The organism is Streptomyces sp. NPDC033136, assembly GCF_055578235.1.
In genome coordinates, this window is sequence record NZ_JBVIPD010000014.1 from 54,957 (window position 1) to 112,627 (window position 57,671).

Genomic DNA, 57,671 nt, shown 5'->3' on the forward strand with positions numbered 1-57,671 from the left:
CCCGCGCGCCGGTCGCACGGGGCGTCGGCGTGCCGCTCGACCAGGGCGACGATGTTCGCCAGCTCCCGGTCTCCCCAGGCGAAGGCCTCTTCGGGAGTGCCGAAGGCGGCGACGGTGACGTCGGGACCGTCCGGCCGGCTCGCGGTGGGGCGGCGCCGGTCGTCCTGGTCGGGGCCGGGTTCGACGATCGCGACGAGGGCCCGCTCGGCGACGGCGGCGTACCAGCGCAGCGCGGTGTCGGCGGCGTCGGCCGCGTCGGAGCCGTCCCGCTCTCCGGCCAGCTCGCGGGCGAAGTCGCGCACCAGGTCATGCGGTGCGTAGCGGCCGTAGGCGGACTCCTCCAGCAGGGCCACGTCGAGGAGGCGGTCCAGGGCGGCCTCGGTGCGGGGCTCGTCGGTGCCGGTGAGGCGGGCGAGCAGCGGGGCACCGTACGCGGGCAGGTCCAGCGCGCCGATCCGGCGCAGGGTGCGGGCCGCGTCCCGGTCGGCCTCGCGTTCGGAGGCGGCGAGCGCGTCGTGCGCGACGGCCAGGGAGCGGCGGACGCTCAGGTCGTCGTACTCCAGGTGGTGCAACCGCCCTTCGGTGGCGGCCAGTTGACCGGCCAGGGCGTCCGGGGTGAGGGCCCGGCGGGCGGCGAGCCGTGCGGCGACGACGCGCAGGGCCAGTGGGAGGCGGCCGCTGAGCTCGACGAGGAGACGGGCGGCGTCCGTGCCGTCCAGACCGTCGCGGCCAGAGGCGGTGCGCAGGAGTTCGGCGCTCTCCGCGTCCGGCAGCGGGGCGAGCGGGAACCGGGCAGCGCCGTCGAGGGCGGTCAGCGGGGAACGGCTGGTGACGATCACCGCGCACCCGGCCCCGCCCGGCAGCAGCGGCCGGACCTGCGCGGCACTCGCGGCGCCGTCCAGTACCAGGAGCGTGCGGGTCGGCGCGAGCAGGGAGCGCAGCAAGGCCGAGGCGGCGTGCGGTTGTTCGGGGATGCGGCAGGGTTCCGTGCCGAGGTCGCGCAGCAGAGCGGTGAGGGCCTGACCTGGGGTGAGTGGTGTCATGCCCGGGGTGGCACCGTGCAGGTCGAGGTGGAGCTGCCCATCGGAGAAACGTTCCGCCAGATCATGCGCGACGTGCAGCGCGAGTGCGCTCTTGCCGACACCGGCCATGCCGCTGATGACGGCGGCGGGCCGCGGACCGGGTGCCGTGAGGGTGCGGCGCAGCACGTCGCGTACGAGGGCGCGGCCGATGAAGTGAGCAGGAGGCGGCGGCAGTTGCGCGGGCCGGGGCGGCGCGGGGAGCTCACGGCCCGGACGGCGGGCGGACGGCTGGGCGGCATCGTCCCCCGGGCCGGCGTTCCCCGCCGCTTCTCGCAGCACCTCCACATGCGCCGCCCGCACCCCCGGCCCGGGCTCGATGCCGAGCCGGTCGACGAGGCGGGTGCGCAGATCGCGGTGGACGGCCAGGGCCTCGGCCGGCCGGCCGGTGCGGTGCAGGGCGAGCATGAGCTGGCGGTGGTAGACCTCCCGCAGGGGATGCTCGCCGGTCAGCGCCGTCAGCTCCGGGACCAGCCTGTCCAGGCGCGGCCCGCCCAGCGCCAGCTCCGCGTCATAGCGCCACTCCAGGAGCAGCAGCCGTGCCTCGCGCAGCCGCTGCGCGAAGGCGTAGCCGCCGACCTCGGGCGGCAGCCCGGCGAGCGGTGCACCCCGCCACAGCGCGAGCGCGGCGGCGCACTCGCGTACGACCCGCTCCCAGTCCTGGCCGCCGTGCGCGGCCCTCGCCGCGGCGACATGGGCGTCGAACACGTGGACGTCCAACTCACCCTCGTCGACCCGCAGCACGTACCCGGACGGTACGGTCCGCAGCCGCCCGGGCTCGTCGAGCAGCCGCCGCAGCCGGGTCACGTGATTGTGCAGCGAGGCCTGGGCGGAGACGGGCGGGGCCCCGCCCCACAGCGCGTCCTTCAGTGACTCGACGGAGACGACCCGCCCGGCGTCGAGCAACAAAGCGGCCAGCAGGACACGGGACTTGGGAGTCGCGATGCCCCGGGCCTCACCACTGCCCGCAGTGCCGCCCCGGACGTCGTAGAACAGCGCCGGCGGCCCCAGCAGCCCGAACCGCATCATCGCCCCCGTTTCCCCGTACCTCCGCCCCTTGACGGGTTTCCACCCTTGGCCAGCGGAATTCCGCCACCTTGGCCTTCCCCTGTGCCGCGCCGGTCGGCCGCAGCTCGGGCCGTCCCCGCTCCTGGTTCGGCGACTTCAGGCCAATCAGCAGACGACGCAACGGCAAACCGTTGGCCACATGTTAGCGATCCGTTGGCAAAGCCTGATGTGATCACTACATCGGATCTGGCCCGGCGGCGCGCGCGTCTGAACGCGCAGCTCGGGGGAGTGTCGCCGCCGCGGCCGGATCCGGGTCCCGGTCGGCGGAGGTGAACGGCCGGGGCCCACTCCGCCCCCCACGGGACATCAGATGACGGGCGGCCGCCCCAGCCGGGTGAGCCGCCACACCGTGCGCCAGCGCATGGGCCGCCGCTCCCCAGCCGGCTCCCGTACGCCTTCCACGAATCCGCCGAACCACGCGCGCAGCCCGGCACCCGACCGGTTGCGGGCGAGCGTGAGCAGCACCCACACGGCGAGATGGACGGGGACGAGCGCGACCGGCAGCCGGCGGCGGGCCAGCCAGACGCGGTTGCGGGCGTTGACGCGGTAGTAGATGGCGTGCCGGGCGGGCGAGGTCTTCGGGTGCCGCAGCAGCAGTTCCGGCGCGTACAGGATGCGCCATCCGGCGTCCACCGCACGCCACGCCAGGTCGGTCTCCTCGTGCGCGAAGAAGAATTCGGCGGGCCAGTCGCCGATCTCGTCGAGCATCGCCATCCGCAGGGCGTGCCCGCCGCCGAGGAAGCCGGTGACGTACCCGCCGCGCAGGGGGTCCGAGCCGCCGATCCGGGGCACGTGCCGCTGCTGCGTCTCGCCGAGCTCGTCGGCGATGCGGAAGCCGACGATACCGAGCCGGTCGTCGGCGGTGTACAGGTCCCGCACGCGGCGCAGCACATCGGGATCGACGAGCAGTCCGTCGTCGTCCAGATCCACCACGACGTCGATGTCGCCGAACTCCCGCAGCCGCGCGAGGGCCGCGTTGCGCCCGCCGGGGCAGCCGAGGTTCTCGTCGAGCTCGACGAGGGTGACCTCGCCGGGCAGCGACAGCCGCCGGGCGAACTCGGGCAGCGGGCAGCCGTTGCCGACGACGACGATCCGCTCGGGCGGCACGTCCTGCTTGGCCACGGACTCCAGCAGGGCCTCGACCTCATCGGGCCGGTTGCCCATGGTCACCACGGCGACGGCGATCCTGGGCGCCCTCATGTCCTCACCTCGTCCCGGTCAGCAACTGACGGTGTGCCGGGCGATGCTAGCCGTTCACGACGAGGACCCGTCGAATCCGCCTGCGGGACGGCGGTTCGCCTACGCCGTTCAACGGAGGCGGCACCGAGCGGCCCCGAGGCGGCACCGGACCGGTTCGTCCACGCCGTTCAACGGAGACGGCACCGAGCGGCCCCGAGGCGGCACCCGACCGGACCGGGCACAGGATGTCGGGTGCGGGCGAGCGCCCGCTGCCTAGCGTGAGGGTACGAAAAGGGAAGGAGGACCGGGCGTGCTGGAACGGCTCAACCAGACCATGGCGCACATCGAACGCCACCTCGACCAGCCGATCGACGGGGCGGACCTGGCGCGTACCGCGTGCACCTCGGAGTACCACCTGCGCCGCATGTTCTCCGCGCTGGCAGGCATGCCGCTGTCGGAGTACATCCGCCGCCGGCGGCTGACCGTGGCGGGCGCGGAGGTGCTCGGGGGGCGCGAGACGCTGCTGGAGATCGCGGTGCGCTACGGCTACGGCTCGGGTGAGGCGTTCGCCCGGGCGTTCCGCGCGATGCACGGCGTGGGCCCGGGCGAGGCCCGGCGCACCGGCGCCGCGCTCGTCTCCCAGCCCCGGTTGACCTTCCGCCTCACCGTCGAAGGGAACAGCAGCATGCAGTACCGCGTAGTGGACCGCCCGGCCTTCACGGTCGCCGGCTTCAAGAACCGGGTGCCGCTCGTGCACTCGGGCCCGAACCAGGCGATCATCGACTTCGTCCGCGGGCTCGACAAGCAGGCCCTGGAGCACCTCGGAAGGCTCTCGGACCAGGAGCCGAACGGCATCGTCGCGGTCTGCGACGACCTGGACCCGAGCCGCGCCGCGGGCACCGAACTCGACTACTACCAGGCGGTGATCACCGCGGCGGCCACCGGGCCGGACGCCCCCGAGGGCATCACGACCCTGCCCGTCCCGCCCGGCACCTGGGCGGTCTTCACCACCTCCGGCCCGGCACCGCGGGCCATCCAGGAACTGTGGCGCGAGGTGTTCACCGAGTGGTTCCCGTCCACCCCCTACCGCAGCCGCCCCGGTCCGGAGATCCTGCGGACCGACCTGTCGGCGGACGGGACGAAGGCGGATGCCGAGCTGTGGCTGCCGGTGGAACGGGATGTGCGGACCTGAACGCGGCCCGGCACCGCGGCATCGAGATCTGACGCACCCGGAACGACGACGACTGCCGAGTCGGGCGGGAGCACCCAGGCCTGCGGACCAGTGGCGGTCTCAGACCGGCGGCGCCGTCCACGCCGCGTACCACGTGGCCGGACCCACGACGCCGTCCGGGGTCAGGCCCTGCTCCTTCTGAAAGGCCACGCACGCTTCCCGGGACCGTTGGTCGTAGACGCCGTTGACCGGTACGTCCCGGTCGCGCTCTCGCATGCGCCTCTGCCAGGCGCGCACCCCGGGGTGCACGGTCCTCGGCGGCGAGGTGAACAGGACGCCGGGCCAGTCCGGCGTGGCGGCCCCGCCCGGGGCGCCGCGGTGGGAGGCAGCCGTGGTGACCGGCGCTGTCCAGGCGGCGTACCAGGTCTTCTCGCCGACGACACCGTCGACCGTGAGGCCCTTCTCCTGTTGGAAGGCGAGGCAGACGCGCCGGGACTGCTCGCCGTAGGCACCGTCCACGGTGATGGTCCAGCCCCGGTCCTTCATCCGCTGCTGCCAGGTACGGGCGCTGGAGTGCACCGTCACCGGCGGGTAGTGCAGCAGAACGCCGGGGAACGGCGGTACCCCGGGCTGCGGCGGGTCCGTGGGACCGCCGGACGAGCCCGGCTCCATGGCGGACATGTGGTCGCCCAGCCTGCCGGGGCACTCCGTGGCGAGGAACGTCTTGTGCCCGGTGATGCCGGCCGCCGCACCGCCCACGCTGCGCAGGCGGGCGATCGCGGTGCGGAAGCCGTCGATGAGGTCGCTGGTGACCGTGTCGTACGAGCTGGAGGTACCGCCGACGAGGCCGCAGACGGCGTAGTAGCGGTCGTTGGAATCGTTCGTGCCGTTCGCGGCGGTCCTCACGCCGACACCGCGGCCCTCGTAGACCGAACCGTGGACGCAGACCAGGTAGGTGTAGGCGATGTCGTCCCAGCCCCTGACGTCCATGTGGTGGTTCTGGATGCCGCGTACCTGCCCGGCGCAGCCGCTGTGGCTGCCGGCTGCGAATCGGGTGGCCCCTGTGTGGTGGACGGCGACTCCGCCCCGTGCCGGGTCGATGTCCGCGGACGTCTTCTTCGGGGCCCGGGCGCCCCACTGGGCGCGGGGGACGAAGGTGGCCATCAGTGTCTGCCTCCAGAGGCTCCGGCGGCTCCCGCGGTTCCGGCGGCTCCGGTCGGCAGGCCGCATTCGACGGTCGCGTTCAGCGGCTCCCGGGACACACCGTCGGCGTGGTCAGCTGCGGACACCCGTGGGATACGGGCGTCGGGGTGGTCCGGGCTGGTCACCACCGGCAGCTCGGCCGCGTCCGCGGCGTGGGCGGGGCCGGTGCGGATGACGGGCAGGGCCGCAGCACCGGCGCCGACGACCGCCGCCCGCCCGGACAGCTCCAGGAATCCGCGGCGCGTGGTGTGATCGATCAACTTCTCCCCCTGGCATGTCACTGGTCAGTTGGGCTGCTTGCGGAGCGCTGCCCAGGTCTTGGGTCCGACGATGCCGTCGGGATCCAGTGCGTGTATCCACTGGAAGTACACGACCGCGTCCCGGGTCCTGGTTCCGAAGATCCCGTCGACGGCCAGGTTCGCGGTGCCTCCCCTGTCGATCTTCCTGAGGATGCACTGGATTTCGCGGACGTGTTGTCCGGTGCTGCCCGACTGGGCCGTACGGTTGCCGCTGTAGTAGCCGCAGTCGGCGGCGGCCGCGGGAGAGGCGGTCGCCGTCTGGAACGTCACGGCGCCGCCCGCGAGGGCGAGCAGTGCCGCCCCGGCGACGAGGGTGTTGCGTGTCTTCATGGGATCCGTTCCTGTGAGGGGGTGCGGTGGTCAGCGGCGCAGCCACGGCCAGGACTGCGGGCCGGGCCATCCGTCCACGGCCAGGCCGACGTTGTGCTGCTGGTTGATGAGCCGCTGGTAGCGCTTCATCGCATCCTGGGACAACGGCCCGAAGTAGCCGTCGATGGCGCCCGTGTAGTAACCGACGTCCTTCAGCAGGCACTGGGCCTCGATGCCCGCCGCGGTCACGGTGGTGGCGGACGGGACGACGGTCATGCCGCTGTAGTGGCCGGCGTACCAGTACCCGCCCTTCTTGACGATGTCGCAGGTGTAGGCCGCGGCACTGGCCGTGCCGGTGCCGGTCGCGTAGGCGGTGGCGCCCGCCGCGGGAATCAGGGCGAGGACGGCGACGGTGGCCGCGGCGACGGAGCCGAGCCGTGCGGGGATGCGCATCAGGGACCTCTCTTGCCGGTAGGAGAGTCAGGCGGTCGGTTGGTCAGCGGGAGCACCCGGCGACGCGGGTCTGCGGGACGAAGCCGCCGTCGGGCGACAGCTTCTGCCGTGGTGGGCGGTGGGCGGTGGGCGGTGGGCGGTGGCAGTCGACCTGGCCGTCGTGCCTTGCCCGTTCGGCGGCGGTCGGAGCGGGCGCGACGCCTCAGTGCTGAGTCGCGGCCATGAGTCCCACGGCCGTGCACGCCCGCATCTCCCACTTCACCGGTGCTCTCCTGGTGTGGGGATGCGGCGAGTCTGCAAGCCGGTGGAAGCCGGTCACAAGGGTTCCGGACCGACAAGGCCGCTCTTGAGATGTCTCGGCTTCTGACCAGCGGAGACACAAGCAGCCGTGGGACGCCCTGGGATGTCTGGGACGCCGCTCGACGCCTGGCTCGCGTCGCACCTGCGTACGGTGGCTGCCCGTCGCCACCGGCATCCGCGGCCCGTGCGCCGCGCGGCCGGCACCACAGGCCGAACCCTTCGTCCGACGGGAGGCCGACTCGGTGAGTGGGCGACGGGGAGTCCCTGGGCCCGGATTCCTCGGGCAGGTGCCGCAGTTACCGCGGGGCGGAGAAGCACTCCGTGGCGTCCTGGTCGTCCGTTGCCCCAACGACCTGTCCGGAACCGGGAGTCGGGGTGGGGCTGAGGCCTGGGGTGCCCTCCCCGCTCTCCTTCTCCGGGGGCCGGCCGGCCGTGGGCGCGAAGTAACAGGCTTCGACCCCCTCTTCCGGTGTTCCGCCGACCATCGGCGTGTACACGTATCCCTGGGCGTCGTGGCGATCCCGAATCGTCGCCTCCTGGACGTCGCCTTCCGGTGATCTGACCACGATCCGGGTACCGACCTCGGCGAGCCATATCCGGGCCCACGAGGCAGCGCAGCCCTTGCTGTGCCGGACATCCATTCGCCCCCCGCCGATGAGAGCGCGCTCGACGACGGTGACCGGCTTGTGTTCGGCGTGGGTGCACCCCTGGGACTCGGGGTCCTTCCCCGTACAGCCCGTGGATCGGCAACCGGGCGGGGACGCGGTCCTCCCAGCCTTGTCCAGAGTCTGCTCGGCGGCGGTCACGCCCACCGCGACGGCCGAGCCCAGCAACACCCCGGCGGCGATGGGCCGCCACCAGCGGCGCAGTGCCGGGGGCTCCCCGGGGGATCCGCGTGTCCGGCCCGTGTCGGCACCGGCCTCGCCGCTTGTCGCGGTGGGCGTGGATGTGGGTACGGGTCGGTGTGCCGGCTCCTTCGCGGGCTTCGCAGCCGGTTCCCCTCGTGCCTCCCGGGGTGAGGCCGGGCTCACGCCGTCCCCGGGCTCGGGTCTGCAGGCCGCCTCCGCCCGTCCGTGCAGGGCGAGAACCCGGTCAGGCGGCTCCTGCGCCAGGACACACAGCTCGCGCACCAGCTCCCGCGGCGGGAGTTTGGTCCCCTTGAGGTAGCGGTGCCAGGACGACCTGCTGGCGCTCGTCCGGTGCGCGAGGGCCGTCAGGCTGAGCCCGGCGCGTTCGCGCAGCGCGTGCAACTCGCGGCCCAGTTCGAGGCATTGCGACGGCGGTCGGCCGGTCACCGGCGCAGCACCTTCCATGTGTGCGGGCCGACTATTCCGTCCACGGCCAGTTCCGGCGACTCTTCCTGGAAGCGCTTGACGGCACGGGCCGTCCGGGCGTCGTAGGCGCCGTCGATGTCACCGACCGAGTAGCCGTGCTGTTCCAGCAGGCACTGGGCCTCCACCACGTCCCAGCCCGTCTTGATCTGGTACAGGACGGTGTCCTCGGTCTGGCTGTGGCCCGCGTAGAGCGCGCCGTCGCGACGGTGGATCGTGCAGCCGTACGTGCGGCCCGGCTCAAGGACGAAACTGCTCTCGGTCCCGTCGGCCGCGTCGTCCCCGCCCCAGGCACGGAGAGCCGGGATGAGCCCGGTGGCCGTGAGCGCCGCCGTCAGCAGGGTGACCGTGAGAGTCTGCAGAATCGGAAGGGCGCGCGCTCGCGAGGCGTGCTCCGCTGCTCCTCCGTCCCCCTGCCTCGTTCCCCGCGCCTCTTGAGCCGCTTCGTCCACCTCCTCGCCGGCACGCTCCGGAGCCGGTCCCGTGGCGCGCTGCACGCCCTGGGACCAGGTCTCCTCGGCAAGCGCGTGCGTGGCGAGCAGGCGATGCACGTCGCCCCCCGCGAGGAGTGTCAGCTCCTTCACGGCACCGGCCGGCGGGAGGATCTTGCCGTTCAGATAGCGCTCCCACGAAGACCTGCTGTACGTGGTGCGCCGCTCCAGGGCGGCGAGGCTGAGCCCGCTTCGGTCCTTGAGCGACCGGAGCTGCGCGACGAGTTGCCGCCCTTGGGGGTCGAGCGTGTCGGGTAGCGCTTTCCAAGACGCCATGGCTGAGTCGCGGTTCCCTTCTTCCGGTCTCTGCCGTGTGCCGTGCCACACGGGGCGCGAACGGCCCCGAGCCCCTTCGCCGAATCGGTGCCTGTAGCAGAACGCGCAACCGTCGAGCCGCGTTCCGGGGGACCTGTCCTGTGTCCCATGGTCTCCCAACAACTCAGGGAACGGCCATGGTGTGTCGCGTCTCAGCAGGTCAGCGCGTGAGACGTCCCAGAAGTACCCGCTTCCGTCACTGGACGTGGCGGCACAGCGGCTCGCTCCGGAAGCATCGTCGTACCGCGGTTGCCACCGCTGTGGCGACCTGCGCGGACCGCACCAGACCGCCAGCGCGTGAACGCACCTGAACGGAGACACACATGTCTGTACGCACACCCGTGGCCCTGCTCGCGGCCACCGCCGCCCTGTTCGGCGGAGTTCTGGCAGCCGCACCTGCCGCCGGTGCCGCGACCAGCGACACCAAAGCCTCCGCGGCCCGGACTTGCTACACGCAGAGCACGATCGGCTTCACCTGCCGCTACTACTACGGCCGGGAGTGGGCGGAGCGCGGCAGCACCGGCATCCACGTCAAGGAGATCCAGGGGCTGATCAACGGCTCCACCGATTACGGGCGGAAGACCGGCAAGAAGCTCGTGCTGGACGGCGTCTTCGGCCCGGCCACGGAGTCCGCCGTGAAGTGGTTCCAGCGCTACTACATGGGGCCGTCCGCTGCGGACGGCATCGTCGGCCCCCGGACCTGGGAGGCACTGCGCCACGACCGCTCCCCCGCCTGACCCTCCTGACCCGCCTGACCCGCTCTCATCACTCGTGCACCGCTGAATACGGGGAAGATCATGAAGACACGTCACCCGGTCCGCCGTGGCCACGTCCCGAGGAGCCTGGCCGTGGCCGCCGCCACCGCCGTCCTCGTCGGCAGCCTGGCAGCCGCCCCCGCCGCGTTCGCGGCCCCGGCCGCCGACACCTGCCGGGGCGTCAGCACGGTCGGCCTGTACTGCGGTTACCACACGGGGACCAAGTGGGCCGAACTGGGCAGCACCGGGGCCCACGTCAAGGAGATCCAGGCGCTCATCAACGAGACCACGGTCCACCCGGAGGCGAGCGGCAAGCGCCTGGCGGTGGACGGCGTCTTCGGTCCGGCCACGAAGTCCGCCGTGACCTGGTTCCAGTGGTACTACATCGGCGAATCGGCCTCCGACGGGATCGTCGGCCCGCAGACCTGGAAGGAACTGCGCTACGGCAAGCGCTGATCCGCCTGTCTCCTCCGGCATCCGCAAGCGGCCCTGGCGCGCCGCTGAAGGCTGCCGCCGCTGAACACTCACGAGAGGAACACGACGTGAAGATCCGCAGGACCCTCGCGGGTGCCGCGGCCGTGCTGGCCCTGACCTGCGGCATGGTCGCCGCCCAGTCGACCGTGGGCGCTCAGAACGCTCACGCCGACAGCACCTGCTGGTACTACACGGGGAACACCGCCGTGATCAGCAAGGGCAGCACCGGCAACACCGTGAAGGAGGCCCAGTGCCTCCTCAACAGCTACAACACGTGGCACGGCCGGCCTGCAATCGCGGTCGACGGCATCTTCGGCAACGAAACCCACAACGCGGTCGTCGCCTTCCAGAAGCGCATGAACGTCGCGGTCGACGGGATCGTCGGCCAGCAGACCTGGCGCAAGCTCCGCTCTCCGGGCTCCTGACCCGCAGCGGTACTCGAGAGGGGCCGGGCGCTTGCCCGGCCCCTCTCCGTCGGCTCCGGCTACCCCCTGTCCTGCTGACGCTGCACGTTCATGGTGGTGCGGGCCAGAACCCGAGGGCGAGCGCGGTCAGGACCGCCGTCGCCCGGGCACCCCGGGAGGTGAGCGCCGTCAGCCCACCTCCGGTGACGCACGCAACAGGTGACGCACGCAACAGTCGTCCCGGACATCGTCGGGACGGCGCTGCGGATTTCTCTCCAGGAGTTCCTGGACCAGATGATCGAGACGCTGGGGCCATGAGAGGCGTGCCACCATGGCGGCTCCGGCGCGCTGCCATGACGTAGCCTTTCTGAAACCCGCCGGTACGCACGCCAGGAGATCCGCCCCGACCACAGCACGCTGCTCCAGCACACGGGCAGAAATATCAGTCCGATGTCGATGTAGGTCGGCAGCGGTTGACGTGGACCTGGGCGGAAAGTGATCCAGAACCGGGATCCTGACCGCGGCCGACGACGCGCTGGAGGAACGTCGACGCAACCATCGGGCCGCGGGTCACGGATCGATTTCGATGCCGGTCGAATGCCCGGCGGGTGATGCGAGGGGCCTTGACGGCTGGGCACCTGGCGTGTTCGCTGTTGCGCCTACCGATGTCAATCTCTCACTGCGCAACACTTTTCACCCCCTGTGCCATCGCAGCCCAAGGCTGTTCGAGTCAGCGCAAGCCGCTGAGACCGCAGAGGCGCACCACAGCGTCCGGCCAACCGTGCCCGAGCCCGACGACACGAGGAAAGAGAGCATGACTGCTCCCCAAGTGACGAAACCACCGGCTGATATCCAGGATCAAGAGAACAGCGGGACCCGCTCCCCCTTGACGTCGATCGCACCACGCGTCTTCTGGCCGTCCGCGATCATCATCGTCGCCTTCGTCCTCTACACCACGCTCTTCAAAGACTCCGCACAAAGCGCCATCAGCGCGGTGCAGGAAGAGATCATCAGCGGTCTCGGCTGGTACTACACCGCTCTCGTCTCACTCTTTGTGATATTTGCCCTATGGGTCGGTATTGGCCGTTTCGGAGACATCCGGCTCGGTAAGGACGACGAGCGACCCGAGTTCAGCATGGGCTCGTGGCTGGCGATGCTGTTCGCCGCGGGCATGGGCATCGGCCTCGTCTTCTGGGGTGTCGCCGAGCCGCTGAACCACTTCGTCTCCCCGAGGCCGGGTGTCGGCGAGGGCGAGGCGACGCGGAGCGAGTTCGCCATGGTCCAGACGTTCCTGCACTGGGGAATCCACCCCTGGGCCATCTACGTCGTGGTCGGTCTCGCCGTCGCCTACGCCGTGCACCGCAAGAGCCGTCCCATCTCGATCCGCTGGGCTCTGGAACCGATCTTCGGCGACAAGATCAAGGGTGCCTGGGGCGACGCCATCGACACCATCGCCGTCGTCGGCACGGTCTTCGGCGTGGCCACCTCGCTCGGCTTCGGCGTCCTGCAGATCTCGGCGGGGCTCGGCTTCCAGGGGTGGGTGACCGACCCCGGCACGTCCCTTCGGGTCGTCCTCATCATCGGCATCACCCTGCTCGCCACCATCTCCGTGGTCACGGGCGTCGGCAAGGGCATCAAGTGGCTGTCCAACATCAATATGGGCCTCGCCGGCGGGCTGTTGCTGTTCATCCTCGTCGCGGGCCCGACGCTCTTCCTCCTCAACGGCTTCGTCGAGGACATCGGCGCGTACCTGCAGAACATCCTCGCGCTGAGCTTCGACACCGGCGCCTCCCAGGGCGAGGAGGGCACCGCATGGGTCAGCGGCTGGACGGTCTTCTACTGGGGCTGGTGGATTTCCTGGGCTCCGTTCGTCGGCGTCTTCATCGCCCGCATCTCCCGCGGGCGGACCGTTCGTGAGTTCGTCACGGGCGTGCTGCTGGTACCGACCCTGCTGACCTTCTTCTGGTTCGCCGTCCTCGGCGGGTCGGCACTCCACCGCGAGACGGTCGGCGAGGGCGGACTGGTGGGTGAGGACGGCGCGGTCGGCACGGACAGCGCGCTCTTCCAGCTGCTCGACGGCATGCCGGGCGGCGCGATCGTCGCCGGGGCGACGATCCTGCTGATCGTGCTGTTCTTCGTCACCTCCTCCGACTCCGGCAGCTACGTGGTCGACGTGCTGGCCTCCGGAGGCAACCCCAACCCGCCGACATGGAGCCGCGTGTTCTGGTGCGCGGCCCAGGGAGCCGTGGCCATCGCACTGCTGATCGCCAGCGGCACGGGGACCGGGTCACTGACCACGCTGCAGACGGTGGCGATCATCACAGCGCTGCCCTTCAGCCTGGTGATGATCGGGATGTGCCTCGCCACGGCCAAGGCCTTCCGCCGCGAACACCACGCCACCCTGGCCGCTCGGCGAAGGAAACAGGAACAACAGCTCATCGACCGGGCCGTCACGGCGTTCGAGGAGGGCCTGGAGGACGGGTCTGTGTCGAACCGGGCCGAAGACGGCACGGTGGACGCGCGCACCACGTAGTCAGGCACCCGCGCGCCACGCGCCCCGGCATCAGTCGTCAAGGCCGACGACTCGGGCCGGGGCGCGCGGCATGCACGATGACCATGCAGGAGTGGAGGACGAGGCACCTAAGTGCTTCTCGCTCCGCCCGACGCGCGGTCCCGGTGGTATGCGCGACGGAGGCATCTCCATGCCTTCGAGCTGTGGGGAGCACCGGGAGGACGCCCGCACGTGCTTGCGGCCCGGCGCGATCCTCCTCACGGCCGACGCCGACGAGGTCGCCATCGGCCAGCCCCGGGCGCCCAGGTCGTCGGGGTGCACGGACAGCGACCAGGAGGCTGGGATGCAGTCCGCCCGCGCATGCGTCGGCGAACAGCGCGTGCACGGGATTCACCACTCGGCTACCGGGCGGCGCAGGCCCGGACGAAGGCATCGGCCAGTTCGACGGGGCGGGTGAAGCAGCCCTCGTGGCTGCCCGGGGCCTCGACGATCAGCGGGTTCTTGAGCCGCTGCGGGAAACGGCTGCCCCAGGCCCACTCGCCGGGCAGGGAGAGGTCCTCGGTGGACAGGACGTAGGCGGTAGGGAGGTCGAGCGCGGTGAACGCCGACGTGTCCGGCTTCTCGGTGAAGGTGCCCAGGGGCTGGGGGACGAGGAGGGAGTGCACGACGCGCTGGGTCTCCTCGTCGGCGTCCTGCATGAAGGCCTGCTGCCAGACCTCCAGGGGCAGCGCCACCGTGTCGTTGCCGGAGGCGGCCGCCAGGGCGTGGAACATCTCGCCGTAGTGCGGCGGGCACGCCTCGATCAGCGACTCGCCGTCGTTCGGCACGAACGCGCTCCAGAACACCAGGCGCCGTATTCGGGCAGCGAGCCTCGGGGCCGCGCCGGTCAGAACGTAACCGCCCCAGCTGTGACCGACCAGGGTGATGTCGTTCAGTCCGGCACTCTCGACGTATGCCACGAGGCTGTTCACGCAGTCGGTGAGAGTGACGCCGTGCGTGTCGTCGTCGGCGCCCAGGCCGGCCAGAGTCGGGGTGTGCACTTCGTGCCCGGCCGCTCTGAGTTCGTTCGCGACCGGGCGCCAGGCCCACCCGCCGTGCCAGGCTCCGGTCACCAGGACGAAGGTCTCGCTCATGCATGCCGATCTCCCTTGATCGAGTGATGAAAGCTGGATTCACAACCAGCGTGGAACGCCCGGGAGTTCACCCGTGACAAGCAGCTCGTCGATGCCGCCCCGGCCGGTGAGCCAGGCGGCGAGGGCGTACGGCGGTCCGGTGACCGTGACACCGGTGGAGGGCGTGCCGAGCACGACGGTGCCGTGGCCCTCCGCCGTCAACTCGGCACCCGTTTCCGGTTCGACGCGGGCCGACATCCATCCGGCCACATCGCGGACGAGGGCCCACGCCAGGTCGGGCGGCAGGACGTCCATGCCGACACCGACGTCCAGGTCGACCAGGTGGATCCAGACCTCGCGGACCCGGAGCCAGGGCACTTCCGAGGCCGGGATCTCGCGCCCCTGACCGCTGACGACCGTGGCCGACCAGGCGTCGCCGGACAGGGCCTCGGCGGCCTTCCGGAACCGGGCGGCGGACTCCCGTACGTCCGCCCGCTGTTCGGCCGACGGCCGTCCGGCGCCCGCCTCGATGTCCGTGGCGCGCTGGTCCGGCGAGGCGTACATGGGCGTACGGATCCCCGTCCGGGCCCAGGTCAGGAGGTTGACCAGGGCGTCGGCGTTGCGGGCGAGGTGGGTGAGCAGGTGGCCGCGGGTCCAGCCGGGCAGGGCGGACGGCTCGGGCACCGCGCCGGCGGGCAGCGCGTCGACCGCCCGCTGCAGCGCGAGCTGCCCGTCCTCGACCCAGTCCAGGAGTGTGGCGACGGGGACCTTCACGGCTTGTCCTCGACGATCGTGTTCACGCACTCCCCGATGCCCTCGACCACGGTCCGTACGACCTGGCCGGGCTCCAGGAACACCTTGGGATCGCGGGCCGCGCCGACCCCGCCCGGAGTGCCGGTGAGGACGAGGTCGCCCGGCTCCAGGGTCGTGAACGTGCTGAGGTAGGCGGCGATGTGGGCAGGGGTGAAGAGCAGGTCGGACGTGCGCGAGCGCTGCATGACCTCGCCGTCCACCTCGAGGCGGATCTCCAGGTCGGCCGCGTCGTCGATCTCGTCGCCGGTCACCAGCCAGGGTCCGGCCGGCGTACTGGCCTCCCACACCTTGCCCTGGAGCCACTGCGGGGTGCGCCACTGCCAGTCGCGCAGGGAGATGTCGTTGACGACGGTGTAGCCCGCGATCGCGGCCGCCGCCTCCTCCTCGGTGGCGCGGCGGCGCAGCCGGGAGCCGATGACGAAGCCCAGTTCGGCCTCCCAGTCCAGCTCCTCCGTCTCGCCGGGATGGACGATGTCGTCGCGCGCGCCGAGCAGGACGTTGGCGAACTTGCCGAAGAGGGCGGGGTACGACGGCATCTCGCGGCCCATCTCCGCGATGTGGGTGCGGTAGTTGTGGCCCACACAGAAGATCTTGGCCGGGGTCGTGACGACCGGGGCGAGGTCGAGTGTGGCCGTGTCGTGCGCCGGCCCGTCGGCGGCGGCCGCGTACGTACGCCAGTCGGGGCGGCGCAGCAGGGCGGCGACGTCGGGGGCTCCGGTCTCCACGGCCCGGTCGCCGTCGAGGCGGACGGCCGCCGTGCGGTCGGCGGTGCGGATGGTGGCGAGCTTCATGCGTGGGTGCTCCCGGTCGTCTCGGTGCGGGCGAGGTTGAGCGCCTCGTACAGGGGCGCGTCGTTGAAGGTGAACAGGTCGAGCCGGGTGTGCGCGGCGATGGTCAGCGCGCACCAGGAGGGCACGGCGATCAGGTCGCCGGCGGACACCTCGATCGCGCGGTCGTCGAGGGTGACGGTCCCGCTTCCGCGGAAGACCTGCCAGACGGAGGAGCCGACGGTTCGGCGGGTGGCTGTCGTAGCGCCCGCGCGCAGGCGGTGCATCTCGGTGCGCAGGCTGGCCAGGGCGTCACGGCCGGTGCCGGGGTTGGTGAAGCGGATGCCCGCGTGGCCGGGCTCGACGACCCCCGCGTACCCCTCGTCCTCCAGCTCCAGCTGGGCGGTGAGGGCGTCGTCGGTGTCGGCCCGGCGGTAGGCCATGAGCGGAGAGTCGGGGCTGTCCTCGGCCGCGATCGGGCGCAGCCCGGGGTAGCCCCACAGCCGCTCGTTGCGCGACCGGGTCGGGGTCGACCGGTCCGACACGCCGTCCTCGCCGAACTCGAAGAACCCGGCGTCGAGGCGGTGCACGAGCGGGATGTCGAGGCCGTCCAGCCACACCATCGGCGCGTCACCGACGTGGTGGTGACCGTGCCAGTGCATCGACGGGGTGAGGAGCAGGTCGCCGGGGCGCATCTCGACCGCGTCGCCGTTGACGACCGTCCAGACGCCCTCGCCCTCCAGGATGAACCGGAAGGCTCCCTGGGAGTGGCGGTGCGCGGGGGCGACCTCGCGGGGGCCCAGGTACTGAATGGCCGCCCAGAGGTTGGCAGTCGCGTAGGGCCGTCCGGGCAGGCCGGGGTTGGCGAGTGCGATCGCGCGGCGTTCACCGCCGCGTCCCACCGGGACCAGGTCGCCGGACCGGCGGGCGAGCGGCAGCAGGGTGTCCCACTGCCAGACGTGCGGGACGGCCTCGGGCTGCGGGGTGAGCGGCATGAGGTTGCCGATCTCGGTCCACAGGGGGATGAGTCCGGCCGCCTGGAATCCGTCGTACAGCTCGCGGAGTCCGGGGTCCGTCTCCTCCGGGGCTATGACGGTGTCACTGGTCATCGGGGTTTCCTTCGGCGTCGAGCCGGCGCGTGATGTCGGCGCGCAGCGCTTTCTTGTCGATCTTTCCGACCTTGGTGGCGGCGAGTTCGGGGACCGTCACCAGCCGGTCCGGGAACTTGAAACGCGCGATGCCGGCGCGCTCCATGACGTGGTGGACGTCGTCGAGGGTCACCGTGCGGCCCGGTTCCGGTACGACGTAGAGGCAGACTCGTTCGCCGAGTTCGGCGTCGGGCATCGCCACGGCGGCGGCGCGGGCGACGCCGGGGGTCTGGTAGGCGAAGTTCTCGATCTCCTCGGCGGAGATGTTCTCCCCGCCCCGGATGATCATGTCCTTGTCGCGGCCCTCGACGACGAGGTTGCCGTCGGGCAGCAGCCGCACGATGTCACCGGTGCGGTACCAGCCGTCCTCGGTGAAGGCGCGGGCGTTCTGCTCCTCTGCCCGGTAGTAGCCCCGCGGGGTGTACGGGCCGCGGGTGAGCAGCACGCCGGGGGTCCCGTCGGGGACGGGGTCGCCCAGCTCGTCGACGACGAGGAGTTCGTCGTCCGGGCACATGGGGCGTCCCTGCGTCGTGCAGATGACGTCCTCGGGATCGTCGAGCCGCGTGTAGTTGAGCAGCCCCTCGGCCATCCCGAACACCTGCTGGAGCGTGCAGCCGAGTTCGGGGCGGACGCGGCGGGCGACGTGGTCGGCGAGCCGGGAGCCGCCGACCTGGAGCACGCGCAGCGAGCTCAGGTCGGCCTCCGCGTGGTCGCGGTGGTGGTCCAGCCAGCGCTGGGCGATGGCCGGGACCAGGGCCGAAGCGGTGACGCCCTCCTGCTCGATCAGCGAGAACGCCTTCTGCGGGTTGGGGGAACCCAGCACCACCCGGCCGCCGTGCAGCAGCGTGCCGAGCAGGCCCGGGCAGGCGAGCGGGAAGTTGTGGCCGAGGGGCAGTGCGGCGAAGTACACCGTGTCCGCCCCGAATTCACAGACCTCGGCGCTGCGACGGGCGTTGTAGACGTAGTCGTCGTGTGTGCGGGCGATGAGCTTGGGCAGCCCGGTCGTACCGCCGGAGAGCAGGAAGACGGCGATCGAGCGGCTGTCGGGCCGGTACGCGTCCACGACGGCCCGGTCCGCCGGCGTGCCGGGCGCGGCGCACAGCTCCCGCAGGTCCACGGCGTCGTCGCCGGCCTTGTCGCCGAGCACCAGGACATGCCGGAGGGTCGACGACTCCTCGGCGATCTCGAACGCCATCGCCCGGTGGTCGTGGTCCTTGAGGGAGTCGGGGACGGCGACGGCGACCGCCTCGCTGTGCTCGACCAGGTAGCCGACCTCGTGCTTGCGGTGCCCCGGCAGCGCCATCACCGGGATGACCCCGAGGCGCAGACAGGCGTACGTAAGGATCACGAACTCGGCGGTGTTGGGCAGCTGCACCACGAGCCGGTCGTCGGGGCGGAGCCCGAGCGCGGCCAGGCGCAGTGCGGCGGCGTCCGCGCGCTCGGCGAGCCCGCGGTACGTCAGGCGGCGGTCGCCGTCCACGAGCGCGACCGCGTCGGGGGTCGCGTCGGCGGCGGCGTGCAGCCGGTCACCGATGGCGAGGCCCTCCCAGTAGCCCTTCGCGGTGTAGCGCTCGGCGTACTCCGCGGGCCAGGGGACAGCGCCGTTGCTGCTCGGCCTTGGCATGGTCGTTCTCCTCAGGTGCGGTCGGCCGTGCGTACGATCACGGCGTCCAGGGCGATCAGTCCATCGGCGGTCAGCCGCAGCGGGTTGATCTCGATCTCGGCGGTGCCGGGGCTCGCGGCCAGGGCGGCGGCGAGGGCGGACACGACCCGCCCGAACTCGGCACGGTCGAGCACCGGCCCGCCGCGCCAGCCGTCGAGCAGGGTGCGGGCGGCCAGGTCGTCGGGCATCGAGGCGGCCTCGGCCACCGGGAGCGGGGCGAGCCGGATCGCCACGTCGGCGAGCGCCTCGGCGGCCGTACCGCCCAGCCCCACCAGTACGACCGGCCCGAACACGGGGTCCCGTCGCACGCCCAGCACGAGGTCGACACCGGCCGGGGCCATGGCCTCGACCAGACAGCGCCGGTCGCGTCCGATGGCGTCCAGCGCCGCGTCGAGCTCGTCGGGGGTGCGCACGCCCAGGTGGACCCCGCCGACCTCCGTCTTGTGCAGGATCGCGGCGTCGAGCACCTTGACCGCGACGGGCCCGCCCAGCAGGCGCAGGGCGTCGTGGGCGTCGGCGGGGGTCTCGCAGGCGACCCGGCGCGGGGTGCGGATGCCGAGGTCGGCGAGGAAGGTCTTCGCGGCGTCCTCGTCCATCGGGCCGGGGGGAACGGTGGCGATCGGCGGCGGCGAGGCCCCGTCCGTCAGCAGAGCCCGCTGTCGGGCATGGGTCACCAGCGCCCGTACGGCGTTGGCGGCGGACGCCGGTCCGGTGAGTGCCGGAATCCCCGCCTTGTGCAGCCGCGCCCGCTGCTCGGCCACGTCCTCGGGGAGGCCGCCGACGACCACCACGGCCGGTGAATCGGCACCGAGGCCGGCGTCCTGGGCGGCCGAGGCGAGGTCGACGCTGTCGGGCTCGGTCAGGGCGTAGACGGACAGCAGGTCCACCTCCGGGTCGGCGGCGGTGGTGTCGAGCACGCGGGCGAAGGTCTCGCCGGGCCGGCCGGTGTCGACCGGGTTGCGCTGGTAGGTGAGCGGGGGCAGCAGCCCGCCCAGCGTGCGCTGCGTGGCCTCGGACAGCTCCGGTGTCCGGATGCCGTCCGCGCCTGCCCGGTCCGCCAGCAGCAGCCCCGGCCCGGCCTGGGCGGTCACGATGCCGAGCCCCGGGTCCGGGTGCGGACGCAGCCGGACCCGGGAGAGCGCGGTGAGCGCGTCCGCCATCTCCCGCTCGTCGTCCACGACCACCGCCCCTGCCTGCCGCAGCGCGGCCCGTGTCGTACGCCAGCTCGTGGCCAGCGCCCCGGTGTGCGACCGGGCGAAGTCACCGACGTCGCTGCGGCCGACGACCAGCGCCACGACCGGCTTGACGGCGGCCACCAGCCGTACGGCGGCCACCAGCCGCGGCCCGTCCGGAACCGTCTCCAGGTGCAGGGCCACGGCCGTCGTACGACCGTCCCCGGCGAGGTGCTCCAGTACGTCCGCCGCCGTCACGTCGAGGCCCGCCCCGATGCCCACACCGAGGCTGATGCCGTTCCCGGCGGTCACCAGGTCGAAGGCGAGCGCGTGGTTGACGCCGCCGCTGGCCGCGACGACCGCGACGTCCCCGGCGGGAAGCTGCCCGGCGGCGGGCACGAAGCTGGCCGTCAGGCCGAGATGAGGCGCGAAGAAGCCGGAGGTGTTGGGGCCGAGCAGCCGGATGCCGGTCTCGTCGGCGACGCGGCGCACCGCCTCCGCGTACTCCTCGCCCTCCGGGCCCGCCTCGCCGAAGCCGCCCGCGCAGATCAGCGCGGCACGGCAGCCCGCTGCGGCCGCCTCGGCGAGGGCGTCCGCGCAGCCGGCCGCCGGCACGCACAGCACCGCCAGGTCGAGCCGTCCGGCGACGTGCTCGGCCGCTTCGGCGACCGAGGTGTACACACCCTCACCGGGGTCCGGGCGGCGCGCGTTGACGAGGGCGCGGGCCCCGGGGAAGGCGGCCAGGGAACGGGCCATGGCGGCGCCGAGCTTGCCGCTCTGCCGCGAGGCGCCGATCACGACCACGCCCTCGGGGGCGAAGAGCGGCGTCAGGTTCGTGGTCATGGCTACGCCCGCCCCTCTTCCGTGGAACCGACCAGATCGGCGCGCCCGGACAGCAGCAGCGTCTCGGCGCGGTCGTCGTCCATCCCGTCCTCCACGATCAGTGCGGGCACCCCGTGCACCAGCCGGGCCTGCTCCGCGAGCAGCTGTCGGGTGAGGGCGGTCCCGGCGTGGACGGCGACCAGTTGCGGCGGGGTCGTACCGCTCACGGCACCGGCCAGCTCCTCGTACAAGGCGGGCAGTTGCGCCTCGCCCTGCGGCGCGGTCAGCGACAGGCACGCCACCCCCGCGAGGTCGGCGCCGGTCACCCGCCGCCCCGCGAACTCCTGCCCGCCCACCCGCAACGGCGTCTCCAGGGGGTCCCGCCCCTCGTGCGCCGCCCGCCAGTCCCCCACGACCTGCTCGACGAACTCCGGGTCGCGGCGCGCGATCCGTTCCTTGCCGATGCTGCGGGAGAGGAAGTGGAAGACGAACCGGGTCGGTTCGAACGCGTCGTGGTAGCGCCCGAAGTGCTCCCACCAGGACAGGCTCGGCCGGGCGGAGGTCTGGATCTTCTCCACCGACGGCCGCGCCGCCGCCTCGTACGCCTCCAGGGCGGCGGACAGGTCGTCGCGGTGGGCGAGCAGGCTGCCGGCGAGGGCGATGGCGTCCTCCATGGCCATTTTGGTGCCGGAGCCGACGGAGAAGTGGGCGGTGTGCGCGGCATCGCCGAGCAGGACGACGTTGCCGCTGTGCCAGCGGCGGGTGCGGCGGGTGCGGAAGTTGCCCCAGCGCGAGTTGTTGACCAGCAGTTCATGGCCCTCGATCTGCTCGGCGAAGAGCTTCTCCAGGTACGCCTTGGTCTTCTCGTCGCTCGGGCCGGGCGGCTGCGAGGTGTCGAACTCGTCGAGCCCCGCCCTGCGCCAGGACTCCTCGTCCGTCTCCACGATGAAGGTGCCGACGCCGTCGCTGATCGGGTAGCCGTGCACGGCGAACGTGCCGTGCGGCCCGTGCTCGTGCACGAAGGTCAGGCCGTCGAAGGGATACGTCGTGCCGAACCAGATGAACTTGGCGGTCGCGACCTCCGCCTCCGGCACGAACACGTCCGCGAGGCGGTCACGGAAGCGCGAGTTCGCCCCGTCGGCGGCCACGATCAGGTCGTAGTCGGCCAGTTGCGCCGGATCGGCGGGGGCCTCGTGGCTGAACCTCAGATCGACACCGACCTCCGCCGCCCGCCGGTGCAGCAACTGGAGCAGGGTCTTGCGGGTGATCGCCGCCATGCCGTTGCCGCCACAGCGGATCCGCCGCCCCTTGAGCCGTACCTCGATGTCGTCCCAGTGACGCCCGTGCTCCGCGAGAGCGGTGCGCAGGACGGGGTCGGCGGCGTGGATGCCGGCCAGGGTCGCGTCTGAGAAGACCACGCCGAAACCGAAGGTGTCGTCCTGGCGGTTCCGCTCGAAGACCGTCACCTCGACCGACGGATCGGCCTGCTTGAGGAGCGTCGCGAAGAACAGCCCGCCGGGGCCCCCTCCCACGCACGCGATCCGAGAAACCATGGCTTGTGCCTCCATGTCCAGTATCGGAGCGAGCCGCCCCGCACACCAACATTGTGTGTCACTCACTACACGGACGTCAATCATTTGTTACTCAAATGGAGGGCCCCGCCGCCTGACGTTACGGCTGATGCGATGCACCTCCGCAACGGCCGTCCGTATGACATAGTCGGTTTTCGTGAAACCTCGATCGATCGTCTTCGACCTGTTCGGCGACTACGTCCGCTACCGCGGAGGCGCCGCCCGGCTGCGCACCCTCAGCACACTGATGGGCTGCTTCGGCGTCGGCGACAGCACGGTGCGCGTGGTGCTCGCACGCCTGCGCAAGGAGGGCTGGTTCGACGTCCGGCGCGAGGGCAGGGAGACGCTCTACACGCTCAACGCGCGCAGTCTCCAGCTGCTCGACGAGGGCCGCTCACGCATCTTCGACCCGGCCCCGTCCGACTGGGACCGCCACTGGTACATGGTCATCTACTCGGTCCCCGAGACCGAGCGGGGCGTACGCGACCGCATCCGCAAGGAGCTGGCCTGGCTGGGCTTCGGCCCCCTGGCCCCCTCCACGTACGTCTCCCCGCACGACCGCATACGGCAGGTGAGGGAGAAGTTCGCCGACGAGTCCGCCGTACGCCTGGACACCCTGCGCTGCCAGTCGTCGGGCCTCCCCGTGGACCGCGAGATGGCCGCCCGCTGCTGGGACCTGGCAGCCCTCAACGAGGACTACCGGGAGCTGCTGCGCACCTACCGCGGCCGGATGCCGTCCTACCGGGCCGGGCATCTCAGCCCCGAGGAGGCGATGGTCGAGCGTATGCAACTGACGTACGACTACCGCAAGTTCCCCTTCCGCGACCCCGACCTGCCGACCGAACTACTCCCGGCGGGCTGGGTGGGCCACGAGGCGCACGAGATGTTCCTGGAGGCCCACGAACTGCTGGGTCCGGCGGCCGAGTCCTTCTACGACGAGGTGGCCGGGTCCCGCCCGGTGCCACAGAAGTAGTGCCGGGCCCGTACGTCGTACGGGCCCGGCTTCTGGCCTTACGGCCTCCAGTCCGCCGGCCCCGCTCTGCCCGTGGAACCGGTTGTCGTTGCCGCGTGCGTCGACGGCGATCACCGCCGTCGGTGCGTCGGGACGGTCGCCCACCTTGTGGAAGAGGTCCTTCTCGCCGTTCACCTGGTCGTTCGAGGTGAGCGCGGAGCCGGGCGTCCACGTGAGGGAGGCGTAGCCCCGCGCCGGGGCCGCGATGTCCGGGTAGGTCCTCAGCAGGGTGCTGACCGGCCACTCGTGGTCGGGACCGGCGCCGTGGTCGTCCCAGAGGCAGCCCTGGTAGGGGAACTCGCCCTCGCGGTACGCGCTGGACGGGCAGACGCGGTTCGGATCGGCCTTTCAGGCCCCGGTGTTCTCCAGCTGGGACGCCTTCGCCTCGGGCTCGTTGAGGCTCCGAGGGCCGGGCCAGGCCCGCGCCTGCGACGTGTCCGCCGGGGCCGTGGCGGCCGGTGCTCCGGCCACCCCGGCCATCGCCGTGGCGAGGGCCACGGCGGCGACGGTCAACGACCTCGACAACGTGCTCAAGCGGTACGGACCTCCACCTGGGCCGCCTGCTCGGAGGCCTGCGTGGCCTTGCCCGGCAGCAGGAGTACGACGGCCGTCGCGAGCGCGGCGGGGATGGCGAAGGCGTAGAAGTTCCACTCGATGCCGACCTTGGAGTCCAGCAGCAGACCACCGAACAGCGGTCCCGTGATGGCACCGAAGCGCCCGATGCCGAGGGTCCAGCCGAGCGCGGTGGCCCTGACCTCCACCGGGAAGTGCTGAGCGACGTAGCCGAGGACCAGGATCTGGGCGCCGATGGTGCCGAAACCCGCGATGGCGACGAGGAGATACATCAGCGGCGCCGCGGTGGCGATGCTGAGCAGGGACATCGAGGCGGCGGCCGCCAGGAAGGACAGCAAGGTGATCGGCTTCATGCCGAACCGGTCACCCAGCGGCGAGAACAGCACCGAGCCGATGACCGCGCCGAGGTTCATCACCAGCAGGAACAGCAGGGAACTGGACAGGGGGTAGCCGGCGGACCGCATGATCTGCGGAAGCCAGGTGTTCAGGCCGTACACCAGCAGCAGGCCGAAGAAGCTCACCACCGCGAACAGCACGGCGGGCAGCGCATGGCGCCGGGTGAACAGGGCGGCCGGGCCCAGCTTGGGCTGCGGCTCGGCCGTGGCGGGAGGGGCCTCCGGCACGGGAACGCCCAGGCGCGCCGCGGTCCGCTCGGCCTCCTCAAGACGCCCCTTAGCGACCAGGAATACCAGCGATTCCGGCACGTAGCGCACCAGCAGCGGCAGGATCAGCAGCGGAACGGCACCGAGCCCGAACAGGAACCGGAAGCCCCACACCGGCAGCAGCGCCATGGCCAGCACCGCGGCGAGGATGCCGCCCACGGAGTAGCCGGAGAACATCAGCGCGTTGTTGAAGCTGCGGCGGCTCGGGTGGGAGTACTCGGCCGTAAGCGCCACGGCGGTCGGCATCACGCCGCCGAGCCCGAGCCCGGCGAGCAGCCGGAAAATGCCGAACCAGGTCGCGTCGGGCGCGAGCGCACACCCCATCATCGCGGCCGAGAACCAGCCGACGCCGGTCAGCATGACCCGGCGGCGGCCGACCACGTCGGTCAGCGCGCCGGCGAGAAGCGCGCCGATGAGCATGCCCACGAGGGCGTAGCTTCCGATGACACCGGCCATCGCCGGGGTCAGCCCCCAGGGCTCGTACTGCAGCAGAGCCGGCACGCTGGCTCCGTAGACGATCAGGTCGTATCCGTCGAACACGATCACCGCGAAGCACAGTCCGGTCACCAAGAGTTCCGGGCGCCGGGGGTTGCGGGTGGGTTCAGGTCTCATCGCTGGCTCCTTTGCGTCCGCCATGAATCGGCTGAGACGCCGAGCAGTGTGTGTCACATTCGACACGAACGTCAATGAGTCGAAACATAAAGAATCGGATTCGGCGCGCACTCTGGACGTCAAGCCGAGCTCTCAAGATGCAATCCGGCGACGACCAAAGTTCAAGTGACCCTCATGTCGGCGGCGGGGTCGGTGGCCGCGACAGCCGAAGCGGCCCCGCCGGGCCCCTGAGAGGGAACAGCGGCCGGTTCTCCGGCTCGGGCGAGAACCGGCCGGCCGCGAGTCGGCCCACCACCGGTCGTACGGCGGGTACGGCGCGCCGGCCGGATGCCGACGAGGCCGGGAGCGGGGTCAGGCCGGAGCAGCGGGACCGGGCACGGGGCGTGGTCGACGACGAAGAGGCCGGCCGAGCCCGGGATCTTCGGGCCAAGACGGGGTGCGGTCGCCGTCACAGCACGCCCTGCTCGCCCTGCTACCGCCGAACCGCGACGCACCACTCGAGGAGTGCCGCAGCCTGATGCCCTGCACACTGCTCCTGGACAGCGAGGGCCTGTCCCAGCTCTACCTCAAGGACCGCACCGTCCTGGCTTTCGTTCAGGCGGCCTCGGAAGAAGGCATCCGGGTGGCCACGACCGCGATGACCACCCTCGAGGCGGACTACGAACGCATCCACCCCGCCCGCATCCGATGGGTGCTCTCCCGGAGCGATGTCCGCGACGTGACCAAGGTCATCACCGACCAAGCCGCAGCGCTGCTGCGCGACCACAGCCTCAGGGGCCAGAAGTACGCCATCGACGCCGCCCTCGCAGCCATCGCCCGCTCCGCGCAAGGACCCGTCACCGTCCTCACCTCCGACACCGAAGACATCAGCCTGCTCTGTGGACCCGCCATCGAGGTCGTCAAAGTCTGACGCACGCAGCTCGCGGACGCACCCGCTCACGCATGACGCTCCGCGAGCCCCCGACCGCGCACAGAAATCAGCCAAGGAAATACAGAAAGCCCAGGTCAGCGTGAAACCTGGGCTTCTCAGAGCCGCCTTCGGGATCGAACCCGAGACCTACGCATTACGAGACCATGAGTGATCGTGTTGCGTGGTGCTTCACCGTGCTGTCCGGTGACGTTTTTCCTGATCAGAGCAACGTGCGACAGGTTGACCTGTGCCGCCCCGTGATGCATCGCCCAAAGGCGTCTGTCCACCGGCTGTCCACCGGTGGGGCCAGCCGGAAGAGGCCAGCGAGGGCACTACGTGGCCGCAAGCGTAGCCCTGACGAGGCCAGACGGGCACATGAGACTGCTTGTCCGGCCTCGACAAGAGCACCTTCGTCGTTCTCTGTTACCGCACGGTGCCTGCCCAGGCCAGAAACCGGACCAGCCCTCGCTACTGCATATCATCTGCGCCGCTGCTAAAATGCAGGCATGACCGCGATTACGATTCGGGATGTCCCGGACGACACCGTCAACGCCCTGAAGGTCCGCGCCGCACAGGCCGGCAAGTCGCTCCAGGCATATGCCCTGGACCTTCTCTCCCGGGAAGCCGCCAAGCCCACCCTCGCGGAGATGGCCACACGCCTGGAGCGTGAAACCCGCACGGAGCTCACTACGACCGACATCCTCGACGCCATCGAGGACGGACGGGACCGGCGTTGATCGTCATTGATTGCTCCAGCCTCGTGCACTTCCTCCTCGACCAGGGCAAAACCGGAACCGCGATCCGTGAGCGCGTGGGCCGCGCCGACACTCTCGCAGCGCCGGGCCTGCTGGACTACGAGATCACCTCGGCCGCCTTCGGCCTGGCCCGCGGCCGGCGGGGGAGCAAGCCGAAGATCACGGAAAAGGAGGCCGTGAAGGCGATCACCGACTACCAGGCCCTCGCTCTCGACCTGCACCCCACGCTGATCCTGTGGCAGCGCGTACGCGAGCTGTCGAACAACCTCTCCGTCTACGACGCGCACTACGTAGCCCTCGCAGAGAGCCTCGGTGTCCCGCTGATCACCAGCGACGCCAGGATCGAGCGCAGCGGGGCAGCACGCTGCACGATCGAGACCTTCGAGGCACCCAGCACCTGACCCCAGCAGCACCAACACGCACGGTTCCACCACCCATGAACGGGCTGCGAGGCTCCAAAGCTGTCGCACTGGGTCTGACCTTGGCGTCCGCCGCGCCCCGATCAGATTCGGGCGCTCCCCTCGCCTTGAGCCGGAGCGGACCGGATCCGTCCGGGGGCCTCAACATCTGGACTCGTCACAAAACCCTACCTACGACCTACAGAAGCCTGACCTGGGTTCCTCAGGAGCCGCCTTCGGGATTCAAATCCGAGACCTACACATTACGAGGGCTGGCGGGATCATGACGGGTGGGTCTTGATGGTGCTCGGCGGTCCGGCCCCGCATCGGGCCACTCGGTAGTGACCCGATCCAGCCTGGACCGGCTCGTAGCGATGGGGCGCGACGACCAGACCAAGATTCACAGGCTGCGGGTCACCGGCACCCAGCGTCTCTATGGCTTCCTGGAAGGGGACATCTTCCACGTCGTCTGGTGGGACCCGGACCACGAGGTGTATCCCACGAGTCCCCGCAACACCTGATACGCCAGGCGTTCCAGGAGCTTGCCGCCGTGGCACTGGTGCGCCGCACTACCCACGTGGCGCCAGGGCGCTGGCCGCCGCTGACGCCGCCGTGGCGGCCTACCAGGAAACGGGCCGGACCCGTACCTCGTTCCCGTCGGACGGACCTGGCGACGGCGCTGAACAACAGCGGTCTGTGGCGGCTGGAGTCGGGTGATGTGGCAACGGCCGTGGGCCTGCTGGCCGAGGCAGCGGCAATCCGGCGCGCGCTCACCCGACAGGACGCGGCAACCCATGTTCCCGGCCTGGTGAGATCTACCCTGACCCTGTGCGGGGCACTGCTGGCCGCAGGTCGCCGCGATCGCGCGGCCCGGGCCTGGCGGCAGGCGGTGGCAGCGGCCCGGAGCCCGCTGCACAGCGCAGAAGTCCGGGCCGCGCAGGCGATCTGGCAGTACCGGCACGGGGCGCGGGCGGCCGCCCTGCGCACCGCGATGCGGGCGGCGGCCGAAGCCGAGACCACCGGCCCCGGCGGCGAACCGCACCTGCTGAGCCGGGTCCGCCGCTCGGTCCGCGGCGCGGTCGACGAACTGGGCCTGCGCTCAGCGGGCTTACCCCACTGGGCCACGGCCGCCATCCCCGTCGAGGTGACCGCGCTGGTGACCACTCTGGCGGAGGCTGACGGCTGGGACGCCACACACGCGGCGCTCGTGCAGCATCGTGCCCTGCTGACCGATCCAGCGACCCCGGGTGCCGCCGCGGCCCTCGCCGCGCTCTTCCCCAGCGACGCCACAGCCGAAGCCGCCCGTACCTGGACCGGCCGCATTGCACGTTCGGGATTCGACGCCGCCCTGGCCGAACTGGCGGAAGAGGCCGCCGTGTCACAGGCGGTCACCGCGTGGCTGGCCTTGACCTCACCGGACGCCATCGTGGACCACCTGGAAACACACGCCGACGAGCTGGCGGCGCGGTCGGTGGCAGAACTGCTCGCTGCCGATCCGGATGGCGGTCCACGACTGGCCATGCGGCGGCTGACCGAGTGGCTCACGGTGGACGAACTGCGTGAAGCCCTGGCCGACCCGGACACCGCGGCCCGTCAGGCCTTCGACGACGGTGATCTCGACCGTCTCGGCCAGCTCGCCGCAGCCGCGCCGGACCTGCTGGACCAGCCGGGCATCGGCGCGCTGACCGCCGCGGTCCTGCTTGTCGCACACGGCCTGCCGGAAGCGGGCCTCGACGTGGGCCGTCGCCTGGCCGACGAGTCCCCCGCCCTGCAACGTCGCGCCTACGCCGTCTACCTGCGCAGGACGGCGTCAGCGGTACCGACCGAGCAGGGCCGGGAAGCGCTCATGGCTCTGGCGGCACTGATGGTGCCGGGCCCGGCACCATCAGTGCCGTAACGACGGGCCATCGGGCACCGAGGAGCTCATCGATCCGCGAAGGAGCACAGTTATCCGACCGCCTGCACGTTCTCACTGCCATCTACCGATCGGACCGGGCCGACCGGTCCAGCACCCTCACCGTCAGCCTCGCCACCATGGGCGCCGCGGTCACCTACCTCGTGGGCACCATCGCGTTCTACGACAAGGTCGATCTGCTGGGCTGGGCCATCAGCCTTCTGCCGTTTCCGCTGGTCTGCGTGCTGGCCTTCCAGGCACAGCTCGTCAACCTGGCCACAGTGCGGGCCCGTTCCATCCTCACCCTCGAACAGGCAATACTCGACGCCGCCGAACCGGCGAGCGGTCCCCGCCTGGACCGCACAACCATCGGTGTCACGGCCAGCGAGCGGGCACCGCACCGACGTGGTCGGCATCTTCCCCGACCGCACCGCCGTCATCCGGCTCGTCAGGGCGGTCCTGGCCGAGCAGAACGACGAGTGGACCGAGGCCCGCCGTTACATGGGCCGCGAGCTCCTCGCCAAGGCCCGACTCCACCCGATCGAGTCAGAAACCGACGACACCGTCCTACCCACCAAACTCACCGCATAGCCTCAGAACGAGATCACCGAGTGGCCGTCCATACACCACTCCAGCGGACGTGACCGGACCGGACAGTCCCGACGCCGCCGATAGCCCCGTCGGAGACCGGTGGATTTCACCCGTCGGCCAGGGGGCGGCGAGAGTGCCCTGACGGAGTTTCACGCACGGCTGTCCACCGGGTGTCCACCGGGATCCATTGCGCTGGCATGGTCCGTTCCCTACGAGCAATCAAAAGACCAGTTCAGAGGCTTGCCGCGTCGGTCTCGTCACAGAAATCAAACCGCCGACCTACGCATTACGATGCACAGACCGCAGGTGCCCGATTTGTTCGAATCCCAAGGTCAACGAAAACAAGAAACCCCAGGTCAGAGGCGCAACCTGGGGTTCACTATGGAGCCGCCTTCGGGATTCGAACCCGAGACCTGCGCATTACGAGACCATGAGCGATCGTGTTGCCTGGTACCTCGTCGTGCTGCGTGGTGACGTTTTTTCCTGATCAGAGCACGTGCGACAGGTTGGCCCGTGCCACCCTGTGATGCACCATCCAAAGGCGTCTGTCCACCGGCCGTCCACCGACAGGGCCGCTTGGTCGACTCCCTCCCGCCACCCCATCGCTTCTGGCGAAACCCCCGACAGGGGCGGAGCCCGACATGAGGGCGATTGTCCATTTCTCACAACGGGCGACCACGCGGCACGTCACCCGTGAACGCCATAGCCTCCATCCATGACGGACCTAATGATCGAAACGATATCTGTCATCGCTGATGATTGGTATCATTTCGCTGGAAGGAGCACCTCCGAGAGGATCACCACATGGCCAGAACCGTCATCGACCTCGATGAAGACATGGTCACCGAGGCCATGCGCATCTTCGGGACCAAAACGAAGGCCAAAGCCGTCCGCCTCGCCATGGAAGACGCCGTCAAGAGGCACCTTCGGCAGGAGGGCTTCGACGCCATGGACGCCGGCGAGCTCGACTTCAGTGAGATCGTCGAGAACACCGGCCCCCGCAACGCCGACGGCTCTCTCAAGCACAACGGCGACCGCGACGGAGGCCGGGCCGCCTGATGCAGGACCGCTATCTGATCGACAAGTCCGCCCTAGCCCGCTGGACGAAGCCGAGCGTCAAGGAGGTGCTCAAGCCTCTGCACGAGCGCTACCTCCTCGCCGTATGCCAGCCCACCGAGTTCGAGATGATCCACTCCGCACGGGACAGCTCGGAAGCAACCCGGATCAGCACCTGGCTCCACGCCTTCGACTACCTCCGCACCGACGACGACACCTTCACCCGCGCTCTCGAGATCCAGCGCCATGCCCTCAACTCAGGCTTCCACCGAGCTCTGTCCCTCCCCGATCTGCTGATCGCCGCCACAGCGGAACTGAACCGGCGAACGGTCCTCCACTACGACGGAGACTTCGACATGATCGCCTCCCTCACCGGCCTACCCACCGAATGGGTCGTCCCGCCCGGCAGCGCCGACCGATGACCATGCGGCCCTTCCCCTCTCCGATGAGTGTCCGGTGTCACTCTGGGGGTCGCTTGGGGTGTGGCAGTCGGCCTCCGTCAGCCCGCCGGTCGCCCTGTTCAGCCTGGCTCCGCGCGGATCCGTGCAGGCCTTGGACCGGGCTCCGGGGTGAGCCTCGTCGAACTGGCCCTCGCCGTCTTCTGATCGCGAACGCTCCCTCGGCCTGTTCTACCTGCTCGGGACGGCGACGAGGGCTGTCGCCACCGGCCTGACGCTCCGTATCCGGCGGATGCACCCGACGGTGCTGGAGGACCGGGCCGCCCGCCTGGAAACAGAACGCGCCCAGCGCGTCCGGCTCACCGTGGCGATGGGGCGCTCACGGGTCGCGCGCGAGATGCGCAACCTCGTTGACCTCAACCTCTCGGTCATGGTCGGTCTCGCCGACGGCGCCGCGGACCTTCTCGTGGCCCCGCCTGACGTCGGAAGCCCGTTGTCCGCAGGACCCCTGGGTGCAGTGACACGGGGCGCCTGACGGGTGAACCGCTCGGCGACCTTCGGCTCCGCCTTCTTCGCCGCCCCGGAGAACAGCTTCCCGAGCGCGCCCTTGACGACGTTCAGGACGGTGCCGGGCTTCGACGCGGCCTTGACGCCGCCGCCGACGCCGGCCTCGCCGCCCCCTCGGAAGAACGGGAGCGGGCAGGACACCGCCTCCTCGGCGTGAGTCCTGCCCGCTCCTCTGCCAACCTGCCGGTTAGTCCTCGTCCTCGTGCAGGTCCTCCGGCAGCAGATGCCGCGCCACCTGGAGGAGCCGCTCCACCCGGGCCGGAGCCGTCTCCACCTCCTTTACCAGCCAGTAGGCGACAAGAGCGCTGCCTTTGGCCCTACCTGAGAACACTTCCTCGTACAGGGTCCAGATGCCTGTCCGTACGACGTCCTTGCACGCCTCGGCCAGGTGGCCGTCGTCCAGGACCACAAACCCCCAGACCAGGTCCAGGAACTGATGCCGGGCCTGCACGGAGAGGCTGTGCCCGGCCAGCCCGGCCATCATGGCCCGCGCGACCGGGACCACGGTCTTCGTCCCCCAGGTCTCCTGGAAGACGTGGCCCTCGATTCCGCGCGGCTCGGCCTCCTCCCGCGTCTGCGCGCGGGCCAGCCGCAGCAGGTCCCCGGGAACGTGTTCCGCCGACTTGCATCTGCGGCACGGAAGTGCGGCCCAGTCGTACAGGCTCAGCTCCAATTCCATGGCGTCCATCGCCCACTCCCCTCAGAAGTGCTGCTTCTCCCAGATGCCGCCCTTTTCCGGCACGGCGCCCGATTCAAACTGGAACGGAGACGGATAGTCCAACTGACATTCCACGCACACGGGCTTCACGACGGCGACGGTGCTCTTGTCGGCCTCGGTCACCACGGTGTACGCGATGGTGAACCGTACCTTCGTGGGGTCACCGCCCAGCGCGCGTACGACATTGCCCTCGGCACAGTAGCTGGGTCCGGGTTTGCACCCGCCCGACTGAGCCAGGGCTATGTCGCCCGTCTCGATGTTGTAGCCACCGGCATAGGTCTTGTGCCTCTTCTTCTTCGTGAAGTTTTTGATGGCGAAGTCGGCGACCTGGGACGACGCGTCCTCCATCCGGCTGGCGTGGGTCCAGCCCGCGGGGGCCTTCTGGACCTCCAGGGCGGGTGCGCTCTTGCCGCCGACGCCACGGGTGCTGACATCGGGTCGGGGGACGATCCTCGGCGGTGCCGCCTTCGGCGGCGCCGACTTCTTCGCTGCGCCCGAGAACAGTTTCCCGAGCGCGCCCTTGACCACGTTCACGACGGTGCCGGGCTTCGACGCCGCCTTGGCGCCGCCGCCGACGCCGGCGGCACCCGGGATGAACGGCGTCAGGAACTTCCCGATCCAGTACGAGGTCTTGTACCAGGCGCCGCTCTGGTCCGGCCCGCGGATGGTCTGGTAGACGCTGACCAGGCCCTTGCCCGCGCGGTCGTTCTTGATCTTCTGGGCGTTGCCGCTGGTCCAGCCGAAGGTGTCGGTGACCGTGTAGACGCTCTCGGCGAGGTCGTAGTAGCCGTCGACGACGCCGTTCTTGATGCCGGACCCGACCTGCTTGGCCTTCTTGACGGTGTTGTCCCACCACTTCCACTGACCGGTGCTGTCACTGAAGGTGACCGGCGAGTTCTCCGCGTAGGCGTAGCCGTTGAGCTGCTGCGGGTCCGTGAGGTCCATGACCGGGTCGACGCTGAGGAAGCGGCCCGTCGTGGAGTCGTACTCACGGGCACCGAGGTGGCCGAACCCGGTGTCGGAGGTGTCGTCGGTGCCGCCGACGAAGCCTCGGGTGCCGACCCACGCGGTGGGCGGCGTGCCCCGGAGGCCGCCGAAGGGCAGCGTGCGGCGCTGGGTCAGCTGCTGGGTGGCGGCGTCGACCGCGAGCTGGCCGGTGCCCTGGTGGTCGGCGAGGGTGAAGGCGATGGCCCCGTTGTCGGACTTGACGGCCTGGTGGCCGCCGCCGAGCGGGGTGTAGCGGGTCGCCTTCGCCTTGTCGGCCCCCTTGGTGAGGGTGAGTTCGCTGTGGCCGAGGTAGAGCGTGGTCGTCGAGCCGGTGCGGCCGATCAGCCGGCTGCCGTCGGCGCCGTAGACGTACTCGGTGACCTTCCCGGCCTCGGTGACCTTGGCCAGATGGCCTTCGGCGTCCCAGTCCAGTTTCTGGCCGCCGCGGGTCGTGGTGTTGCCGGTCGCGTCGTAGCCGTAGGACTCCTTGGAGGTGGTGCCGTCGGGGCGGCGCGTGGTGACCGACGTGAGGCCGTGCGGGTGGGCGCTGCCCGGCGTCGGATAGGCGTACGTCCGCTCGGTGTCCTTGCCACTGTCACCGGACGGGTCGTGCAGGGTCTCGTTGAGACGGTTGCCGGTCTTGTCGTAGGTGTAGGACTGCCAGTACGGGGCCGGGCCGCCCACCGCGCCACCGGACGGGGCGGTGGCGCAGGTCTTGTCGCCCTGCGTCCATGCCTCGGTCAGCCGCTGCAGGTAGTCGTAGCCGAAGCACTGGGTGTCGGTGCCGGAGCGGGAGACGTCCGAGACGGACAGGATGTTGCCCGACTGGTCGTAGCGGTAGGTGTTGTGCCGGTCGACGCCGTTCACGTCCTGCCGGTCCACCCGTGAGGTTTCGAGGCGCTGGGTGCCCCACTCGTAGGTGTTGGTGACCTGGACCGGCTTGGCCCCGGCAGCGGTGCCGTACATCTTGTACTGGAGCGGTTTGCCCGTCTTGGAGTAGTTGGTCTCCGACTTGAAACCGTCACCCAGCAGGGAGACGGGCCGCAGGGTGTCCGGCTCGTAGGTGTACGAGTGGCCGCCGCCCGGCAGCGAGCCGGCCGCGGAGTAGCTCACGCCCCTGACCAGCCCGGAGGGCAGGTAGGCGGTGCCCGTCTGGTAGGTGCCCGCGAGGGCGCCCTCCCGCTCGGGGACGACCACCGCCGTGCGCGCCGGCCGGTACAGACGGTCGTACTGGGTGACCTTCGAGGTGTACGCGGCGCCATCGACGTAGCGCGTGGCCTCGGCGAGGAGGCCCTTGGCGCCGCTGACGGTGTCGTACGTCCATTTGGCGCGCAGTGTGCCCGTCCCGGAGCCCTCGCGCAGCTCCGTCTGGCGGTCGAGGCCGTCGTAGCGGTGGGCGAGGACGGTGCCGCGGGCGTCCTTGGTGGTGGTGAGCAGGCCGCGGTCGTCGTAGGTGCGGACCGTGGTGCCCCGGTCGGGGTCCTCCACCCGGGTCTCACGGCCGCGCTGGTCGTAGCCGTAGCCCCAGGTGTTGCCGGCCGGGTCGGTGACCTTCTCCAGCTCTCCCTTCAGGGTGTACGCGTACTTGGTGGTGTCGTAGGCGGCGTCGGCGCTGCGGGTGTGGTGCTGGCGCAGCTCGGTGACCTGGCCGCGTGGGTTGGCGATCGCAGTGGTGGCGGTGGAGCCCTCCGGCGGGATGACGGTGGTGCGGTCGCCGCCGTAGAGGGTCTGGGTATTGCCGAGGACGGTGCCGCCGTCACCGTTGCCGGCGACGTCCCAGGTCTCCGTCTCCCGGCCGAGCCCGTCGTAGGTGTGCCAGGTCTGGGTCTCCACGCTGAGTGCGTCGGCCGGCTTGAACAGGTCGCGCTTGGGTGCGGCCTCGTCGTTGAAGTACGGCGCGAACGTCCGCCCGGTCAGACCGCGTTCGTCGTAGAAGACGTCCGTGAGGATCCGGCCGCCCTCCGGGCCCGGCGACTGGGTCTGGCGCTCGCGCAGGAAACCGTCGTAGAGGACGTACGAGGCGCGCTGTCCGCCGTTGTTGTCGAGGGTCTGGGTGCGGATCGCGGCCGGCTTGTTCTCGTCGATGAAGTACGTGAACTCGTAGTTCGGGGTCTGGCTGGTGCGCCGGTCGGGGAGCCAGATCTTGTGCGAGCGGCCGAGCGCGTCGTAGGTGAACTCGGCGCGCTTGCGGTTGGGGTCGACCTGCGCGGACGGCCGGCCGCGCAGCGCCTCGAACTCGGTCACCGTGGACTGCGCCGTCGACGCCACGCCCGGCTTCGCGGGCGGGGTCGTCTCGGTGACCTTGGCGGGGAATCCGCCGGCGGGGCTGTAGGCGGTGGTCGTCGTGCGGCCGTCGGTGCGGGCCGTGTGGACGGGTTTGCCCGTGCTGCCGGTCACTGTGACGTTCGCGGTCAGGTCGGTGGTGGTCAGGCGCCGGCCGTAGGAGTCGAAGGTTGCCTTGGACTCCAGGTAGGTGGCCGTGGTGCCGTCGTGGCTCTTCAGCGTCGCGGACGCGGTGGCGTCGCCCTTGGTCGCGGCGTCGCCGTACTCGCCGCCGTCGTAGGCGGTGCGGACGTCGGAGACGACGTCCTTGGCGCGGTCCGGGGTGCGGGCGCAGGCGCCGAGGACGGTCTCCTCCCGGGCGACAAGGGTGAGGATGGAGCCGGGGGCGTAGGTGGTGCGGGTGCACCGGTCGTCGGCCGTGGTGGTGGTGTCGCCGAGGTCGTCGACCCGGGTGACCCGTCCGGCCACGGTGTCGAACGTCGACTCCGTCGCCGTCGTGGCCCACTTGGTGCCGGCGCCGCCGTCCAGGGAGGTCCAGGACGCGGTGCGGGCGGTGCCGGTGAGGTTGGCGGTGACGGTGCCCCAGTCGCGGACCTTCTTGGCGGTCTGGTGGTGCCAGGGCCGGGTGACGGTCTTCGACAGGACCTTGCCGCCGACACCCGAGTAGGTGACGGTCTTGTAGGCGAAGCCGGCCGCAGACGCGTGGTCGGTGATCGGGTCGCCCTCACCGCTGCCGAGGGAGACGGACACCTTCTTGGTGCCGCCCTTGGCGGACTCGCGGTCGCCGTCCATGCCGCGCAGGAAGTAGGTGTCCTGCTGCGTCTTCAGAGCGGAGGCGCCGCCCTGGCCGCCGGACTTGACCCGGACGTGGCCGTAGCCGCGCCACTGCGACCACGTCTTGTGCTTCTGCCTGGTCAGGCCGTCGTCATCGTCGAAGTGCCAGGCCGCGCCGCCCAGGTACTCGTACCGCGTCACACCGTCCGGGGCGCCGCCGGTGCGGTCGGTCTTGGTGGTGGAGGTGACGACGTACTTGTTGAACCACTGCCGCTCCGGCGCGTCGTCCGAGTCACCGCCGATGAACTGCGGGTAGCAGCGCGTGGTGTTCTTCTCCGGCGTCGGCAGCGCGTTGAAGGAGCAGGCGGGCGCCGAGTAGTTGATGTCGACCTGGCCGCCGTACTCGTCGGCGACGGTGGACAGCCGGGACTTGATGAACGGCGCGTAGCCGTCACCGGTCCTGTCGAGGCGGTTGGGCAGCTGGGTGTAGCCGAAGGTGGTCTTCGGCAGGGTGATCGCCGGGGTCGCGGTGTGCCCTGTGTGCTGGACGGAGTCCAGCAGCAGCTGGTAGTCGGTGTCGGCCTTGCCCCAGCGGTGGCCCAATTTCCAGGAGTCGACCTTGGCGTAGGCGGTGCCCTTGAGGACCTCGGCGGTGATGCCGGTCAGCCGCTTGCGGGTGAAGAACACCGGGGACAGCCGTCCCTGGTCGCAGTCCTTGCCGACCTCGCAGTTGAGGTCCCAGGGCGTGTCGTACCAGTAGAAGGCGTCCTTGCCGATGTCCTTGCAGGTCGTCTTCCCGTCGGGCAGGCAGCGCTCGGAGGTCGTGAAGTCGACCTTGGCGAGCGGCTTGCTGCCGTACATCGACGACGACTTCAGGCCGTACTCGATGCGGTCCAGGGAACCGCCGCGCACATAGCGGGTGTTGTCCTTGGCCTTGAGGTTGCGGCCGTAGGAGTTCTTCTCCTGGTCGTAGTAGTAGGCGACCGCGTTGCCGTGGGTGTCGACGACGTAGTCGAGGTTCCAGCGCCACGCCTGCCGGCACCAAGAGTCCGCGAAGGACGACTTGTGGCAGGGTTCGCCGGAGTCGTCGCCGAAGACCGGGACCGTCCAGGTGGAGTCGGTGGTCTCCTTGCCGTCCTTCCAGCCTGGCAGCCGGTTGTAGCCGAAGTAGTAGCGCACGCCGTCCGGGTCGGTCAGGCGCCAGTACTCGCCGTTGTTGTCGCCGTTGCCCCGGTTGGTGGAGCGCAGACGCTTGATGCGGCTGCCGTCGTCCTGCTTGAACCTGAACTCGTCGCCGCCGACGGGGACGAGTTCGCCGCCCTTGCCGTTGAAGGTGATGAACGCGTTGTCGTAGCCCCAGCACAGGTCGCCGGGCTTGTCGCCGTCGGCGTTCTTGACGCCGTCGTCGTAGCACGGCTTGTAGCGGCGCTCGATGAAGCCGGACCACAGGTCGAATCCGTCACCGGCCCAGGAGGACTGGTTGTTGGTGGTGCCGGTCTGGCCGTCGATCTGGCCGGAGTTGTACGACAGACCGAGGTCCGGAGTCAGCCCGCCGGGGACGTCGGGCACCGGGATGTCGTACGACCAGGTGAAGTCGCCCGTGTTGAGGTTGGTGTCCCAGGTCGCGGAGGGGGACAGCTTGGTGGCGGTGTAGTCGCCCTTCCCGGCGGTCTCCTCGGCGGCGGCGACGGCCGCGAGGACCGTCGGGCCGGACGAGCGCAGGGCCACCTTCGACGCGGTCAGCGTCTGCTTCTCGGTGTCGTTGACCGTCGCCACGGGGGTCGTGGGACGGCACTCCGCCTTGTCAGGCTTGTCCAGGGCGCACGCGGGCAGCTCGACCAGCGTGAGCCGGGATCCGTAGCCACCGCCGAACGCCTCGGCGAAGGAGGAGTAGTCGAGGGAGGCGTCGGCCTTACCGGGCCGGCCGTCGGCTTCAAGGGTGAAGACCACACCGTTCACACCGGCCCGCTCTGCTGCGGTGCGGCCCAAAACGCGGGCGCTGGCAGTGCCTTGGGCACTGGAACTGGAACTGGAACTGGAACTGGTACTGGTACTGGCACTGGTACTGGTACTGGTACTGGTACTGGTACTGGTACTGGTCCGGGTGGCTGTGGTGAACCGTGCGGAGCGTTGTCCGTTGGTGGCCGTTCGGGGCATGGCGGCTCCGGTCACGCTGACCAGCTCCGCGCCCTCCTTCGGCCAGGCAGCCTTCGGCTTGCCCTGAGGCGTGCGGGGCCCCTTGGTGGCGGTGCGGGGCTCGCCCGTGCGGGTGTCCTTGCCCTTGACCGGCTGCTCGGCCGAGGGAAGGCCGGGCAGGTCACGCCCGGCGGCGGGGGTTGCTGATGCGGCGGCGGTCTGCAGCACCGTGCCCACCATGACGGCGGACAGGGCCAGCGCCACCCTGCGTCGGACTGCCGTATGCAGTCGCGATCTGGATGTTCCAGACATAGGTGATTGAAATCCTCGTGGGGGATCCGGGCCGGCCACGCCCCCGGAGGGGCGGGCCGGCGGAAAGGAAAGGGAGCGGACGTCGGGGGTCAGCCGATGCCCGGTACCTCGGTCGAGAGGTCGAACCAGGTGGTGGCCAGCTTCTCGACCTGCTCGTCGTTCAGCGCGCCCTGGAAGGTCCAGACGTCGTCGACCAGGCCGGGGAAGTACCCGCCCCAGGCCCCGTCGGTCTTGGCGCGGCCGATCTGCAGGGACTTGGTCGCCTTGAAGGCCAGCGTGTTCTCCGCCCAGGAGACCTGGTCCGCGCACGCGTCCTCGTCGGCTTCCCTGTCGCCGTCGGTGTCGCCGCAGGAGACCACCTGGAGCGTGCCGTTGACGTAGAGGCGGGCCTGCTTGGCGAAGCCGTCGTAGACGACGGCCAGGTGGTTCCAGTCCCGCGCGTCGGAGAACTCGCTGTTGGTGACACGTACGACGGTCGCGTCCGTGCCGTCCTTGCTCCGCACCGTCAGTGCCCAGTGGCCGAGGCCCTCCGGATCGGCAGTGTCCGGTACGAAGCCGACGTTGAAGGCGCTCTGCCCGGAGCCCTCGGCGCTCACCAGCGAGACCCCGCTCTTGGGCAACGCGGCGGCCTGGGCCCAGGCGGTGACGGTGTAGCTGGCGCTGGTGTCCACCGGGACGGACGTGGTGGCCGCGTAGCCGCGGACGCCGTCGAGTTCCAGGCCGCCGTAGTCGATGAAGGCCGAGTCGGACTTCGTCGCGCCGCCGTTCAGTGTGAGCGCGCTGCCGCCGGAGACGGCGTTCGGCGTGGTGACCGCGCCGGTCCCGGTGGTCTCCTCGAAGTTCCAGCGGCTCTTGACAAGGGGCCGTTGCTGGAACAACTGGCGGACCTCGTCATCGGCGACCGGCCGGTCGAAGAGGCGGACCTCGTCGATGCTGCCGGGGAAGTAGTCGACGTACTTGCCCGTCCAGATGGTGCGGCCGACCTGCACGGGGCCCTGGGCCTGCCACGTCTTCGGGGCGGCGTCGGTGCCCTGCAACTGCCCGTTGACGTACAGCCGGATCTGGTGGGCGGTGGCGTCGTGGACGGCCACCAGATGGGCCCACTCACCGGGCCGGGCGGGCTGCTTGGCCGCCACGCGTTGCTCGCTGATGTTGCCCGCCTGGACATCCGCCAGCGAGGTGCGCAGGGACCAGGTCTTCTTCCCCGCCTCGTACGACAGATAGAACGGGCTGTAATAGGTGCCGCTCTGGCTGAGCACGGTGCGGTTGCCGGTGGTCTCCCCGGCGGGCAGCTTCGCCCAGGCCGACACCGTGTACGAGCGGGCCGTGTTGAGCACCGGGCGGCCGGTGGCGGCGTAGCCGCTCTTCCCGTCCAGCGTCAGGGCCGCGCCCGCGACACCGCTCGCCCCGCTCGTCGCACCGCCGTGGAGGGTCAGCGGCTGCTCGGCCGCCGTTCCGGCGACCTCGGTGGCGGTGGCCTCCTCGTCCAACGGGAAGACGGCACGCGCCGGGCGCCCGCTGGTGAGGTCCTGGCCCTGGTGCAGCCGTCCGGCCTCGGCGGTGGTGACCGCGCGGTCGAAAATCCGCACATCGTCGATCGTGCCGGGGAAGAAGGACTTGTGCGCCCCGCTGTAGATACCGGCGCCCAGTTGCAGACCCCGGCGGGCCTCCCATGCGGTGGAGTACGCGGTGGAGCCGGCGAGCTTGCCGTTCACGTACAGCAGCAACTGCTTGGCCGTGGCGTCGTACGCACCAACCAGGTGGGTCCACTCGCCCGCCTTGGCGCCACCAGGGGTGGCGGACATGGCCCGGGCGATGGAGGCCCCGGGCTTGTCGGAGGTGTACTGGTTGAACACCCAGCGGTCGTAGTACTGGGAGTAGTACAGCTCGAAGCCCGGCGAGTCGTTGCCCGGCTGGGCGGCGATGATCGCCGCCGTACCCGGCATGCGGTCGAGCCGGGCCCAGGCCGCGACGGAGAAGCTGTCCGAGGTGTCCACGACGGTGAGGTCGGAGTCGGCGTAGCCGGACGCGCCGTCGAAGTGCAGGCCGGTGCCTTTCCTCCCCTCGGCGCCGAGGGTGGCCCCGCCGTGCAGCCGCACGGTCCGCGGGGTCGTCTCGCCGGCAGCCGTGGTGGCACCGGCGGCCTCGTCGAGGCGCCAGGCCGCCCGCTCCGGCTGGCCGGCCTTGATCCGGAACTGGTAGGTGCGGATCTCGGAGCTATTGCCCGCCCGGTCGAACGCCTGCGCGGTGACGAAGTTCAGCCCCGGCTTCGCCGGCAGCAGCCGTACGGACCTGGCCGCGCCGCCGCTCGTGGAGATCTGGCGGGACGCGGACGGGTCGGTGTTGAACCCGTAGCGGTAGCGGACCACGTCCGTCGAGGAGGAGTCCAAGGAGAAGGTGCCGTACTGGCCCACCCCGTCATACCACGGGTCTTCCGGGTCCTCCGGATCCGACGCCGGGTACTGGCCCGAGGAGATCGCAGGGGCCTTGGGCACGCTGGTGTCGTAGACGAAGTAGCAGCCCGTCGGATCCCCGGCGTACGACCACGGCGAGTACTGCGCCCCGTCGTACGACCGGACGTACCAGTGGACCTGCTTGTTCGGCGTGATCGACTTCGGCAGGACGATGGAGAAGCTCGAACCGGACTTCTTGTACGACGTCCGGGCCGGCTTCCAGCGAGCGATCAGGCCCCTGCCGTCACCGGAGTCCCACTTCGCCTGGAACTGGACCGCGATGTTGTCGCCGTCCGGGTCGGTGATGTTGTTCGCGTAGATCTTGCCCAGCGTGCGCACCCGGGCCGCGCTCCCGGGCTTCTTGCAGGTGCCGCCGTACTCCATGGCGAGCTGCGACATCTTCACCTGCCGCGGCGCGCGGTTGTACTTCACGCGCAGGAACGCCTTGTTCGAGAACCGCTTCCAGCCGTACCGGTCGCGCTCACTGGTGGCCCGCAGCCCGAACGTCATCGACGACCATTTGCCGTTCGCGGCCTGCTGGACCGCAGACTTCACGTTGAACTCGGCGTCCTTCGCGGCGCAGCCCGTGTAGCCGTACGCGAACGACTTGGTCGCCAGCTTCTTGACCCAGAACCCGGACGCGTTCTGCGAGTTCCAGGTCGTCGACGACGAGATGCCCTTCGTCCGCCACAGCTGCACCCCGCGCGCTGAGCAGGACGCCGAGTGCACATTGCGCACCACGAACTCCGCCGACAGGATCGTCTTGCCCGCGAACTTCGAGGTCGGGACGCGGTAGAAGAGCCGCTTGGTGTCGTACGGCTTGCAGTAGGCCCAGCCGCAGTAGCCAAGGCCGGCGTTCGACTTGCCGTTGAACTTCCACTGCGGCGACGACGCCCAGTACTTCGACGCCATCGTCCAAGCTGAGGCACGCGGCGAGTACCACTGCGGATCGATGAACACCGGGTACTCGGTGTCCTTGCCCTTCAGCACGTCCTGGTCCGGCTTGAGGACCAACTCGCGGCCACCGGCCGGGAGATCCACGGCGACGGGGGCGAGCTTGGCGGACTCGGTGGGGCCGGGTTCACTGTCGGTGGCGTCGTCCGGAGCAGGCTCGGCCTCGGCCGACAGGGCGGCGGTCCGCAGGAGCTGAGGAGCGTCCCCCTTGTCGGCGTCCTTGGCGTCATCCGTGGGGTCATCCTTGTCGGCACCGCCACCGGCACTGCCGTCGCCAGAGTCCCACATCAACGGCTTGGGCGCCTCGAACACCGCGTTCCCGGCGCCCTCGTCGACCGCCGCCAGGCCACCGCCCGCAGTCTCCTTCACCTTCATACCGTCGGCGGCCAGCTTCAGCCGCAGCTCGGCCAGCGCCGGACTCGCCGCCGCCTCGGCCGAGTTGACCACGAGTAGCTGGGTGAACCCGTCCTCCTGCGCTCCCATGCGCAGATCGACATCCGGCAGGACGTTCCGGTACATCGCCGTGCCACCGTCCAATTCGGGCACGGGCAACGCGCCTGGCCAGGACAACGCCAGCTCTCGGCCCGCCTTGTTCATCCGCACCAGCGGCACATCGGTCCCGCCGCCGGAGAACTCCAGGCCGACCGTGGTCACCTTGGGCACGACCGCGCCGTGGCCGGTCCGCGTCAGATCCGTGTCGATGGCCTTCCACTCACCGCCGACCCGGGCCCGGACAGGACGCAGGTACTCCCGCGTCTCCAAGGCCCCCTCGGGGGTCACGAACACGTCGTGACTCTCACCGCGCAGTGAGGTGATCTCCACACTCCGGCCGGTTCGTTCGGCCTGCGCCCGTGCCTCCTCCTCGGAAAGCGGCGCCTTCTCGACATCGGAACGGGCCTGCGTCTCCGGCGTGTTCGGCCCTGCCGCGGTCGACGCCGTCGCGGTGGCAGGCAGCAGCCCGACCGCGAGAACGGAACTCACAGCGATCGCGATGGTTCCCCCGACGCCACGCATACGCGCACGCGTCATCATCTTCAGTTCCCCCGCATCATGAAAAACATATGAAACTTTTATGGTCGGCAGGAACCTAACTCGCGCACACAAGTTCGGTCCAGGCCGATTGATTCCGGTCACTCCAGCCGCGCACGACCAACGGGCACTGCCTGATCGACTCCCACAACTCGCTCTCCGCCAGCTCCTGGGCCACCGCCCGTTGAGGTTCGTACGGGCGGGCACGAGGGGCCTCGACACCGTCGTGACGTTCTCGGCGGACAGTGAGTCCTCCTCGAACAAGGGGTGGTCGGTGAGCACCCGGCGCATCGACTCGCTGCGGCGCTCGAGCCTGCCTTCGCCTTGCCATCCCGGTCCGACCACACCGACGTCGCCGTCGCCTGGCAGCGACACCTCCTCACCATGTGCCAGCCCACCGAGTTCGAGACCGAACTCGCCGCGGGCGACCTGCGCCCCCTCTATCCGGCCTGCAGGACGACGTCGACGAGGACGAGTACACCTCCACCGTCGAGCCGCCCGTACCCGCCGGTCTTTCGACCTCGGCCGCCGAGAGCGCGACGAGCGAGTCACCGTCGGGCACCAGCCGACCCAGCAGGCGCTGTGCCACCGCCTCGTCCGCCACCAACTCTGCCCCCTCCGCCCCACTCCGGCCCACCTGCCGACCTCCCACGGATGGGGGTCCGTCCGTGGGCGACGCTACGGCGGGAACCTCACCAGTGACGCCGCCCCTCGACAGCCAGGGTTTCCCCTCGCCTGTCGGAACAGCACAAGCCCTACGCCGCCGACCACCATTCCCAAGGCCCCCGAAACCCTCGACTCCCCAGGGGGCCGGCGAGGCGTTTCTGACTAGCCGCCATGCACGCTTGTCCACCGACTGTCCACCGGAGCGCTTGCCTGCATAGGCAACCGAAGGGCTAAATACCACAAACCTGCTGGTCAGAGCCCTGCCGCGGTCCAGCGACAACAAGGAGCGAACCCGTGACCTACGCATGCGATGCACAGACCGCAAGCGTCCGATCCACCCGAATTCCAAGGTCAATCAAAAGAAAAACCCCAGGTCAGAGGCCCGACCTGGGGTTCACCATGGAGCCGCCTTCGGGATTCGAACCCGAGACCTACGCATTACGAGTGCGTTGCTCTGGCCATCTGAGCTAAGGCGGCGCGCTGTCCGCACCATGGTGCGATCAGCAACGACGGTAAGTCTACACAGTTTCCGAGGGTGCTCCGTACCGGCCCCGGAGGCGGTACCCCCGGGGCCGGGAGGTGGCTATGAGCAGCGCTTTCCGTCCTTGGGCGGGGTTCCGCGCAGGAGGTAGGCGTTGATCGTGCGGTCGATGCAGGAGCTGCCGCGGCCGTAGGCCGTGTGGCCGTCGCCCTCGTAGGTGAGGAGGCGGGCCGAGGAGAGCTGGCCGGCCAGGGCCTGCGCCCAGCGGTACGGGGTCGCGGGGTCGCGGGTGGTGCCGACCACGACGATCGGGGCCGCGCCCCTCGCCTCGATGCGGTGCGGCTCGCCTGTGGCGTGCACGGGCCAGTACGCGCAGTTCAGGGCGGCCCAGGCGAGGCCCTCACCGAAGACCGGGGACGCCTTCCGGAACCGCGGCAGCGCCCTGCGCACCTCGTCGGGGGTGTCGAAGGCGGCCGGCAGGTCCAGGCAGTTCACCGCCGCGTTGGCGAACATCAGGTTGCTGTAGGCGCCGTCGGCGTCCCGCTCGTAGTAGCTGTCGGAGAGGGCGAGCAGTCCGGAGCCGTCGTTCTCCTTCATCGCGGACGTCAGCGCCTCGCGCAGCTGCGGCCAGGCGCCCTCGTCGTACATCGCCGCGATCACGCCGGTCGTGGCGAGCGACTCGGTGAGCCTGCGGCCGTCGGCGTCACCGGTGGGCACGGGCCGCGTGTCCAGCTTCCGGAAGAAGGCCTTGAGGTTCTTGGCGACCTGCTCGGGCTTGGTGCCCGCCCCGCCGAGCGGGCAGTCCGTCTGCCGTACGCAGTCCCGCGCGAACGAACGGAACGCCGTCTCGAAGCCCGCCGTCTGTTCGAGGTTCAGCCGCCGCGCCGGCAGCGAGGGGTCCATCGCCCCGTCCAGCACCAGCCGGCCCGTCCGGTCCGGGAAGAGCCCGGCGTACGTCGCCCCGAGGAAGGTCCCGTAGGAGGCTCCGACGAAGTTCAGCTTCTTGTCGCCGAGCGCCGCCCGCACGATGTCCATGTCCCGGGCCGCCTCCACGGTGGACACATGGCGCAGCAGCCGGGGCGCGTCCGCGCCGCAGCCCTCGGCGAACGTCCGGTACGCCGTGACCAGCCCGTCCGTCTCCTTGCCGTCGTCGGGGGTGGTGTCCGTCTGCGTGTACGTGTCCATCGCCGGCCCGTCCAGGCACTCGACGGGCTCGCTGCCGGCCACGCCGCGCGGGTCGACCGCCACCATGTCGTAGCGGGCCCGCACCTCGGCCGGGTAGCCGATGCCCGCGTACGACTGCACGTAGCCGACCGCCGAGCCGCCCGGCCCGCCGGGGTTCACGAGCAGCGAGCCCAGCCGCTCGCCCGGGCCGGTGGCCTTCTTGCGGGCGAGGGCGAGGCGGACGTCACCCGCGGACGGCTTGTCGTAGTCGAGCGGTGCCTTGACGGTGGCGCATTCGAAGCCGGGCACGCCGCAGCCGCGCCAGGCCGGCTTCTGCCCGTAGTACGGGGAGAGCGCCGCGGGGGTGGACCGTGGCAGCGCCACGAGTGCCGCCGTGTCCGCCGTGGAGGCGGCGGAGGCGGCGGATGTCGTCGAGCTGCCGGAGGAGCAGGCGGAGACGAGCACCGCGGCCGTGGCGAGGAGGCCGGCCGCGGTCCTGGCTCCGCTGCGGGTCCTGCGGTGTCCGCCGCCGGAGCGAGCGGCCGAGGCGGTGCGGGGGGTACGCCTTGTGTGCATCCGGGTGTGCATCCAGCGAGCGTAACTCTGCGCGACGGAATGGATGCCATGCGTGCGTGTCGTGCCTCGTACGAGTGACGGCGTCAACTTCGCGTCTGCCGGGCGGGGGTCGGGCCTCTCGTCAGCCCGCTCTGAGCGCCATCGTCATCGCCTCCACCGCGAGCAGCGGCGCCACATTGCGGTCGAGGGCGTCGCGGCAGGCGGCGATCGCCTCGATGCGGCGGAGCGTGGACTCCGGGGAGCTGCCGCGGGCCAGACGCTCCAGGGCGTCCTCGGCGTCCGCGTTGGCGATGGCGACCCGCGAGCCGAGCTGGAGGGCCAGGACGTCGCGGTAGAAGGCCGTGAGGTCGGTCAGGGCGAGGTCGAGGCTGTCGCGCTGCGTACGCGTTCTGCGGCGCTTCTGCTTGTCCTCCAGGTCCTTCATCACCCCGGCGGTACCGCGGGGCATGCGGCCGCCCTGGGCCGCTCCGAGGGCTGCCTTCAGCTCCTCGGTCTCCTTGGCGTCCGTCTCCTCCGCGAGCTGCTTGGCGTCCTCGGCGGCCGCGTCGACGAGCTCCTGTGCGGCCCTGAGCGCGCTGCCGATCTCCTCGACGCGCAACGGCAGCTTCAGCACGGCGGCACGGCGCTCGCGCGCGGCCGGGTCGGTGGCCAGCCGGCGCGCCCGGTCGACATGGCCCTGGGTGGCGCCGGCCGCCGCGGCGGCGACACCCGGCTCGATGCCCTCGCGGCGTACGAGCATGTCGGCGATGGCGTCGACCGACGGGGTGCTCAGGTTCAGGTGGCGGCAGCGGGAGCGGATGGTCGGCAGGACGTCCTCGACGGAGGGGGCGCACAGCAGCCAGACGGTGCGGGGGGCGGGCTCCTCCACGGCCTTGAGGACGGCATTGGCCGACTTCTCGTTCAGCCGCTCGGCGTCCTCGACGAGGATGACCTGCCAGCGGCCGTTCGCCGGCGAGGTGAACGACTTGCGGACGGTGTCGCGCATGTCGTCGGCGAGGATCTGCGCGCCGACCGCGGCGACGGTGGAGACGTCGGCGTGCGTCCCCACCAGTGCCGTGTGGCAGCCGTCGCAGAAGCCGCAGCCCGGGGAACCGCCGAGGGCCCGGTCGGGGCTGACGCACTGCAGCGCCGCGGCGAACGCCCGCGCCGCCTGGTTCCGCCCGGCTCCGGGCGGGCCCGTGAACAGCCACGCGTGCGTCATCTTCGACGCCTCGGGCGGCGGGGCCTGGGTGGCGGCGGCGGTGACCAGGGCGTCGGCGTCCCTGGCGGCGGCGTCCAGCTGCTCGCTCACCCTCTCCTGCCCGACGAGATCGTCCCACACGGTCATGGGTCACGCCGCCCTTCCGTCACGTTCCGCAGTGCGAATCCATTGTGGGGGTGACCACTGACATCGCCCGCCGCCGCCTGGTCTCGCGGGGCCGGCCCGGGCGCCTCGCGGGCACATCCCAGGCGTCTCGCAGACACCTCCAGACGTCCCGCAGGCACCTCCCGGGCCTCTCGCGGACCCGGTCCGGTCGTCTCCCGCGTGGGCCCGGGCTCCGGTGCCGGACCGCCGGCGGCCTCAGCGGCCCCGGCCGCCCCTCCCCCGGCGACCGCGCCCGTCCTCCGGCTCGTCCTCGTGCGGTCCGAGCAGCTCGTCCGCCAGCGACGGCAGGTCGTCCAGCGGCGTCTCCTCGGCCCAGTCGGACCGGCGGCGGCGCGGCGCGCCCTCGTCGTCGACCTGGGGCATCTCCCGCGTACGGTCCTCGGTGCCGTCGGGCCGGGCGGCCGGGGCGTCCTTGCGGAAGTACCCGGGCGGAAGCCGGTCCGCCGGTTCGTCCCCGCGCACGGGCGGCAGCACGGCCGTCTCCTCGGCGTCCCCCGGCCGGACCGGAGGCAGTACGGCCGTCTCGTCGCCCGCCTCGGAGGGCACCTGAGGCAGCACCTCGGTCTCGTCCCCGGCCCCCGGCGGAACCGGCGGCATCGGCAGCTCGGCCGTCGCCTCGGCATCGGACCCGCCCGAGGTCCGGCGTTGGGCCTTGCCCTCGTCGCTTTCGTCCCTCTCGTCCCGCACGGGGCGCAGCACGGTCGTGTCGTCCGCCGCGCCGCCCGGTGTCACCACGGGCGTCGGCACGGTCACCGCGTCCTGAGCGGCCGCCGGACCGGAGGCACCCCGGGGGGCAGGGCTCTTCGGCCCAGCCTCCGCGGCAGCGGCCGCCGCCTCCGCGAGCCGCCGCGCCTCCTCGGCCCGCAGCAGGGCCTCCTCGGCCTTGCGCTGCTTCTCCAGGCGGAGCGCATCGGCCTCGGCGCGCAGCCGGGCCTCCTCCTCGGCCTGCTTGCGGCGCCGCTCCTCCTCGGCCTTGCGGCGGGCTTCCTCCTCGGCCCGGGCCTTCTCCTCCGCGAGAAGCCTCGCCCGCTCCTCCTCGGCCTTCTTCCGCGCTTCCTCGGCCCGGCGCCGGGCCTCCTCCGCCTGCCGTTCGGCCTCGCGGCGCTGCGCCTCCTCCAGCTCGCGGCGCTTGCGCTCCTCCTCCTCGGCGCGCAGCTTGGCGAGCTGCTCCTGGCGCTCGCGCTCCAGGCGCTCCTCCTCGGCCTTGCGGGCGGCCTCTTCCTCGGCCTTGCGGCGGGCCTCCTCCTCGGCCTTCTTCCGGGCCTCCTCGCGGGCCTTGATCTCGGCCTCGGACAGCGGCAGCACCTGGTCGAGCCGGTGCCGGATGACGGTCGTGACGGCCTCGGGCTCCTGGCCCGCGTCCACCACCAGGTACCGTCCGGCGTCGGCCGCGGCCAGGGTGAGGAAACCGGCCCGCACGCGCGCGTGGAACTCGGCGGGCTCCGACTCCAGCCGGTCCGGTGCCTCGGTGAACCGCTCGCGCGCGGCCTCCGGCGCGACGTCCAGCAGCACGGTCAGATGCGGCACGAGTCCGTTCGTCGCCCAGCGGTTGATGCGGGCGATCTCGGTCGGCGACAGGTCACGGCCCGCTCCCTGGTAGGCCACGGAGGAGTCGATGTAGCGGTCGGAGATGACGACCGCGCCGCGCTCCAGGGCGGGCCGTACGACGGTGTCGACGTGCTCGGCCCGGTCGGCCGCGTACAGCAGCGCCTCCGCGCGGTGGGACAGGCCCGCGCTCGACACGTCCAGGAGGATCGACCGCAGCCGCTTGCCCACCGGCGTCGCCCCCGGCTCGCGCGTCAGCACGACCTCGTGGCCCTTGGAGCGGATCCAGTCGGCGAGCGCCTCGGCCTGCGTGGACTTACCGGCCCCGTCGCCGCCCTCCAGGGCGATGAAGAAGCCGGAGGCCGCGGGCACCTCCTCGGGGTCGTCGCCGCCGAGCAGGGCGGCCTTCAGGTCCTGCCGCAGCGGCACGCCGGAACGGTCGTCGACCTTGGCCAGGACCAACGCGGCGACGGGCAGCAGCAGGGCGCCGACCAGCATCAGAGTGAAGGCCGCGCCGCCGTGCGCGAAGACGAACTTGCCGCTCTCCAACCGGTGCGGCCCGATCCCCGCCGCCACCAGCGGGGCGATCACCGCGCCGAGTGCCACGCAGACCCGGACGACCGCGTGCAGGTGCTCCGTCGTGCGGGAGCGCCGGAACTCCTCGGTCTCCTGGTCGAGCAGGGTGTGCCCGGTGTTGGCGGACATGCCCGCGCCGACGCCGGCCAGCCCGAGGATCAGCAGCACGGTGGTGACGTCCGGGACCAGCCCGGCGGCCAGCAGCGCGACTCCGGTGAAGGCGATCGTCAGCGCGAGCAGCCGGCGGCGCGACAGGGTCGGCAGGAGGGAGGGCGCCGTACGGATGCCGACGACGACACCGCCGGTCAGCGCGGCCACGAACAACCCGTAGAGCACCGGGCCGCCGCCCAGATCCTTGGCGTGCAGCACGGCCACGGCGACGGCGGCCGAGACCGCCGCGGCGACGGCCGCGCAGGCCGGCACCAGCAGCGGCATCGCGCCGGTGCGGCCCTTGTCGGTGCCGGCGGCGGTCTTCGGGCGGCGCAGTCCCTCGAGAGGCGACCGCGCGCGGGGGGTGCGCGTGCCGGGCAGTTCCAGGAAGGTCAGCACGGACAGGGAGGCGGCGAACAGCCCCGCCGCGACGTAGGAGGCGAGGGCCGCCTGGTGCTGGCCGAACCAGTCGATGCCGGCACCCAGCAGGTTGTTGAAGAGGGCCGCGGCGACCAGCACGACGGCCGCGAGGGGGATCGCCACGAAGCCGGTGCGCAGCGACAGCCGGCGCAGGGCGTCCATGTGGTCGGGCAGCGGCCGGACCGTCGCTCCCTCGGGGGGCGGTGCCGGCAGCAGCGCGGGGGCCGCGCTCTCGCGGCACACCGCCCACAGCCGCTCGGCGACACCGGTCACGAAGGCCGTGACGAGCAGGATCGCCAGCGCGTCCTCGGGAGTCCAGTCGATCCACAGCGGCGCGACGATGAGCAGCGCCGCGCGCAGCCCGTCCGCGCCGACCATGGTCCAGCGCCGGTCGAGCGGGCCGTCCTGCGAGGTGAGCGCGGTGAGCGGACCGAGGAGAACGGCGCCGAACAGCAGCGTCGCGAGGATGCGCACCCCGAAAACGGTCGCCACTGCGAACGCCACGCCCCGGTAGCCGCCCCCGAACGAACCCTCGGCGACAGCCGCCTGCAGGGCGAGCACCACCAGCACAAGGAGGGCGAGGATGTCGCCCACACCACCCACGAGCTGCGCGCTCCACAACCGCCTCAGCTGCGGACGGCGCAACAGGGCGCGGACGGCCCGCTCGCGGGAGTCCGTGACCAGGGCATCGTCGGGGGCCGGCTGAGGGTCCGTCGGTTGGTCGGCTCGCGTCATGCGTTCAGCCTATCGGGAGCCACCGACACCCCGGGGCCCCCGGCCTGGCATGCGCACGCCCCTACACCGAAGTGTGGCCAGGGTGTTCGCTTTCCGAACCCCGGGCGAAGATCCGGGCCTTGGCGGCCCGGGTCCTCATCGACTCCTCGCCGAATCCCCAAGGGGTCCTCACACTGTCTTCACCAGGACCTGAACGGTCTCAGTCCTCCGCCGACTTGGAGGCGGTCGCCGTCTTGGCGGCCGTCTTCTTCGCGGTGGCGGTCTTCTTCGCCGTGGTCTTCTTCGCGGTCGTGGTTTTCGCGGTCGTGGTCTTCTTCGCCGCGGTCTTCTTGGCCGTCGTCGTCTTCTTCGCCGGGGCCTTCTTGGCCGCCTTCTTCGCGGTCTTCTTCGCCGGCGCCTTCGCGCGCTTCTCGGCGAGCAGCTCGAAGCCGCGCTCCGGGGTGATCTCCTCGACGCTGTCGCCGGAGCGCAGCGTCGCGTTGGTCTCCCCGTCGGTGACGTACGGGCCGAATCGACCGTCCTTGACCACGACCGGCTTCTCGCTCACCGGGTCGGTGCCCAGTTCCTTCAGCGGCGGCTTGGCCGCGGCCCGGCCACGCTGCTTGGGCTGGGCGTAGATCGCCAGCGCCTCCTCCAGCGTGATCGTGAAGAGCTGCTCCTCGGCCTGCAGCGAACGCGAGTCCGTGCCCTTCTTCAGGTACGGGCCGTAGCGGCCGTTCTGCGCGGTGATCTCCTGGCCCTCGGCGTCGGCGCCGACGACCCGGGGCAGCGACATGAGCTTCAGGGCGTCGTCGAGGGTCACCGTGTCCAGGGACATCGTCTTGAACAGGGACGCCGTCCGCGGCTTGACCGCGTTCTTGCCCGTCCTCGGGGTGCCCTCAGGGAGGACTTCCGTCACATACGGGCCGTAGCGGCCGTCCTTGGCGACGATCGTGTGGCCGGTGGCCGGGTCCGTGCCCAGTTCGTAGTCGCCGCTCGGCTTCGCGAGCAGTTCCTCGGCGAGGTCGACGGTCAGCTCGTCGGGCGCCAGGTCGTCCGGGATGTCCGCGCGCTGGTGCTGCTCGGTGTCCTTCTCGCCGCGCTCGATGTACGGCCCGTAGCGGCCGACCCGCAGCACGATGTCGTTGCCCACGGGGAACGACGACACCTCGCGCGCGTCGATCGCGCCCAGGTCGGTCACCAGCTCCTTGAGGCCGCCGAGGTGGTCCCCGTCGCCGTTGCCGGCGTCGGCGGCGACACCGCTGACGGTGCCCTCGCCGAAGTAGAACCGCTTCAGCCACGGCACGGACTTGGCCTCACCGCGGGCGATGCGGTCGAGGTCGTCCTCCATCTTGGCGGTGAAGTCGTAGTCGACGAGCCGCCCGAAGTGCTTCTCCAGGAGGTTGACCACGGCGAAGGACAGGAAGGACGGCACCAGGGCCGTGCCCTTCTTGAACACGTAGCCGCGGTCGAGGATCGTGCCGATGATCGACGCGTACGTGGACGGGCGGCCGATCTCGCGCTCTTCCAGCTCCTTGACCAGGGAGGCCTCGGTGTAGCGGGCCGGGGGCTTGGTGGCGTGCCCGTCGACCGTGATCTGCTCGGCGCTCAGGGCGTCGCCCTCGCTGACCTGGGGCAGCCGGCGCTCGCGGTCGTCCAGCTCGGCGTTCGGGTCGTCGGCGCCCTCGACGTAGGCCTTCAGGAAGCCGTGGAAGGTGATCGTCTTGCCGGACGCGCTGAACTCGACGTCGCGGCCGTCGGCGGCCGTGCCACCGATCTTCACCGTGACGCTGTTGCCGGTCGCGTCCTTCATCTGGGAGGCGACGGTCCGCTTCCAGATCAGCTCGTAGAGCCTGAACTGGTCGCCGGTCAGTCCGGTCTCGGCGGGAGTGCGGAAACGATCACCCGAGGGGCGGATCGCCTCGTGGGCCTCCTGCGCGTTCTTGACCTTCCCGGCGTACGTCCTCGGCTGCGGCGGCAGGTAGTCGGCGCCGTACAGCTGCGTGACCTGGGCGCGGGCGGCGGCGACCGCCGTGTCGCTCAGGGTCGTGGAGTCCGTACGCATGTACGTGATGTAGCCGTTCTCGTACAGCTTCTGCGCGATCTGCATGGTGGCCTTCGCGCCGAAGCCGAGCTTGCGGCTGGCCTCCTGCTGCAGCGTCGTCGTACGGAACGGGGCGTACGGCGAGCGGCGGTAGGGCTTGGACTCGACGGAGCGGACCGCGAACCGGGTCTGCTCCAGGGCGGCGGCCAGGGCTCGGGCGTTCGCCTCGTCGAGGTGGAGGGTGTTCGCGCTCTTCAGTTGTCCCAGGGAGTCGAAGTCGCGGCCCTGCGCGACGCGCCTGCCGTCGACGGTCTGCAGGCGCGCGACCAGCGACGACGGGTCCGACGAGTCTCCGGCGCGGCCGGTCGCGAAGGTGCCCGTCAGGTCCCAGTACTCAGCCGAACGAAACGCGATGCGCTCGCGTTCCCGCTCGACGACGAGCCGGGTGGCGACCGACTGGACACGGCCCGCGGACAGCCGCGGCATGACCTTCTTCCACAGGACCGGCGAGACCTCGTAGCCGTAGAGGCGGTCGAGGATGCGGCGGGTCTCCTGGGCGTCGACCAGCTTCTGGTTCAGCTCGCGCGGGTTGGCGACGGCGGCCTGGATCGCGGCCTTGGTGATCTCGTGGAAGACCATCCGCTTGACCGGGACCTTGGGCTTGAGCACCTCCTGGAGGTGCCAGGCGATGGCCTCGCCCTCGCGGTCCTCATCGGTCGCGAGGAAGAGCTCGTCCGATTCCTTCAGCAGGTCCTTGAGCTTCTTGACCTGCGCCTTCTTGTCGGCGTTGACCACATAGATCGGCTGGAAGTCGTGTTCGACGTCCACACCGAGCCGGCGGACCTCGCCGGTGTACTTCTCGGGCACCTCGGCGGCGCCGTTGGGAAGGTCGCGGATGTGCCCGACGCTCGCCTCGACGGTGTATCCGGGCCCGAGATAGCCCTTGATCGTCTTCGCCTTGGCAGGCGACTCGACGATGACGAGTCGGCGGCCGCCCTTCGCGGTCTCGCTGGTCGGGGACAACTTCGCTCTTCTCTCCGGTCGACGCTGGGGCCTCCCCGGAGTCGCATACCGGGGCTGGGTCGTGGTGACGCTGCGGAGTGTGACGGTACATCCCGCCCTCGTGTCAAACGGGAAAAGCCCGCAACGGCCACTCGAACGGTAACCCGACTACCACCATTCCTGCCGCCCGGAGTGCCAGGGGCCAGCCCGCCCCTGTGCGGAGTGCGACCTCCCGGTCACTCGCAGGCGCGTCACCCGAGCGGGCTTCAGAGGCGGGTGAAGCACCAGATTCCGGCCGCCAGGGCGAGTACCGCGACGACGCCGGCGAGGGTCGCCGAGGCGACCGGCCGCATGCCTTCGGCAACGGGCCGGTCCTGACGCAGGCGCGTCACGGTCCAGGTCAGCAGTCCGCCTCCGAACAGGGAGAACACCGCTCCCGCGAAGATCGCCGGTTCGCTCTCCATGGTGCGCCGTGCCCCTTTTCTCCCGTCCGCCCAGTCCCAGCCCCGGGAGGCTGACACGCGTGGGCGGCGGGCAGGCGAACCCGAGGTGAACGCCCGGGCGACAGAGCAGTGGATCAAGGACGTCCGGCCCCTCATGACCCGTTCCGGACGAGGTGTTCAAATCGACTCGATTTTGTTGGCGAGCGATCTCGGCTGACCCCGGCGGCGGGCTCCCCTGCGGACGTCCCACGGCAGGGTCAGCGCACCGGCTCCAGGAACCCCTGCTCGACGAGCAGCCGGATCTGCGCCGGCGTCCGGTCGCGCAGCAGCACCGGGTCCTCGCCGACCAACTGGGCGATGGCGTCCAGGATGACGCCCGCGCTCATCGTGCCGTCGCACACGCCCGCGAAGCCCGCGCCCACCGTGTCCACCCTGGCGGCCCGGCGCATGCCCCGGTGCTGGCGCAGCACGACATGCTCGGGGTCCTCCGCTCCCGGCAGCCCGACCTGTTCCTGCACGATCTCGGCGGCCAGCCGGAAACGTCCTTCGAGCAGAGCGGCGTCGTCGTGCTCGCGAAGGTGGTCGAGCCGGTCGAAGTGGTTCCGGATCGTGTCCCCGAGCGGCTGCTCCACCGGATGCGGCCACTCCTCCACCGTGACGGAGGGCACGGCGGCACCCGTTCTGCGCAGGGTGATCCAGCCGAAGCCGACGGCCTTCACCTTGCGCGCCTCGAACTCGTCGAGCCATGCGTCGTACCGCGCCTGGTACTCCGCCGCGTCGCCCTGGTGATCGCCCGCGTCACGCAGCCAGAGCTCGGCGTACTGGTTGACGTCCTGCACCTCGCGCTGCACGATCCACGCGTCGCAGCCCCGGGGCACCCATGACCTGAGCCTGTCCTGCCAGTCCTCCCCTTCCACGTGCTGCCAGTTGGCGAGGAACTGCGCGAACCCGCCCTCGTTCAGCCGCTCCCCCGCCTCCTGAACGAGCGTGCGGCACAGATCGTCCCCGCCCATCCCGCCGTCGCGGTAGGTGAGCCGGGCACCGGGCGAGATCACGAACGGCGGGTTGGACACGATCAGGTCGTACGTCTCGTCGTCCCGGACCGGCGTGAAGAGGGAGCCCTCGCGCAGATCGGCGGCCGGGGCGCCGGACAGCGCCAGCGTGAGGGCGGTGATGTGCAGGGCGCGCGGGTTGAGGTCGGTGGCCGTCACGCGCGTGGCGTGCTGCGCGGCGTGCAGCGCCTGGATACCGGAGCCGGTGCCGAGGTCGAGCGCGGCGGCGACGGGCTTTCGGACGGTGATGCCGGCGAGGGTCGTCGAGGCGCCGCCCACTCCGAGGACGACGCCCTCGTCACGCCGGCCGATTCCGCCGGCACCACCGACCGCGCAGCCCAGGTCCGACACGATGAACCAGTCCTCGCCGCCGGGCCCGCCGTAGGGCCGGACGTCCACCGCGGCGGCGAGTTCGTCCCCGCCGGCGCGGGCCAGCCAGCCGCTCTCCAGGCAGGCGTCGACGGGCAGGACGTCCGCCACGCGCGCGTGCGGCACGGGCTGCTGGAGCAGGAACAGCCGGACGAGCGTCTCCAGCGGCGTGTCCCCGCGGGTCGCGCGGAGCGCGGGCACGGTCTCGCTCCGGGCGAGCGCCGCGTACGCCGGGGCGCCGAGCAGTTCGAGCAGTCCGTCGACGGTGAAGGAGGCCGCGAGCAGGGCGTCCCGGAGCCGGGCGGCCACGTCGGGACGGTCGGAGGCGGGCAGCGGGGGCAGGGGTGATTGGCTGGCGTTACTCACGCCCCCCATTGTGGCCGTCGGTATCGGCGCCGCACGCGCGCGTGCGGGTATCGCTTGCGTCCATGCGGGTATCCGCGAGGGTCGCGGGTATCCACGCGTGCCTGCGGGTGTCCGCGTGCGTCCCTGCGGGTGTCCGCGCCCATGCCTGCGGGTTCTGCACGCATGCCTGCGAGAGTCCGCGCCCGTACCTGTGGCTGGGCTCAGCCGTCACCCTGGGCTCAGCCGTCGCGCTTCCGTCGCCCAGCCGCCCCTCGTATCGGCCGCTTTTGCTCCAGCCGCTCAGCTCTGCGTGGCACCCGCCGACGTCGTGGCCGCCTTGCAGCTGGACTGGCGGGCCATCGCCTGGCCGACCTCGCCCTCCTCCAGGTTCCTGAGGGCGTCGTTGCCGCTCTTGCCCAGCTTGTCCAGCTCGGTGGCGATGTCCTTGAGGCCGTCCGCGAACTTGCCCTGGTCCTTGGTGTCGAGCCCGTCGACCTGCTTCTTCAGGGAGGCGTACGCCGCGGAGATCGAGTTGAGCTCCTTGACCGCGTCCTGCTGCTTCTTCTCGCCGTTCTCGACGTCCGGTGCGCCGGCCTTGGTCACCGCGGCCCCGATCGCCTTGTAGGCGTCGGACATGTCCTGGAAGGCCTGTGCGTCGGTCTTCTGGACATCCTTCGGCTCGCTGTTGTCCGAGGTCTCCTTCTGGATCGCCGCATTGGCCGACTCGATCTTCTTGGCCTGCGGCTGTACGGCGTCACAGACCTGCTTGGCCCAGGAGTCCAGCTTCTCGTTGTCGTCACCGCCGCAGCCCGACAGCGCCAGTACCAGTACCGCACCGCCGGACAGTGCGGCCGCGAGCTTCTTGTTCACCGGTTTGGTCCCTTCCATGGCTCTCGGCCCCGGAACATACACGCCAGATGCACGGCAACCGCACCCCGAACGCCCATTAAGACCATTTTGTAACCTTTTGCGCCAGGCGAGAGAAGGCTCACGTGATCGTGCACGCACACAGAGCGGGCGGGGGGGGGGGGGGGGGAGGGGGGCCCACCCCCCCCCCCCCCCCCTTCTCCCCCCCCCCCCCCCCCCCCCCCCCCCCCGCCCGCACCTTGAGCTGGGGCTCCGGAACCTCCCTACGAAACCACCGCCGGATCGGCCGACTTGGGCTCCGGCTCGGCGTTGTCTTCGTCGCCCATGGCGATCCCGCGCCGCTTTGACACGTACACCGCCCCGACGATCACGACGAACGCGAGGGCCGCGATCAGGATCCGTACTC

The 57,671-nt window shown here is 71.0% G+C and carries 43 protein-coding genes, 1 tRNA gene and 1 pseudogene (2 of these 45 cut by a window edge); 16 read left to right on the plus strand and 29 right to left on the minus strand.

Annotated features, from left to right (window positions below; translation table 11 throughout):
* A protein-coding gene (locus ACZ5TL_RS24590; protein WP_468592378.1) for an AfsR/SARP family transcriptional regulator crosses the window boundary here: on the minus strand, window positions 1-2,108 show its 5' portion. Its footprint begins 880 nt before the window's first position; 2,108 of the gene's 2,988 nt are visible here — the first part of the coding sequence; it begins with the start codon at window positions 2,106-2,108; the stop codon falls past the left edge of the window.
* A gap of 345 nt (window positions 2,109-2,453) precedes the next feature.
* Window positions 2,454-3,347 (minus strand): glycosyltransferase family 2 protein, encoded by an 894-nt coding sequence (locus ACZ5TL_RS24595; RefSeq protein ID WP_468592380.1) that lies wholly within the window; start codon window positions 3,345-3,347, stop codon window positions 2,454-2,456.
* A 289-nt stretch (window positions 3,348-3,636) separates the two neighbouring features.
* Between ACZ5TL_RS24595 and ACZ5TL_RS24600 the strand changes: the two genes are divergently transcribed.
* On the plus strand, window positions 3,637-4,518 hold the full coding sequence (locus ACZ5TL_RS24600; protein ID WP_468592381.1) for an AraC family transcriptional regulator: 882 nt from the start codon (window positions 3,637-3,639) through the stop codon (window positions 4,516-4,518).
* A 99-nt stretch (window positions 4,519-4,617) separates the two neighbouring features.
* Here the strand turns inward: ACZ5TL_RS24600 and ACZ5TL_RS24605 are convergent, their stop codons facing one another.
* From ACZ5TL_RS24605 to ACZ5TL_RS24630, 6 genes are all read right to left on the minus strand, one after another.
* Window positions 4,618-5,661 (minus strand): peptidoglycan recognition protein family protein, encoded by a 1,044-nt coding sequence (locus ACZ5TL_RS24605; RefSeq protein WP_468592382.1) that lies wholly within the window; start codon window positions 5,659-5,661, stop codon window positions 4,618-4,620.
* Entirely contained in the window at window positions 5,661-5,960 is a 300-nt protein-coding gene (locus ACZ5TL_RS24610; RefSeq protein ID WP_468592383.1) for a twin-arginine translocation signal domain-containing protein, read from the minus strand. Before ACZ5TL_RS24610 ends, ACZ5TL_RS24605 begins: the two co-directional genes overlap by 1 nt.
* Before the next feature lie 24 nt (window positions 5,961-5,984).
* Entirely contained in the window at window positions 5,985-6,329 is a 345-nt protein-coding gene (locus ACZ5TL_RS24615; RefSeq protein ID WP_468592384.1) for a peptidoglycan-binding domain-containing protein, read from the minus strand.
* Between the two features lie 30 nt (window positions 6,330-6,359).
* Complete coding sequence (locus ACZ5TL_RS24620) at window positions 6,360-6,761, minus strand: peptidoglycan-binding domain-containing protein (protein ID WP_468592385.1); 402 nt, start codon at window positions 6,759-6,761, stop codon at window positions 6,360-6,362.
* Between the two features lie 596 nt (window positions 6,762-7,357).
* The gene (locus ACZ5TL_RS24625) at window positions 7,358-8,356 is read right to left on the minus strand and encodes a helix-turn-helix domain-containing protein (RefSeq protein WP_468592386.1); all 999 of its coding nucleotides are present in this window, start codon (window positions 8,354-8,356) and stop codon (window positions 7,358-7,360) included.
* On the minus strand, window positions 8,353-9,159 hold the full coding sequence (locus ACZ5TL_RS24630) for a peptidoglycan-binding protein (RefSeq protein WP_468592388.1): 807 nt from the start codon (window positions 9,157-9,159) through the stop codon (window positions 8,353-8,355). Before ACZ5TL_RS24630 ends, ACZ5TL_RS24625 begins: the two co-directional genes overlap by 4 nt.
* A 362-nt stretch (window positions 9,160-9,521) precedes the next feature.
* On the opposite strand from ACZ5TL_RS24630, the gene ACZ5TL_RS24635 reads away from it, so the two are divergent.
* The 4 genes from ACZ5TL_RS24635 (at window position 9,522) to ACZ5TL_RS24650 (ending at window position 13,364) form a co-directional block, all read left to right on the plus strand.
* Complete coding sequence (locus tag ACZ5TL_RS24635) at window positions 9,522-9,935, plus strand: peptidoglycan-binding domain-containing protein (RefSeq protein ID WP_468592389.1); 414 nt, start codon at window positions 9,522-9,524, stop codon at window positions 9,933-9,935.
* A 60-nt stretch (window positions 9,936-9,995) separates the two neighbouring features.
* Window positions 9,996-10,409, plus strand: coding sequence for a peptidoglycan-binding domain-containing protein (locus tag ACZ5TL_RS24640; RefSeq protein ID WP_468592390.1), 414 nt, complete (start codon window positions 9,996-9,998; stop codon window positions 10,407-10,409).
* Window positions 10,410-10,495: 86 nt separating this feature from the next.
* Window positions 10,496-10,852, plus strand: a complete 357-nt coding sequence (locus tag ACZ5TL_RS24645; protein WP_468592391.1) for a peptidoglycan-binding domain-containing protein — start codon at window positions 10,496-10,498, stop codon at window positions 10,850-10,852.
* 793 nt (window positions 10,853-11,645) lie between these two features.
* The gene (locus ACZ5TL_RS24650; RefSeq protein WP_468592393.1) at window positions 11,646-13,364 is read left to right on the plus strand and encodes a BCCT family transporter; all 1,719 of its coding nucleotides are present in this window, start codon (window positions 11,646-11,648) and stop codon (window positions 13,362-13,364) included.
* 380 nt (window positions 13,365-13,744) lie between these two features.
* Here the strand turns inward: ACZ5TL_RS24650 and ACZ5TL_RS24655 are convergent, their stop codons facing one another.
* From ACZ5TL_RS24655 to ACZ5TL_RS24685, 7 genes are read right to left on the minus strand one after another with little or no spacing between them, the layout of a single operon-like run.
* A complete protein-coding gene (locus tag ACZ5TL_RS24655; RefSeq protein WP_468592394.1) occupies window positions 13,745-14,476 on the minus strand; it encodes an alpha/beta fold hydrolase in 732 nt (243 codons plus the stop codon).
* A gap of 39 nt (window positions 14,477-14,515) precedes the next feature.
* Window positions 14,516-15,229, minus strand: a complete 714-nt coding sequence (locus ACZ5TL_RS24660) for a maleylpyruvate isomerase family mycothiol-dependent enzyme (protein ID WP_468592395.1) — start codon at window positions 15,227-15,229, stop codon at window positions 14,516-14,518.
* Entirely contained in the window at window positions 15,226-16,059 is an 834-nt protein-coding gene (locus tag ACZ5TL_RS24665) for a fumarylacetoacetate hydrolase family protein (RefSeq protein ID WP_468592396.1), read from the minus strand. The genes ACZ5TL_RS24660 and ACZ5TL_RS24665 overlap by 4 nt, the downstream gene beginning before the upstream one ends.
* Window positions 16,056-17,144, minus strand: coding sequence for a cupin domain-containing protein (locus ACZ5TL_RS24670; protein WP_468592398.1), 1,089 nt, complete (start codon window positions 17,142-17,144; stop codon window positions 16,056-16,058). The genes ACZ5TL_RS24665 and ACZ5TL_RS24670 overlap by 4 nt, the downstream gene beginning before the upstream one ends.
* Entirely contained in the window at window positions 17,134-18,807 is a 1,674-nt protein-coding gene (locus ACZ5TL_RS24675; protein ID WP_468592400.1) for a (2,3-dihydroxybenzoyl)adenylate synthase, read from the minus strand. Before ACZ5TL_RS24675 ends, ACZ5TL_RS24670 begins: the two co-directional genes overlap by 11 nt.
* Before the next feature lie 11 nt (window positions 18,808-18,818).
* On the minus strand, window positions 18,819-20,861 hold the full coding sequence (locus ACZ5TL_RS24680) for an acetate--CoA ligase family protein (protein ID WP_468592402.1): 2,043 nt from the start codon (window positions 20,859-20,861) through the stop codon (window positions 18,819-18,821).
* 2 nt (window positions 20,862-20,863) lie between these two features.
* Window positions 20,864-22,393, minus strand: coding sequence for an FAD-dependent monooxygenase (locus ACZ5TL_RS24685; RefSeq protein WP_468592403.1), 1,530 nt, complete (start codon window positions 22,391-22,393; stop codon window positions 20,864-20,866).
* A 175-nt stretch (window positions 22,394-22,568) separates the two neighbouring features.
* Between ACZ5TL_RS24685 and ACZ5TL_RS24690 the strand changes: the two genes are divergently transcribed.
* A complete protein-coding gene (locus ACZ5TL_RS24690) occupies window positions 22,569-23,384 on the plus strand; it encodes a PaaX family transcriptional regulator (protein ID WP_468592404.1) in 816 nt (271 codons plus the stop codon).
* A gap of 387 nt (window positions 23,385-23,771) precedes the next feature.
* Here ACZ5TL_RS24690 and ACZ5TL_RS24695 read toward each other — a convergent pair whose 3' ends face one another.
* Window positions 23,772-23,957: a hypothetical protein gene (locus ACZ5TL_RS24695; protein ID WP_468592406.1), complete on the minus strand. Its 186-nt coding sequence runs from the start codon at window positions 23,955-23,957 to the stop codon at window positions 23,772-23,774.
* Window positions 23,954-25,270: an MFS transporter gene (locus ACZ5TL_RS24700; RefSeq protein ID WP_468592408.1), complete on the minus strand. Its 1,317-nt coding sequence runs from the start codon at window positions 25,268-25,270 to the stop codon at window positions 23,954-23,956. The genes ACZ5TL_RS24695 and ACZ5TL_RS24700 overlap by 4 nt, the downstream gene beginning before the upstream one ends.
* Before the next feature lie 517 nt (window positions 25,271-25,787).
* Between ACZ5TL_RS24700 and ACZ5TL_RS24705 the strand changes: the two genes are divergently transcribed.
* The 9 genes and pseudogenes from ACZ5TL_RS24705 to ACZ5TL_RS24745 all read left to right on the plus strand — a co-directional run bounded on the left by ACZ5TL_RS24705 (window position 25,788) and on the right by ACZ5TL_RS24745 (window position 31,807).
* Window positions 25,788-26,180 carry a DNA-binding protein gene (locus ACZ5TL_RS24705; protein ID WP_468592410.1) on the plus strand — a complete coding sequence of 131 codons (393 nt, stop codon included), beginning with the start codon at window positions 25,788-25,790 and terminating at the stop codon, window positions 26,178-26,180.
* 506 nt (window positions 26,181-26,686) lie between these two features.
* Window positions 26,687-26,917 (plus strand): FitA-like ribbon-helix-helix domain-containing protein, encoded by a 231-nt coding sequence (locus tag ACZ5TL_RS24710; RefSeq protein WP_468592412.1) that lies wholly within the window; start codon window positions 26,687-26,689, stop codon window positions 26,915-26,917.
* A complete protein-coding gene (locus ACZ5TL_RS24715; protein WP_468592414.1) occupies window positions 26,914-27,336 on the plus strand; it encodes a type II toxin-antitoxin system VapC family toxin in 423 nt (140 codons plus the stop codon). Before ACZ5TL_RS24710 ends, ACZ5TL_RS24715 begins: the two co-directional genes overlap by 4 nt.
* Before the next feature lie 338 nt (window positions 27,337-27,674).
* The gene (locus ACZ5TL_RS24720; protein WP_468592416.1) at window positions 27,675-27,854 is read left to right on the plus strand and encodes a hypothetical protein; all 180 of its coding nucleotides are present in this window, start codon (window positions 27,675-27,677) and stop codon (window positions 27,852-27,854) included.
* Between the two features lie 287 nt (window positions 27,855-28,141).
* Window positions 28,142-29,230 (plus strand): hypothetical protein, encoded by a 1,089-nt coding sequence (locus tag ACZ5TL_RS24725; RefSeq protein WP_468592418.1) that lies wholly within the window; start codon window positions 28,142-28,144, stop codon window positions 29,228-29,230.
* Window positions 29,231-29,623: 393 nt separating this feature from the next.
* A pseudogene (locus tag ACZ5TL_RS24730) lies at window positions 29,624-29,818 on the plus strand (transposase); the annotation flags it as partial.
* A gap of 804 nt (window positions 29,819-30,622) precedes the next feature.
* Window positions 30,623-30,877, plus strand: a complete 255-nt coding sequence (locus tag ACZ5TL_RS24735; RefSeq protein WP_045563117.1) for a type II toxin-antitoxin system VapB family antitoxin — start codon at window positions 30,623-30,625, stop codon at window positions 30,875-30,877.
* On the plus strand, window positions 30,877-31,296 hold the full coding sequence (locus ACZ5TL_RS24740) for a PIN domain-containing protein (RefSeq protein ID WP_468592419.1): 420 nt from the start codon (window positions 30,877-30,879) through the stop codon (window positions 31,294-31,296). The genes ACZ5TL_RS24735 and ACZ5TL_RS24740 overlap by 1 nt, the downstream gene beginning before the upstream one ends.
* A gap of 268 nt (window positions 31,297-31,564) precedes the next feature.
* Window positions 31,565-31,807 carry a hypothetical protein gene (locus ACZ5TL_RS24745; RefSeq protein ID WP_468592421.1) on the plus strand — a complete coding sequence of 81 codons (243 nt, stop codon included), beginning with the start codon at window positions 31,565-31,567 and terminating at the stop codon, window positions 31,805-31,807.
* Window positions 31,808-32,026: 219 nt separating this feature from the next.
* On the opposite strand, the gene ACZ5TL_RS24750 is transcribed toward ACZ5TL_RS24745, so the two are convergent.
* The gene (locus ACZ5TL_RS24750; RefSeq protein ID WP_468592422.1) at window positions 32,027-32,527 is read right to left on the minus strand and encodes a hypothetical protein; all 501 of its coding nucleotides are present in this window, start codon (window positions 32,525-32,527) and stop codon (window positions 32,027-32,029) included.
* Window positions 32,528-32,539: 12 nt separating this feature from the next.
* A complete protein-coding gene (locus ACZ5TL_RS24755) occupies window positions 32,540-38,551 on the minus strand; it encodes an RHS repeat-associated core domain-containing protein (protein WP_468592424.1) in 6,012 nt (2,003 codons plus the stop codon).
* Between ACZ5TL_RS24755 and ACZ5TL_RS24760 the strand changes: the two genes are divergently transcribed.
* On the plus strand, window positions 38,541-38,825 hold the full coding sequence (locus tag ACZ5TL_RS24760) for a hypothetical protein (protein ID WP_468592426.1): 285 nt from the start codon (window positions 38,541-38,543) through the stop codon (window positions 38,823-38,825). The genes ACZ5TL_RS24755 and ACZ5TL_RS24760 overlap by 11 nt on opposite strands.
* Window positions 38,826-39,138: 313 nt before the next feature.
* On the opposite strand, the gene ACZ5TL_RS24765 is transcribed toward ACZ5TL_RS24760, so the two are convergent.
* The 10 genes from ACZ5TL_RS24765 to ACZ5TL_RS24810 all read right to left on the minus strand — a co-directional run.
* Window positions 39,139-43,488 carry a LamG-like jellyroll fold domain-containing protein gene (locus ACZ5TL_RS24765; RefSeq protein ID WP_468592427.1) on the minus strand — a complete coding sequence of 1,450 codons (4,350 nt, stop codon included), beginning with the start codon at window positions 43,486-43,488 and terminating at the stop codon, window positions 39,139-39,141.
* A 1,063-nt stretch (window positions 43,489-44,551) separates the two neighbouring features.
* A tRNA-Thr gene (locus ACZ5TL_RS24770) sits at window positions 44,552-44,628 on the minus strand.
* A gap of 106 nt (window positions 44,629-44,734) precedes the next feature.
* On the minus strand, window positions 44,735-46,372 hold the full coding sequence (locus ACZ5TL_RS24775; RefSeq protein ID WP_468592563.1) for an alpha/beta hydrolase: 1,638 nt from the start codon (window positions 46,370-46,372) through the stop codon (window positions 44,735-44,737).
* Window positions 46,373-46,493: 121 nt separating this feature from the next.
* Window positions 46,494-47,699: a DNA polymerase III subunit delta' gene (locus ACZ5TL_RS24780; protein ID WP_468592428.1), complete on the minus strand. Its 1,206-nt coding sequence runs from the start codon at window positions 47,697-47,699 to the stop codon at window positions 46,494-46,496.
* A 234-nt stretch (window positions 47,700-47,933) separates the two neighbouring features.
* Window positions 47,934-51,164: a dTMP kinase gene (gene tmk, locus ACZ5TL_RS24785; protein ID WP_468592429.1), complete on the minus strand. Its 3,231-nt coding sequence runs from the start codon at window positions 51,162-51,164 to the stop codon at window positions 47,934-47,936.
* A gap of 199 nt (window positions 51,165-51,363) precedes the next feature.
* On the minus strand, window positions 51,364-54,210 hold the full coding sequence (gene topA / locus ACZ5TL_RS24790; RefSeq protein ID WP_468592430.1) for a type I DNA topoisomerase: 2,847 nt from the start codon (window positions 54,208-54,210) through the stop codon (window positions 51,364-51,366).
* Between the two features lie 245 nt (window positions 54,211-54,455).
* Window positions 54,456-54,653: a hypothetical protein gene (locus tag ACZ5TL_RS24795; RefSeq protein ID WP_468592431.1), complete on the minus strand. Its 198-nt coding sequence runs from the start codon at window positions 54,651-54,653 to the stop codon at window positions 54,456-54,458.
* Window positions 54,654-54,889: 236 nt separating this feature from the next.
* Window positions 54,890-56,428 (minus strand): DUF7059 domain-containing protein, encoded by a 1,539-nt coding sequence (locus ACZ5TL_RS24800; protein ID WP_468592432.1) that lies wholly within the window; start codon window positions 56,426-56,428, stop codon window positions 54,890-54,892.
* A 270-nt stretch (window positions 56,429-56,698) separates the two neighbouring features.
* Complete coding sequence (locus ACZ5TL_RS24805; protein WP_468592433.1) at window positions 56,699-57,286, minus strand: small secreted protein; 588 nt, start codon at window positions 57,284-57,286, stop codon at window positions 56,699-56,701.
* Between the two features lie 242 nt (window positions 57,287-57,528).
* On the minus strand, window positions 57,529-57,671 hold the 3' end of the coding sequence (locus tag ACZ5TL_RS24810; protein ID WP_468592435.1) for a sodium-translocating pyrophosphatase. It continues 2,263 nt past the right edge of the window; the window shows 143 of its 2,406 coding nt (coding positions 2,264-2,406); its start codon lies beyond the right edge, outside the window; its stop codon occupies window positions 57,529-57,531.

Coding starts and splice junctions, on each gene's coding strand:
- ACZ5TL_RS24750 (WP_468592422.1), bottom strand. CDS start 32,527: ATGGACGCCATGGAATTGGAGCTGAGCCTGTACGACTGGGCCGCACTT.
- ACZ5TL_RS24765 (WP_468592427.1), bottom strand. CDS start 43,488: ATGATGACGCGTGCGCGTATGCGTGGCGTCGGGGGAACCATCGCGATC.
- ACZ5TL_RS24655 (WP_468592394.1), bottom strand. CDS start 14,476: ATGAGCGAGACCTTCGTCCTGGTGACCGGAGCCTGGCACGGCGGGTGG.
- ACZ5TL_RS24700 (WP_468592408.1), bottom strand. CDS start 25,270: ATGAGACCTGAACCCACCCGCAACCCCCGGCGCCCGGAACTCTTGGTG.
- ACZ5TL_RS24805 (WP_468592433.1), bottom strand. CDS start 57,286: ATGGAAGGGACCAAACCGGTGAACAAGAAGCTCGCGGCCGCACTGTCC.
- ACZ5TL_RS24705 (WP_468592410.1), top strand. CDS start 25,788: ATGCCCTGCACACTGCTCCTGGACAGCGAGGGCCTGTCCCAGCTCTAC.
- ACZ5TL_RS24640 (WP_468592390.1), top strand. CDS start 9,996: ATGAAGACACGTCACCCGGTCCGCCGTGGCCACGTCCCGAGGAGCCTG.
- ACZ5TL_RS24630 (WP_468592388.1), bottom strand. CDS start 9,159: ATGGCGTCTTGGAAAGCGCTACCCGACACGCTCGACCCCCAAGGGCGG.
- ACZ5TL_RS24650 (WP_468592393.1), top strand. CDS start 11,646: ATGACTGCTCCCCAAGTGACGAAACCACCGGCTGATATCCAGGATCAA.
- ACZ5TL_RS24675 (WP_468592400.1), bottom strand. CDS start 18,807: ATGCCAAGGCCGAGCAGCAACGGCGCTGTCCCCTGGCCCGCGGAGTAC.
- ACZ5TL_RS24670 (WP_468592398.1), bottom strand. CDS start 17,144: ATGACCAGTGACACCGTCATAGCCCCGGAGGAGACGGACCCCGGACTC.
- ACZ5TL_RS24620 (WP_468592385.1), bottom strand. CDS start 6,761: ATGCGCATCCCCGCACGGCTCGGCTCCGTCGCCGCGGCCACCGTCGCC.
- ACZ5TL_RS24710 (WP_468592412.1), top strand. CDS start 26,687: ATGACCGCGATTACGATTCGGGATGTCCCGGACGACACCGTCAACGCC.
- ACZ5TL_RS24745 (WP_468592421.1), top strand. CDS start 31,565: ATGCACCCGACGGTGCTGGAGGACCGGGCCGCCCGCCTGGAAACAGAA.
- ACZ5TL_RS24795 (WP_468592431.1), bottom strand. CDS start 54,653: ATGGAGAGCGAACCGGCGATCTTCGCGGGAGCGGTGTTCTCCCTGTTC.
- ACZ5TL_RS24635 (WP_468592389.1), top strand. CDS start 9,522: ATGTCTGTACGCACACCCGTGGCCCTGCTCGCGGCCACCGCCGCCCTG.
- tmk (WP_468592429.1), bottom strand. CDS start 51,164: ATGACGCGAGCCGACCAACCGACGGACCCTCAGCCGGCCCCCGACGAT.
- ACZ5TL_RS24605 (WP_468592382.1), bottom strand. CDS start 5,661: ATGGCCACCTTCGTCCCCCGCGCCCAGTGGGGCGCCCGGGCCCCGAAG.
- ACZ5TL_RS24680 (WP_468592402.1), bottom strand. CDS start 20,861: ATGACCACGAACCTGACGCCGCTCTTCGCCCCCGAGGGCGTGGTCGTG.
- ACZ5TL_RS24615 (WP_468592384.1), bottom strand. CDS start 6,329: ATGAAGACACGCAACACCCTCGTCGCCGGGGCGGCACTGCTCGCCCTC.
- ACZ5TL_RS24740 (WP_468592419.1), top strand. CDS start 30,877: ATGCAGGACCGCTATCTGATCGACAAGTCCGCCCTAGCCCGCTGGACG.
- ACZ5TL_RS24775 (WP_468592563.1), bottom strand. CDS start 46,372: ATGCACACAAGGCGTACCCCCCGCACCGCCTCGGCCGCTCGCTCCGGC.
- ACZ5TL_RS24735 (WP_045563117.1), top strand. CDS start 30,623: ATGGCCAGAACCGTCATCGACCTCGATGAAGACATGGTCACCGAGGCC.
- ACZ5TL_RS24665 (WP_468592396.1), bottom strand. CDS start 16,059: ATGAAGCTCGCCACCATCCGCACCGCCGACCGCACGGCGGCCGTCCGC.
- ACZ5TL_RS24685 (WP_468592403.1), bottom strand. CDS start 22,393: ATGGTTTCTCGGATCGCGTGCGTGGGAGGGGGCCCCGGCGGGCTGTTC.
- ACZ5TL_RS24595 (WP_468592380.1), bottom strand. CDS start 3,347: ATGAGGGCGCCCAGGATCGCCGTCGCCGTGGTGACCATGGGCAACCGG.
- ACZ5TL_RS24800 (WP_468592432.1), bottom strand. CDS start 56,428: ATGGGGGGCGTGAGTAACGCCAGCCAATCACCCCTGCCCCCGCTGCCC.
- ACZ5TL_RS24780 (WP_468592428.1), bottom strand. CDS start 47,699: ATGACCGTGTGGGACGATCTCGTCGGGCAGGAGAGGGTGAGCGAGCAG.